The sequence below is a fragment of the Amycolatopsis sp. NPDC051128 genome (genome assembly GCF_040682715.1).
In the GTDB taxonomy this organism is placed as follows: domain Bacteria; phylum Actinomycetota; class Actinomycetes; order Mycobacteriales; family Pseudonocardiaceae; genus Amycolatopsis.
Genome location: NZ_JBFBBN010000070.1, coordinates 1 through 44,413 on the forward strand (window position 1 = coordinate 1; position 44,413 = coordinate 44,413).

Here is a 44,413-nt window from a genome sequence, read left to right on the forward strand (position 1 = left end):
CGGACACCAGCCGAGGCCCTCACCGCGCTACTGTTGGATCAACAAACAACAGGTGTTGCAACCACCGCGTGAATCCGCCCGACATTCACGGACTTTGGGGGGCCTCACCCTCAGCCGCGCAATGCCTCCGACAGCTTGATGCGGCTGCCGATGCGCAGCACGCTGTTGCCGTAGATCCGGCCGCCCAGCCAGGTGAGCAGCGCGACGCACGCGACGGTCAGCCCGAGCGACAGCGCGATCTCCCAGCCCGCCGCCGCGCCGGTCGAGATCCGGGCCGGCATGAGGATCGGCGAGAGCAGCGGGATCAGGGAGACGATCTTCGTCGCCGAGCCGGCCGGGTTCTGCACGAGCAGGTTGAACCCGGCGATGAACCCGACGACCAGGACGATGTTGAGCGGCCCGACCACCGACTGCGTGTCTTCCTGCCGTGACACCAGCGAGCCGAGCGCGCCGTAGATCGTGGCGTACAACAGGAACCCGAGCAGGTACCAGAGCAGGCCCCACAGCGCCGCGCCGGTGGCGAAGCCGGACAGGGTGAACACCCCGGTCACCGAGGCCGCCACCAGCCCGGCCGCGGCGAGGATCACCAGCTGGGTCAGGCCGACCAGGCCGAGCCCGATCACCTTGCCCAGCAACAGCTGCCACGGCCGCACGCTGGCGAGCAGGATCTCCACGACCCGGCTCGACTTCTCCTCGACGACGCCCTGGGCGACCATCATCCCGTAGGTGATGATGCTCATGTAGAGCAGGAACGCCACGACCAGGCCGACGACCAGACGCTGCGTGTGATCGGCTGGTTCCGGCGAAAGCGCGTCGTCGCGCACATGGGTGCCGTTGACCTGCGCCATCACCTCGGCCGGCTCGAGCTGCGCCGACGACAGCACGCCGTCGAGCACCTGCCGCTGCGCGACCTGGTCGAGCACCGCGCGCAGCTGATCGTCCAAAGAGGACTTGTAGGTGGCGGTCAGCTGCGCCGCGCTGCCCGAGACGAGCGCGTCGAGGTCGCCGTCATCGACCTTCTTCCGGCCCTCGGCGGGGTCGGTGACGACGATCGTCGAGACCTCGCGGCCGGACAGCGTGGCCTGGGTCTGCAGCTGCTGGGCGATGCCGATCGCCTGGCCGGTCAGCCCGACCGTGCTCTTGTCCGACGAGCCGGCCAGCGCGGTCTGGAAACCGACGTACCCCAGCAGCAGCACCAGCAGCACCACGGTGCCGACCACGAACGAGCGCGTCCGCAGTCGCGTGTTCAACTCGCGCTTCATCACGAGCCAGACGGCCCGCCGGCCACTCAGCGTCCTCATCGCGGTTCCCCCTCGTTGGCTACAGCGCCGTCGGACACGGCGTCGCGGAAGAGCTCGGTCAGCGAGCGGCGGCGGCGGCTGAACTCGGTGACCGGCCCGGTCGCCAGCGCCGCGGCGAGCACGGCCTGGTCGTCCGCGCTCGGTTCGAGGTCGAAGACAGTGGTGGCGCCCTGGGTTTCCAGCACCCGCACCCCGGGCAGGCCGGCGGCCCAGCCGGCGGGCGCGGCCGGCGCGGTGACGACGAGCTTGCTGCTCACGCCCGCGGTCAGCTCGGCGACGGTGCCGACGGCGACCATCCGGCCGCCGCGGATGATCCCGACCCGGTCGCACAGCCGCTCGACGAGGTCGAGCTGGTGGCTGGAGAACACGACCGGCACCCCGGCCGCGGCCTTCTCCCGGAGGACCGCGCTCATGACGTCGACGGCGAGCGGGTCGAGGCCGGAAAACGGCTCGTCGAGCACCAGCACGGCCGGGTCGTGCACCAGGGCGGCGGCCAGCTGGACGCGCTGCTGGTTGCCCAGGCTGAGTTTCTGCACCTCGTCCTTGCGGCGGTCGGCCAGGCCGAGCCGGGAGATCCAGTTCTCCGCGCTGCGGTGGGCGTCGTTGGCGCTCAGCCCGTGCAGCTCGGCCAGGTAGACCAGCTGGTCCAGGACCTTCATCTTCGGGTACAGCCCACGTTCCTCCGGCATGTAGCCGATGTGGGTGCGGGCTTCGTGCGTGATCTTCCGGCCGTCGAAGCGGACCTCTCCGCCGTCGGCGGCGAGCACCCCCAGCGCGATCCGCATGGTGGTCGTCTTGCCGGCGCCGTTGCTGCCGACGAAGCCGAACAGCTCCCCGGCGCGGACGTCGAACGAGACGCCGTCCAGCGCGACCTTCGCGCCGTAGCGCTTGGAGATCCGGTCGATCTCCAGTGTCCCCTCAGTCATGGTCCATCCCCTCTTCGAAGTCCTCGGGGTCGTCGTCCGGCAGCGCCCAGCCCAGCACGATCGACGGAATGGTGGTCCCGGTGACCAGCAGCGCGGACAGCATCATCGCGGCGCGCCAGCCGCCCTCGGGCCGATCCGCGACTGCCATGGCGTAGAACATCGCGACGATCATCAGGAAGATCAGCACCTGGTAGCCGACGAACGTGATGCGGTGGCGCCATTCGCGCTCCCGTTCGTCGAGCAGCCGCGAGAAGCCGCCATTCATTCGCCCGGTGAGGATCCGGAGCAGGCCGAACGCGACGCCGCCCACGGCGAAGACAGCGAACCAGAGCACGAAGAACGTCCAGGCAGGCGCGGTCTTGAAGATCGCCGCGGCCGCGACCAACCCGAGGTCGGCAGCGCCCAGAAGCAGGGCCAGCCGGCGCCGGCGGCGGCGAGTGCGCCACGACGGGAGCTTCGCGGCCCGCCGCCGTTCCAGCTCGTCCAGCTTGTCCAGCTGACGTTCCCAGTAGGCCGCGAGCCGGCTCGGTTTCTCGGTCATGCTCCCCCCTCGCGGTAGACCTGGGTGGACAGTGGCGTGAACGGCTCGCGGCTGAACACCGCTTCGACCGGCAGATCGAACACCGCGCAGATCCGGAACGCCAGGTCAAGGCTCGGATAGTGGTCACCGCGCTCGAGCGCGCCGATGGTCTGCGGGTTGACCTCGACGGCGTTCGCCAGTGCGGCCCTGCTCATCCCGCGCTCCGCACGGAGCACGGCGAGCCGGTTGTAGATCGGCAGCTCCTTGCCGCGTCTGACCGGACTCATGGAACATACTGTTGCAAAAACACAACGAGACGTCAACTCAAGAGAACATCAAGTCGAGTTGGCGTGGTCACTTCAAGCGCCCCAATGTGGCGTTCGGTGCGTCTAGCGCACCCAATGTGGCGTTGGGTGCGTTCAGTGCACCGAATGTGGCGTTCGGTGCGTTCAGTGCACCCAATGTGGCGTTCGGTGCTCCTCCCATGCCCCCACCGCCACCCTCAACGGAGGCGCTTCGCGCCGCAGTGTCATTCAACGCAACCAACGCCACATTGGGGCGCTTGAAGGCTTGCTCAGGCCAGGCCGGCGAGCGACTTGTCGACCAGCTCGGCGACCCGCGGTGCCGCCGCGGCGGCGTCCGAGGGGATCAACGACAGCCGCGTCCGGCGCTCCAGCACGTCGGCCACGTCCAGCGCCCCCTCGTTCCGGACCGCCCAGACCACCTCCGCCGCCGTGATCTCCGTTCCGGGACCCACCGGGGCCGCGAACTCCGTGTCCACCTCGCCCAGTGCCGCCACCCGGGGCGCTTCCGTGCCGTACCGGGCGACCAGCCGGGCCGGGGCGTCCACAAGGGACAGAGTCCGGCGCGGAGCGGCGCCCAGCAGGGGCAACAGAGCTGTCCGGCACGGGGACGCGGGGAGGCCCGCCAGCCGCACCGCCGCGTCGACCGCGTCCTCGGCCATCCGGCGGTAGGTCGTGAGCTTGCCGCCGACCACCGTCAGCAGGCCGTCGGCGCCCGCCAGTACCGCGTGCTTGCGGGACAGGTCCGCCGAGCGGCCACCCGTTCCGGAGATCAGCGGCCGCAGCCCGGCGTACGATCCCGCGACGTCGGCCCGCGTCAGTGGTCGCGCCAGTGCCGACGACGCCAGCGACAGCAGGAAGTCCACATCGGACTCGGGAACCACTGACACTTCAGGGATCGGGCCCGAAACCGGCTCGTCCGTCAGTCCCAAGTAGACCCGGTCGTCCGGCTGGGGGAGCAGGAAGACGAACCGGTTGGTCTCGCCGGGCACGCCGATGTTCACCGATGTCGTGCCCATCGGCACCGTCCCCGGCGCGAGCACCAGGTGCGAACCGAGCGACGGCCGCAGCCGCACCGCGCCCGTCAGCGTCCCGGCCCACACGCCCGTCGCGTTGATCACCTGGCGGGCGTGGATGTCCAGCGAGTCGCCCGAAACGCCGTCGCGGACACGGACCCGGTCCGCGGAAAGAGACGAAGCCGACAGCCGCGTCAAGATCCGGGCGCCGAACGTCGCCGCCGTGCGGGCCAGCGAAACCACCAGCCGCGCGTCGTCGACCAACGCGCCGTCATAAGCCAGCAGGGCACCGCGCAAGCCGAGCGCGGAAAGCCCGGGGGCCAGCGCCAGAGCCTCCGCCGCCGGGATCGCGCGCGGCCGGGGCAGCACCGACGACGGCGTGCGCGCCACCCGGCGAAGCACGTCCCCGGCTCGCAGGCCGGCCGTGACCACGGCCTCCTGACGACGCGAAGTGCCGGGGTGCAACGGAAACAGCTGCGGCATCGCACGGGTGAGGTGTGGCGCCGTGCGCGTCATCATGATGCCGCGCTCGACGGCGCTCTCGTACGCCAGGCCGAACTCGCCCTTCGCCAGGTACCGCAGGCCGCCGTGCACGAGCTTCGAAGACCAGCGTGACGTCCCGAAGGCGAGGTCGTGCGCCTCGACGAGCGCGACCGACAGACCTCGGGAAGCCGCGTCCAAAGCGATCCCCGTGCCGGTGACGCCGCCGCCGACCACGACGAGGTCGACCCGCTCGCCCGACGCCAGCTCCGCGAGTTCGCGTTCGCGGCGCCGCACGTTGAGCGAGCCGGACGTCATGGCTTCAGCGCGGCGTCGAGCACGTGGGTGAACTCCGTCATCAGCGCCGTCTCGCCGACGTCCGCGGTGGCCGGCCGCAGCGAGAACGCGAACGACTGGACCAGCAGCAGCACCGACCGCGCCTGCGCGGCGACCGGCGCCCGCCGGATCGAGCCGTCCTGGTGGCCCGCGGCCAGCAGCTGGTGCAGCACCTGCTCGGCGAACTTCTGGGTCGCGCCGAGCCGTTCCACGATGTACGGCAGGACCAGCTCGGGGTCGACGTCGAGCAGCGTGCGGAACAGCGGGTCGGTCGACAGCGCGCGGATGCCGGCCGACGCGATCAGCACCAGGCGCTCGCGGCTGTTCGCGGCTTCGGCGCCGCGTTCGCTCGCGGTGCGCAGCAGCCCGCTGAACTCGCGGGTCATCAACGCCGCGAGCACGCTGCGGACGTCGGGGAAGCGGCGGTAGACCGTCATCCGGCTGACGCGGGCGGTGCGGGCGATCTCGGCGAGTGTGGTGCGGCGCACACCGACGGCCAGCACGCACGAGCGCGCGGCGTCGAGCAGCACGTCATCGGCCACCCGGGTGGCCGTCTGCCGGTTGCGGGTGTCCGCGAGCGCGGACGATCCCGCAGTGGATGTGGTGTGACGTTTCACGTCCATATGTCACACTGTACCGGTGAACGCGCTTATTGACCACCGTTTAAGAGGCGCCTGGACTTCGGACGCCGCCGACGCCGCGCAGCTGCCCACGCGGGCGGCCAAGTGGCTTGAACAGCGTATCGGTCCGGTCGCCTCCGGCGCCGCCCGTGACGCGAACGAGTCGGTGGAAATACCGTCACCAAAACTTGACGGATCTGCATCCGAAGCGCTCGCGAAAGTTGTCGGCGCGGAAAACGTGCTGGTGGACGCCGCGGCGCGGCTGGCGCGGGCGACCGGTTTGTCCTACCTCGACCTGCTGCGGCGTCGTTCGCCGTCGGCGGAATTCCCGGTGCCCGACGCCGTCGTGCTGCCCGCCGGCCCGGACGAGGTCCAGGCGGTGCTCGAGGTCTGCGTCCGGCACGACATCGGGGTCGTGCCCTTCGGCGGCGGCACTTCGGTGGTCGGCGGCGTCGCGGCGCTGCGCGGTGAGAAGGCGTCGGTGATCGCGCTCGACCTCGTCCGGCTCGACGCGCTGGTGTCGGTCGACGCCGAGTCGCGGGTCGCCGTCCTGCAGGCGGGCGTCCGCGGGCCCGAAGCCGAACGGCTCCTCGGCGAGCACGGCCTGACGCTCGGGCACATCCCGCAGTCGTTCGAGCGCGCCACGATCGGCGGTTTCGCGGCGACGCGCTCGGCCGGCCAGGCCTCGTCGGGCTACGGGCGGTTCGAAGACATGGTGACCGGCGTGCGGCTGGCCACCCCCCGCGGCGAATGGAAGCTCGGGGTCGCGCCGGCGTCCGCGGCCGGGCCGGACCTGCGCCAGCTCGCGATCGGCAGCGAGGGGACGCTCGGCGTGATCACCGAGGTCGCGCTGCGGGTGCGGCCGGTGCCGCCGGTCCGCCGCTACGAGGGCTACGCGCTGCCCGGCTGGGCGGCCGGCGCGGCGGCGGTGCGGGACCTCGCGCAGCACCACGCGCTCGCCGACGTCACCCGGCTGTCCGACGCGGACGAGACCGAAGTCTCGCTGGCGCTGAAGGCCGGGCTCGAGACGGCGGCGCTGCGCCGCTACCTCGCCGCGCGCGGGGTGCGGCGGCCGTGCTTCCTCATCGTCGGCTGGGAGGGCACCGCGCACGACGTCGCGCTGCGGCGCCGCGAGACCACGCGCCGGCTGAAGGCTTCGGGCGCCGTGCGCGTCGGCAAGGCGCTCGGCGAGTCCTGGCGGCACGGCCGGTTCGCCGGACCGCGACAGCGGGACGCGTTGCTGGACCGAGGCATCTGCGTCGAGACGCTGGAGACCGCCGCCTTCTGGTCCACTGTGGACGAACTGCGCGACGACGTCCGGGCGGCGCTGACGGCGTCCCTGGGGCGCTCGATCGTCATGTGCCACATTTCGCACGCGTACGAAACCGGCGCGTCGCTGTACTTCACCGTGCTGACCGCGCGCGACGAGGCCGATCCGGTCGGTCAGTGGCAGCGGGCGAAGGCGGCGGCGTGCGAGGCGATCACCGGGCTCGGCACGATCTCGCACCACCACGCCGTCGGCGTCGACCACGCCCCCTACCTGAGCGCGGAGATCGGCACCCTCGGCGTGGAGGTGTTGCGCGCGGCCAAGTCCGCCGTCGATCCGACGGGGATCCTCAACCCGGGAAAGCTGGTGTGATCACTTCGCAGGGCACGCCGTGGCCGTCGGCGGCGACGCCTTCGAGCGCCGCCGCTTCGGCTTGGGAGACGTCGGCGGTGCGCACCGGAGCGCCGTCCACCAGCAGGGGATAGCGGATCGGCGCGGCGCCGACGTAGGTGTGCACCTCGGTCAGGCGGGTGCCGTCTTCGAGGGTGATGTCCGGTTCGGTCAGCCGGGCCAGGTGGTAGCGCGTGCCGCGGCCCTCGCAGCGGTCGAGCACCGCCAGCTGGTCCGGGGTCACGAACCAGATGGCGTGCTCCTCGACGCCGTCGAGGGCGGTGAGGGTGGCCGGGCGCTGGTCGTCGACCACGCGGAAGCCGGCGGCCCACACCGCGGCGAGGCCGGCGCAGCGCGCGTGCGCCACGACGACCGGGCCTTCGAGCCCGAGCCGTCCACGCAGCCAGGTGATCTTCGACGGGTTCGCGTTCGAGCCGTAGGCCAGCACCGCCGTCCGCTCGCGCCAGCCTTCGGGGGCCGCGTCGAGCGGGTGCCCGACGCCGTCGACGTGCACGAACGAGACGCCCGGCCGCGTGCCCGGGTAGGGCTCGGCCGGGTACTCGTCGTCGGTGAAGAGGGTCAGAACGTCACCACGCTGCGCAGGACGTCGCCGTGGTGCATCCGCTCGAAGGCCTGCTCGACGCCGTCGACGCCGATCCGCTCGGTGACGAACTTGTCCAGCGGCAGCCGGCCCTGCAGGTAGAGGTCGACGAGCATCGGGAAGTCCCGGCTCGGCAGGCAGTCGCCGTACCAGGAGGACTTCAACGAGCCGCCGCGCGAGAAGAAGTCGATCAGCGGCAGGTCGTCCAGCCGCATGTCCGGCGTCGGCACGCCGACCAGTACGACCGTGCCGGCCAGGTCGCGCCCGTAGAACGCCTGCCGCCAGGTCTCGGGGCGGCCGACCGCGTCGATCACGACGTCCGGGCCGAACGAGTGCGTCGCGTCCTGCATGGCCCCGACCACCTGTTCCTCGGTGAGCCCGCGGCTGTTGACGGTGTGCGTCGCGCCGAAGTCCTTGGCCCACTCGAGCTTCCGGTCGTCCATGTCGATCGCGACGATCGTCGTGGCCCCGGCCAGCTTCGCGCCGGCGATGGCCGCGTCGCCGACGCCGCCGCAGCCGATCACGGCGACCGAGTCGCCGCGGGTGACCGCGCCGGTGTTGATCGCCGCGCCGAGCCCGGCCATGACGCCGCAGCCGAGCAGCCCGGCGACGGCGGGCTCGGCCTCGCGGTTCACCTTCGTGCACTGTCCGCTGTGGACCAGGGTTTTGGACACGAACGCGCCGACGCCGAGCGCGGGCGACAGCTTGGTGCCGTCGGCGAGCGTCATCGGCTGGGCCGCGTTGAACGTCGAGAAGCAGTACCACGGCTTGCCGCGGCGGCAGGCCCGGCAGGTGCCGCAGACCGCGCGCCAGTTGAGGATGACGTAGTCGCCCGGCTCGAGGTCGGAGACGCCCTCGCCGACCGCTTCGACAACGCCGGCGGCCTCGTGGCCGAGCAGGAACGGGAACTCGTCGTTGATCCCGCCCTCGCGGTAGTGCAGGTCGGTGTGGCAGACCCCGCAGGCCTGGACGTTCACCACGGCCTCGCCCGGACCGGGATCGGGCACGAGCACGGTCTCGAGCGAGACCGGCTCGCCCTTCGCCCGCGAAACGACCCCCTGCACCTCGTACGGCATGCGAATCCACCTTCCCGGCTGCACTGCTGGTTCGCCCGCAGCTTGCCACGGATCACGCGGAGATGGCGACATCCGCATGAGTGAGGTTCGGCGGTGAAGACGCAACGAGTTGCGTTGTCCGCAACTACGCGAAAGTGGCTAGATTCTGGGGATGGCGTATGTGATCGGGCTTCCCTGTGTCGATCTGAAGGACCGCGCGTGCGTGGACGAATGTCCGACGGACAGCATCTACGAGGGCGCCCGGAGTCTGTACATCCATCCGGACGAGTGCATGGAGTGCGGCGCCTGCGCGGCGGTCTGCCCGGTGGAGGCGGTCTCCTACGTCGAGGACGATGCGACCGCGGATGCCCTCGACAACGGCCGGTTCTTCACCGAGATCCTCCCTGGGCGCGACGCGCCACTGGGCTCTCCGGGAGGTGCGGCCAAGCTCGGCCCGCTGAACGTGGACACGGCGATGGTCACGGCGCTGCCACCGCAGAGCCCGCCCGAACGGCCGCTGCCGCGCAAGAAGCCCCGGGACGGCGGTAGCTGCTGCGCGGGAAACAGCGCGGGCGATCGACCCCACTGAGGTTGATGGCCGGGGGCGTGCCTCCGGCCCCCGGTTTCCAGCTTATCGGGGCGGACCGACAGTTTCCGGTGGCTCCGGCAGGTCCATCGACGCGAGCTTGACCGGGTCGGCCACGGACGCGATGCCGGTGATCCGCCCGCTCACCACCGTGAACGCCACCACCGACAGCGGCGTCCCGTCCTCGCGCCACGCCACCACCCCGGGCAGGCCACCGACGAACACGGCCCGTCCACCGGCCGCCGCGCCGATCCGGGCGCCGGCGGCGACGTTGGTCGCCCCGAGGACCACCACCACGCCGTCCGGGGTGTCGACCGTCAGCCGCACGTCGGGGTCGAGCACGCGCAGCAGTTCCTCGAAGTCGCCGTCGCGGGCCGCCGTCAAGAACGCCTGGACCACCGCTCGCTGCTCGCGCCCCGCCGCGGCGGGCCGCGCCGGTGCCCGGACCTTCCGGCGGGCGCGGCTGGCGAGCATCTTGGTCGCGCCGGCGGACTTGCCGAGGATCCGGGCGATCTCCTCGAACGGCACCGCGAACAGGTCGTGCAGCACGAACGCCAGCCGCTCGTTCGGGCCGAGGGACTCGAGAACGACGAGCAGCGCGAGCCCGACCGAGTCGGCGAGTTCCGCGTCCTCCTCCGGCGCGGGGCCGTCGTCGGCCGTCACGACGATCTCGTCGTAAGTCGCTTCGGGACGGGACCGGCGCGAGCGCAGGACGTCCAGGCTGAGCCGGCCGACCACCGTGGTCAGCCAGCCCTCGAGGTTCTCGATGGCCGTCGCGTCCTGGCGGGAGAGCCGCAGCCAGGCCTCCTGGACCACGTCTTCGGCGTCGGCGGACGAGCCGAGCACGCGGTGGGCCACCGCGCGCAGCCGGTCGCGCTGCGCTTCGAACGTCTCGGCCAACGTGTCGGGCATGGTCGTTACCTTCCTCGCTTCTGCTCCGTCGTGGACATGACGAGCCCGGAGGGGCACAGGTAACCGATGGAGGAACGATGGAACCGCGACTGAAGACCGAAAGCACTCCCGAAGTGACCGGAGCGATCCAGCAGCTGTTCAAGGCGGTGCACGCCCGTGGCGTCGACCCCCGGACGCTCGAGCTGGTCCACCTGCGGGCCAGCCAGATCAACGGCTGCGCCCCGTGCGTCTACGCGGGCGTCCAGGCGGCGAAGAAGCAGGGCGAGACCGAAGAGCGGCTGCACAGCGTCGTCACCTGGCGCGAAACGCCGTTCTTCACCGAGCCGGAGCGGGCCGCGCTCGCGCTGACCGAAGCCGCCACGCGGATCCAGGACGACCAGCCGGGCGTGACGGACGAGATCTGGGCGGCCGCCGCCGAGCACTTCGACGACAAGCAGCTGTCCGCGATCGTCCTGAACGTCGCGCTCACCAGCTTCTTCAACCACATCAACCGCGCGATCCGGGAGCAGGCGGGCAAGACCTGGTGAGGGTCCGTGAATGTCGCATTGAGGGACTTGAATTGACGCTGTGGCGCGTCAGCGCCTCCGTTGAGGGTGGTGGCGGGGGCATGGATGGACCCTCAATGCGACATTCACGGCTTCTAGGCCGGGGTGATGATGTACGCGATTCCGCCGGGGCCGCCGGCCACGGTGCCGTCGGCGCGGTAGCGCTTCGTGCGCTGCCAGATCTTCTCGAACTGGTCGCGCTTGTACACGGTGCGCACCCGGTCGTTGCTGCTCGACGCCGGGTCGTTCGCGATCACGTCGCCGTCCTTCGTGAAGCCGACGACGACCATGATGTGCCCGGCCGTCCCGTAGCCGGCGCCGTCGAGCTCCGAGGACAGGAACGACTGCGACGTGATCACGGGGATGCCTCGCGCGATGTAGTTCTCCAGCTCGTTCAGCGAGTGCAGCCGGGTGATGTGCCCGCGCAGCCCGCGCGACGCCGCGTAAGCGGTGTTGAACGGCCAGTTGCCGGTGCCGTCATAGGCGTGGTCGTAGGTGGAGCGTGCCGCGAAGGCCACCGACGGGTCGACGTAGCCCGCCGGGATCCACGCCATCTCCGCCGCGGACGGCTTCTTGCCCCAGTACTCAGCCACCATCTCGGTCGACGTCGGGCTGCACCAGGCCTCGCCGCCCCCGCCGTACTGCGGGAACTGTCCCTTGTGGAGGTTCTGCGCGTACGCCGGCACCTTCAGCTCGATCCCGGTGGCGCGGCCCGGCTTCGTCGGCCGCACGTCGAAGCGGTCCGGCACGGCCGACGTCATCGCGCCCAGCGAGGTCACCGACGGCGTCGCGTGGGAGCCGGCATCGCGGTAGAGGCTGATCCGCAGCTTGTACGACTTCAGCGTCACACCGGTCTTCATGACGAGCGTGTCGACGTCCACCACGGCGTTCGCGTCGTCCTGGCCGTCGACGCTGGTGCGCAGGATGTCGGCGTCGCCGCTGGCCCAGCGGCCCATCACGTACCACGCGGTTTCGGTGCCTGCCGACGTCCGGCCCTGCGCCTCGATCTCCAGCCAGGTCTTCTCCGGCGTCTTGGCGTTCCACGACGCCACCAGCTGCGTCGCGCCGAAGCCCGGCCGGTACGACGGCGAGGTCCACTGGCCGTACTCGTACGTCTTCGTCGTGCCGAGCTCCGGCTCGGTGTGCTCCACCGTGCCGACCGGGTGCGTGAGACGCAGGCCGTCCCGGGTCGGCGCGAGCCCGGCGAAGTGGCCTTCGAACAGGGCGCCGCCGGACCACTCGTGGTAGTTGATCGCCTCGTCGTCCCCGGGCCGGGCGGGCGAGGCCTCGGCGACTTGCACGGTTACCGCAGTCAACACGACCACTGACAATAAGGTGAACAGTTCGCGTACCCGCATCCCGGCTCCTCGATCGACCCACCCAGTAGGCGAGGATTTTCGTCGGTTCGGCGAGGTATGTAAACAGATACCTACAGCACGGCCTGTGTCTGTGTCACTTTCGCGACCAACTTGCCGTCGTCGTCGTGGATTTCCGTCTCCACCACGACGAACTTGCGGCCGGCGTGCAGTGGTCTGGACGACGCGACGGCGTAGCCCGAACGCACCGCGCGCAGGAAGTTCGTCTTCGACTCGACGGTCGTCGTGCCCTGCCCGCCCTCGGGCAGGTTGAGGAACGCGCACACGGCGCCGGTCGAGTCGGCCAGCGCCATGAGCGCGCCCCCGTGCAGCGCGCCGCCGAGCGTGCAGAGGCTTTCGTCCCACTTCAGCCGGCTGCGGACGAGCTCGCGCCCGTGCTCCAGGACCTCGACGCCGAGGCGTTCGGAGAACGGCATGGAGCGGTGGAAGAGCTGGGTGCCCTCGGGATCGGTCATGCTCGCCAGCTTGCCCGAAGATCCACGGCCGGGCGATTACCCGCGGCGTAACCTCAGCTGAGCGGGTTCACCAGCAGCAGCTCCGTGTTGTGGTCCTCCGGCGCGCCGACCCGGCCCGGGTCGGTGTGGATGTCGTTGTAGGACAGCTCGCGATACAGCGACGCAAGCGCTTGCGGTGTTCGGGCGCCGTAGTCCACGGCGTACGGCGCCTCCGCCTCGATCAGCGTCGTGAACAGCGACAACGTTCCGTCGGCGTTGTCCGCGACCTCGACGATCCGGGCGTGCTGTGGGAAGTCGACGTGCGACGCGGTGTTGATCTCCCAGAAGCCCTGCTGCGGCGTGTTCCCGGCGTGCGGCGTGATCTTGTTGAGGTGTGTGTGGCCGTTGACCCAGGCCAGCACGTTCGGGAACCGCTTGAGCAGCGCGACGAACGCGTTGCCGTCCAGGCGCGGGTCGAGCGGGTGGCGCGAGTCGGGCAGCACGTTGCCCATCGTGCCGCTGGTGTGGTGGCTGAACAGGATGAACAGCTCGTCGGTGACGGCGTGGGTGACCTTGCGGCCGAAGAAGTCGTAGTACGCCGAGCTGTTGCGCTTGAGCGTCGACTCGACCCAGGAGTACTGCGCCAGGCCGATCGACCCGTCGGCGAACCCGGCGTCGGTGGTGGTGTCGAGGCTGATCCCGGTGATGCCGGGGGCGATCCGGAAGGTGTAGTAGACGTTCTGGCCGTCGGCGTTGGCGCTGGTGAAGCCGTGCCCGACGGGGCCGGGGCCGGTGTTGGCGGCGTCGAGGTGCGCGCGGACGAACTCACCGGTGCCGAACGGCCGCCGCCGCGCGTCCGGCGTGATCTCGCGGATGGTGCCGGAACCGCCGAACAGTTCGGCGACGGGCACGCTGGAACCCGGCTTCCTGATGGCGTCGGCGAGCTTCTTCGCGGTGCTCTCGTCCTTGCCGATGACCTTGTACTTCCCGGTGTACCAGGCGTCGATGCCGGGGATGTGCGCCGGCAGCGAGCCGACGACGCTGTCGTCGTGGTTGCCGAAGGTGCAGAACCACGGAACGTCGAGGCCGGGCGCGGTGAACGTCTTCGTGCCCGCCTCGAGCAGGCCGGGGATCTGCGGGAAGCCTTTGGCTGAGTAGGCGTCGTTTCCTGGGGTGGCGGGGTTCCAGAACGCGTCGTTGCCGGAGCTCTGGACGCCTTCGTACGCGTTCGCGTCGCCGGAGTTCGGGGTGACGCTGCCGCCGTTGAGGACCTTGAGGAACCAGTCGAGCTCGATCAGCTCGTGGTTGTCGGTGTTGTCGCCGGTGGTGACCATGAGGTCGAAGGGGCGCCCGGTGAACGGGCCCTGGCGCACGCTGTTGACCCGCTCGACGAGCGCGCTGGTCGCGACGGTGCCCAGCGCTTCCTGCGGCCGGTGGGCGGAGCCGATGAAGGGGTGGAGGTACTCGAACCGCGCGGGACTTTCGGCGTCGGTGATGTGCAGGTCGGTGAACTGCACGAAGGAGCTGAGGGCACGGCGCCGGTCGTCGCGCCCGCTCTTCGGGGCGGCGAGATCGCTCCGGACCACCAGCGGCCAGCCGGGGCCGCCGGTGAGCCGGCTGTACCTCGGCCCGGCGTTCACGGCTGTCGCGACCTGCTCGAGGGTGGTGCCGCCGGTGGTGACCGAGCGGGTGGCGGTGAGCCGCAGCGCGCGGTCGAGGGCGTTCGCGGTGGGCGTGCACAGCAGGAGCCCGAGACCGGCGGCGCCCGCGGTGGCGAAGGTGCGCCGGGTGAGTTCGGCCATGGTTGTTCGCTCCCCAGTCGTCGGTTGCCCAGCACAGTGCCGGACAGCGATGGACGCACGGTGAACGTGAAAAATATTCGCCGTGACAGTTCAATCCACCTTGTCACGGGCGTCGGGTTGGGGTGTACCGCCGAAGGTCGTGGTCATTTCCGCCGCCGGGCGAGGCCGTCGAGGATGACTTCGGTGCCGCGGCAGAAGAGGTCGTCAGCAGCGGCCGGGGCCCGAAATCAGCAGGCGACGCCGCACGCTCCGGCCGCCGCGGCGAGCCCGAAGAAGAACAGCATGATCACGATCGCGGGGATGACGCCGATGATGCCGCACACCAGGCCGGCGATCGCCATGCCCTTGCCCGAGTAGCCCGGCTTGCCGCACTGGACGATCCCGGCCCACGACAGGCCGATCGCCAGGAAGCCCAGCAGCAGGTCCGCGATCGGGATCCAGAAGCCGATCAGCGCGAGGATGCCGATCACCATGCCCGCCACCGCGAGGCCGCTCGTCCGCAGCATCGGGTACGGCTGCGCGCCGTACGCCGCGTACGGCTGCGTCGCGTAAGGCTGCACCGCGTACTGCGGGATGGGTGCCGAAGGCGGGTACGCGGGATCGACCGGCGGAGGAAACTGCTGCCCCGGCTGGTAAGGGTCATAACTGGCCACGCCGCACCCACTTCTGTCCGTTCATCGCGGAGTCGTCGAGCTGGCCCCCGCGCGTTACTCATCCTTGCAGACCGGACTCCGTCACCCCGCGGACCAGGTACCGCTGCAGGAACGCGAACAGCAGCACGATCGGCAGGATCGACACCGCCGCCGCCAGGAACAGCAGGTTCAGCTGCGGGTTCTGCGCCGTCAGCAGCCCCGACAGCGCCACCTGGACCGTCCACGAGTCGGGCGACTGGGCGATGATCAACGGCCACAGGAACGCGTTCCAGCTGCCGATCACCGTGATCACCGCGACCGCCGCGAAGAAGCCTCGTGAGTTCGGCACCACGATCCGCCAGAACACGCCCCACCGCGAGAGTCCGTCCATCCGGCCCGCCTCCTCCAGCTCGCGCGGGAAGTCGAGGAAGTACTGCCGGAACAGGAAGACACTGAACGCGCTGAACAGCCCGGGGATCACCAGCCCGCGGAAGTCGGAGAGCCAGCCGAGCGTCGAGACCACCACGAAGCTCGGCACGAACGTCACCGACGTCGGGATCATCAGCGTCGCCAGCACTGCGTAGAACACGATCCTGGAATGCCGGTACGGGATCCGGGCGAGGCCGTACCCCGCCAGCGAGCAGACCACCAGCAGCCCGACCGTCTGCAAGGTCGTGACCAGCAAGGAGTTCAGCAGGCTCCGGGCGAAGGGGACGTCGTCCAAAGAGAACAAGCGAGAGAAGTTCTCCCAGTGCACTGTGGACGGAAACAGCGTCCACTGTGGAGCTGTGATCTCCGCACGTGACGCCAGGCCGTTGCGCAGCAGCAGGTAGAACGGCAGCAGGAACAACACCGCCGCCACGACCAGCGCCGTCCAGCGCAGGAACGCTCTCACGACGCACGTCCGAAGCGGAGCACCCGGCCCTGCAGCAGGGTCGCCAAGGCGATGATCAACGCCAGGATCACCGCGCCCGCGCTGCCCCGGCCGAGGTCCTGGCCACCTGAGCCCAGGGACGTGTAGTACAGGTAGACCAAGGGCGGCCGCGCGAACGGAGGATAGCCGCGGGCGTCGCCCATGATGTTGTAGAACTCGTCGAACGCCTGGTACGCGTTGATCAGGTTGAGCAGCAGCACCGCCACCGCCGTCGCGCGCAGCTGCGGCAGCGTGACGTGCCGGAACACCGGCCAGCCCGGTTTCGCGCCGTCGAGCCACGCGGCTTCGTACAGGTGCTGCGGGATCCGTTGCAGTGCCGCGATGAACAGGATCATGTAGAACCCGAGCTGCAGCCACAGCCGCGCCGTCACCAGGACGACCCAGTACAACGGCGGGTCGACCGTCCCGGTCCAGGCCACCGGATCCGCCCCGAACAGCGAAAGCACCGTGTTCGCCAGTCCATAGCGGACCCCCGAGAACAGCGACGTCTTCCAGATCAGCGACGCCACGACGTACGAGCACGCGAACGGCAGGAAGAACACCGACCGGAAGAACGCCCGCGCGAACCGCAGCTGGTTGACACCGAGCGCCAGTGCCAGGGAAAGCACGAACGTCAGCGGCACGATGAACAGCGCGAACACGCTGAACGTGCCCAGGCTCGACAGGAACGGCTCGTCGGTGAGCATGTGCCCGTAGTTGGCCAGCCCGACGAAGTCCGTCGGCGTCACCGTGTTGCGCGCGTCGAAGAACGACAGGTACGCGCTCCAGCCGATCGGGAGGTACGCGAAGATCGCCAGCCCCAGCAGGAACGGCCCGACGAACAGCCAGAACGCGCGCGCGTCCCGGCGCCTCATCCGAACAGGCGCTTCAGCTCGGCCTTCGCTATCTCGACCGCGGTCTTGGTCTGCGCGACCGGGTCCGCTCCTTCCTTCGCGATCTTCGCGACCGCGTCGGACAGCGCCGTGTTCGCCTGCTGCGTCCACACCGGACCGCCGACGAGGTGGCTGTTCTCCTTGACGAACCGGGCGGCGTCGGCGGCCGGGCCGGACTTGAGGCTGTCCGCGCGGCCGGCCAGGCTCTGCCGGGCCGGGACGTGGAAGCCGAACTTCGTCGCGAACTCCAGCTGGTTCTGCGTCTGGTCGATCCACAGCCACTTCACGAACGCCTTGGCCTCGGCGACGTGCGCGCTCTTGGCGTTCACCATCGCGCCGTACGCGCCGACCGGCACGGACGGCGCGCCGGCGGCGTCGAGGCGCGGGAACGGCAGCACGCCGAAGTCGTCGCCGAACGCCGAGCGGATCTTCGGCACGTTCCACAGCCCGGTCCACTGCATCGCGGTGAGCCCGTCGATGAACGCGCCCGGGTCCGACCAGTCGGCCGGCGCGCCGAGCAGCAGGGACCCGTTGGCGTTCAGCGTGTGCAGCTTGCCGAGCGCGGTCGCCGCGCGCGGGTCGTCGAAGCCGACCTCGCGGTTGCCGTTCTTCAGGAAGTCGAGCCCCGCCGACCACAGCAGCGGCCCGGTGAGCACGCCGACGCCGCCGTCGTTGCCCGCGAAGAAGCCCTTGACGCCGTCCTTCGTCAGCTTCGCGGCCGCGTCGATCAGCTCGTCGACCGTCTGCGGCGGCTGCACGCCCGCCGCCTGCAGCAGGCTCTTGCGGTAGAAGAGCACCTGCGTGTCGATGGCCTGCGGGATGCCGTAGACCTTGCCCTCGACGGTCTGCGCGGCGAGCACGGCCGGGCTGAAGTCGCTCTTCACCGGCGCGATGACGTCGTCGAGCGAGACGACCTGGTTCTGCCGCACCCAGTCGATCTTGACCTGGGCCTCGAAGACGTCCGGCACCTTGCTGTTCTGCAGTGCGGTGACGATCTTCGAGTCGTAGTCGCCGGGATTCCACTGCACGGTGACGGCCGCGCCGGGGTAGTTCGCCGCGTACCGCTTGACGGCTTCCTGGACGCCCTCCTCGCCGTACGCGTGGTACCACTGCTGGAGCGTGACCTTCGGCGCGTCCGACGGCGGCGGGCCCGCCGAGTACGCCGTCGACGGCGGCGGGTCACCCTGCCGCCCGGTGTTCGACCCGCACGCCGCCGCTACCGCACTCACCGCGCCCGCTCCCGCGAGCGCGAGAAAGCTCCGCCTGTTCCGCTGCATCCCCAGTACTCCTCCGCGTAGGTCCGTGAATGGCACATTGACGGACATAGAGTCCCTCAATGTGCCATTCACGGAACTCAAGGCACGCCGGAGATCTACCGGTTAGAGCTGTGCGATGTCGAGCTTTCCCTCTGAGTAGGACGCCCGGATCCGCTTCTTGTCGAACTTGCCGACGCTGGTCTTGGGCACTTCGTCGACGAACGTCCAGTTCTCCGGCAGCTGCCACTTCGCGACCTTGTCGCTGAGGAACTCGCGCAACTCCTCAGGTGTCGCGGTCTGCCCCTCCTTGAGCACGACGGCGACCAGCGGCCGCTCGTCCCACTTCTCGTCGGGGATGCCGACGACCGCGGCCTCGGCCACCGCCGGGTGGCCCATCACCTGGTTCTCCAGGTCGACCGACGAGATCCACTCGCCGCCGGACTTGATGACGTCCTTGGCGCGGTCGGTCAGCGTGAGGAAGCCGTCCGGGCTGATCCGGCCGACGTCGCCGGTGCGCAGCCAGCCGTCGCGGAACTTCTCCGGGTCGACCTCCGCGCCGCCGTAGTACGACGCCGCGATCCACGGCCCCTGGACCTCGAGCTCGCCGACGGCTTCGTCGTCCCACGGCAGTGGCTCGCCGGAGTCACCGATCAGCCGCGCCCGCACGGACGCCGGGAAGCGGCCCTGCGTGTAGCGGTACCTCCAGACGTCGTCGCCGGTCGCGGTGGCCGGCGGCCGGGCGACGCTGCCCAGCGGCGACGTCTCGGTCATGCCCCACGCGTGCAGGATCGGGACGTTGTGCCGCTCCTGGAACGCGTGCATCAGCGACGGCGGCACCGCCGAGCCGCCGACGACGACCTCGCGCAGGTGCGAGATGTCCTGCGGGTGCGCTTCGAGGTGGGCGAGCAGGCCCTGCCAGACGGTCGGCACCGCGCCGCCGAACGTCGGCTTTTCGGCGGCGAGCATCGCGGCGATCGGCGCCGGCTGGAGGAACCGGTCCGGCATCAGCAGTGACGCGCCGACCATCAGCGACGCGTACGGCAGGCCCCACGCCATCGCGTGGAACATCGGCACGATCGCCAGCGCCTTGTCGTGCTGGGCGAGCCGCATGCTGTCGGTCATGCAGACCTGCATCGAGTGCAGCCAGATCGACCGGTGCGAGTAGGCGACGCCCTTCGGGTCACCCGTCGTGCCCGACGTGTAACACATCGCGGCGGCGGAGCGCTCGTCGACGTCCGGCCAGTCGAAGGTGTCGGGCTGGGCGGCCAGCAGCTCGGCGTAGGAGTGCACCTCGACGCCGTCCGGGGCCTGGAGGGAGGCGGCGTCGCCGTTGGCCACGATCACGTGCCGGACCGTCTTGAACTTCGGCAGCTGCTGCGCCAGGAGCGGGACCAGCGTGCCGTCGACGATGACGACGTGGTCCTCGGCGTGGTTGGCGACGAACACGAGCTGCTCGGGGAACAGCCGGATGTTCAGGGTGTGCAGCACGGCGCCCATCGCCGGGACGGCCAGGTAGGCGGCCAGGTGCTCGGCGTTGTTCCACATGAACGTGCCGACGCGCTGGTCACCTGTCACGCCGAGCCCGCGGAGCGCGTTCGCGAGCCGGGCCGCGTTCCCGCCGAGGTCGCCGTAGCTCTCGCGGCGGGCTTCTGAACCGGTCCAGGTGATGACTTCGCTCGCCGAGTGCACCGACGTGCCGTGGCGGAGCAGGTTCGCCAGCGACAGCTGGCCGTCCTGCATGGTGCTCAACATGGTCGCTCCCGGGGGTCGTTCGCCGGTGAACTGGGGTTGCGCCGACTCTAGTGCGGATCGGGTGAGGCGGGCATGGTCGACAACGGCTCCGTTCGGTCACGGTCGTCGCGCGATCGGGCGACGGCCGCGGCGATGATCAAGATCATCAATTTTTCCGCTTTTCCTTATGGACAAGGAAATGCGTGCGAACAGAACGAGTAGCGGAGGCTTCACTTCCGGGTGGGTGAGGCCACGCGCGTCGCTTCTTGGGAGCGTTTCCGCAGGCCGGAGCGGGTTGCCCGGCATCACCTCCCGGGGTAATAAGTGCGTGTCGGTTGCACGGTCACGAAGCCGGTGGCGTTTACTGGGGCCGTGGTAAGAGACGGCTGGCCAGCGCTTGCAGGAGCAAGCGCACCGAAAAGCCGTCGGCCGCGAAAGCGGAGACCTGAGAGGAAAGGACTACTACGTTGGCTCTGCCTACGTTGACTCCGGAGCAGCGCGCCGATGCACTCGCCAAGGCGGCCGAGGCTCGCAAGGCGCGTTCGGAGCTGCTCGCGTCGATCAAGTCCGGCAAGGAGAGCATCGAAAAGGTGCTCAAGCAGGCCAAGGAGAACAAGACGATCGGGAAGACGAAGGTCACCCAGCTGCTGAAGGCCGTCCCCGGCCTCGGCGCGGTGAAGGTCGCCGCCCTGCTCGAGCAGGCCGGCATCGACCCGGACCGGCGCGCCGCCGGCCTGGGCGAGCGCCAGCGCGAGGCGCTCATCGACGCGCTCAAGTAGCCGTCACCAGGAGCTCCCGCGAGGGAAGTGTCGCTCGTGACACTTCCCTCGCGGTTCTCCCGGAGCCTGGGACGCTGGAGACGTGAGCGCCGAGTCTTCTGGGGCCGAGCCCCGGACCCCAGCCGACCCCCCAGGAGCGGTCAGTCCGGCGACCCCGGCTGACCTCGCCGCCCGCTACCAGCGTGGCGACTTCCTGTTCACGACGGCCCAGCGCGCACTCCTCGCGCAGGGCACCGTCCGGACCGTCACCGAGACGGACCCCCGGCGGCTCGCCTCGGCGATCCCCGGTGTCCTGGCCGAGACCGGCGCCCCGCTGGCGGTCGGCGTCCTGCCGTTCGACACCGGGCCCGACACGAAGGTGCCGGGCCACCTCGTCGTGCCCCGGACCGTCCACCGGTCCGAAGGGGTGCCTTCGCTGCCCCGCGAGATCCTGCCGGCGCCCGTGCGGGTCCGCGCGGTGCCCGCGCCCGAGCGGCACATGCTGGCCGTGCAAGCCGCCGTCGACGCTCTTCGCGTGCGTGACCTGCGGAAAGTCGTTCTGGCCCGCGCCCTCGACCTCGAGTTCGCTTCGCCGGTGCCCACGGAACGCATCGTCCGCAACCTGGCTGTCGGCAATCCACAGCACTTCACGTACGCGGCCGAGCTGCCCGGCGGACGATCACTGGTCGGCGCCACGCCCGAGCTGCTGGTGCGCCGCACCGGCCGCACGGTGTTCTCCAGCCCCCACGCGGGTTCGATGCCCCGCTCGGCCGACCCGGCGACCGACCGGGCCAACGGTGAGGCGCTGCGGGCGTCCCGCAAGGACCAGCTCGAACACGCCGTGGTGATCGACTACGTCGTCGAGGCGCTCCGGCCGTTCTGCCGGACCCTGGACGTCCCGGCCGCGCCGGAGCTGGTCACCACGCCGGCGATCTGGCACCTGCGCACCCCGATCACCGGCGAGCTGGCCGACCCGGACATCACGGTCCTCGACCTCGCGGCGGCCCTCCACCCGACCCCGGCGATCTGCGGCACCCCGAGCGAGGGCGCGCGCGAGCTGGTCCAGGAGCTGGAGCCGTTCGACCGCGACTACTACGCGGGCGCGGTCGGCTGGGTCGACGCATCGGGCGACGGCGAGTGGGCGGTGGCGATCCGCTGCGCGGAGATCGCGTCGACGTCGATGCGGCTGTACGCGGGCGGGGGGATCGTGCCGGCGTCGGACCCGAAGGCGGAGCTGGACGAGACGACAGCGAAGTTCCGGACCCTCCTGACGGCGATGGGGCTGGGGGACTCGCTCACGTAGCCCAGAGGACGCGAAGCAGGTCGACCCGATTCTGATCCTCCAGGATCAGATATGTGATCAGCCCTTCCCCGTGTAGCCCGAAAGTCAAGTTGCGCATCGCGCCCTCCGGGTTCGATCGGTGGTAGGGATCGCCCTTGCCTGGGACCAGTTCGAGCACACTGATGGCCTCGGCCAGTGAGCGGAGCGCCTGCTTCGGCAATGCGCGAATCTGCTCCTGAACCTCGGGGTACACCTCGATGTCGTACGCCACAGCTACAGGCCGAGCTCCGTTTTGAGGGAGCTCCACGACCGGGTCCCGGCAGGCGGTTCCCCTGAGTGCTGGGCGTGCTCGGCTGCCTGCACCATGCGCCGGTGCGCGGCGGGGTCGGCCTGGGTGCTCCACGCGATCCGTCGCCAGGATTCCAGCGTTTCGACGAGGTCCGTGAGGCTCAGCGCCTCCCGGGCGATGTCGAGAGCGCGCCGGTAGTCCTGGTCGAACCGCGGCACGTCCTCGGGCAGAAGGGCAGCCCTGATGGTCGCCGGCGACGTGCCTGCGGGATACCTCGGCTCACTTGTGCTCGCCGGTATGGACATGCCGGTAACTATAGCCGTGGGACCCAGTGTTCCTCGGTGACCGACAGCTCCTCGGTGGTCAGCACCGCGATGGCGGCGCGGTAGCCGTCCGCGGCCTTGAGGTCCGCCAGCCGTGTCCGGGCCGGGTCCAGTGCCGGGTCGTCCGCCGACGCCAGCCGGGCCGGTTCGTCGTAGCGGGAGAACGTGATGCTCTGCAGCGGGATGCGCAGGCCCTTGCCGGTGGCCTTCATCACGGCTTCCTTGCGCGTCCAGTAGACGAAGAACGCCGCCGCCTTCTCGTCCGCGTCCAGGCCGGCGAGGTGTCCCGCCTCGGCCGGGCTCAGTGCGTACTCGATCAGGCCGTCGTCCGCGCGACGCTTCGCCGTCTCGACGTCGAGGCCCACCGGGACCGACGGTGTCGCCGCGACGCCGATCAGGTCGCCGGAGTGCGAGATGGACAGCGCCAGATCCGCGCCCGGGACGCGCGGCCGCCCGTGCGGCTTGGCGCAGTCCTCGCAGGTCGCGTCGAACTTCACGGCCTCGGCGGCCAAGCCGAGCCGCTCCGCCGCGACCGTCTTCGCCAGCACGCGGCCGGTCAGGAACCGCCGCTTGTCCGCCTCCTGCCGGTACGCCTCGAACCGGCCTTGCTCGACGTCGTCCAGCAGGCGCAGGAAGCGCTCTTCGGCGGGCAACGGCGACGACCAGCGGACCACGATCTCCATCACGCCCCCGATCTTTCCGGGCGCGGGAGCCGTTGTCACGAATTCCGGCCGAGGACTGGGGTAACCCGGCACCCAAGAGGTACGCTGGGGTAAGCAAGCGCTTAGCCAGTGCCTGTGTCTTCTGGGGCCGAGCCCCTGACCCCGGCCGGGGGCGAGCCCCCTGGACCCCCAAAAGCGTGTTGGAGGAGCAGCCCACCATGGATTTCTCTCTCAGCGTCGAAGAACGTGAAGTGCGGGACTGGGTCCGCACGTTCGTCCAGCGCGAGCTGATCCCGCTCGAGCAGGAGGTCCTGCGGCGCGAGCGTGCCCACCAGCCCGGCCTGACCGGCGAGGAGCTGAAGGAGCTCCAGCTCAAGGCGAAGGAGTCCGGCTTCTGGGGCGTCCTGACCCCCGAGGAGTACGGCGGAATGGGCCTGTCCGCCGTCATGGCCGCGCTGCTCGAGGCCGAGCTCGGCCGGACCTTCGTGCCGTTCCGCTTCGGCGGTGCCGCGGACAACATCCTGTTCCACGCCAACGAGGAGCAGAAGCGGACCTACCTGCTGCCGACCATCTCGGGCGAGCGCAAGTCGTGCTTCGCGATCACCGAGCCGGGCGCCGGGTCGGACGCGAAGGCCATCCGGACCACCGCCCGCAAGGACGGCGCCGACTGGGTGATCAACGGCGAGAAGACCTTCATCACCGGCGGCAACGAGGCCGACTTCACCATGGTCTTCGCCATCACCGACCCGGAGAAGGGTGCGAACGGCGGTGTCACGTGCTTCCTGGTCGACCGCGAGGCCGGCTGGAAGTCCGAGTACATCGACACCATGGGCGAGTGGGGCCCGGCCTCGCTGATCTTCCAGGACGTCCGGGTGCCCGAAACGCAGATCCTCGGCGAGGAGGGCCGCGGCTTCGAGCTGGCCATGCAGTGGATCGGCCAGGGCCGCTACCTGCTGCCGGCCCGCGCGATCGGCTCCTGCGAGCGGCTGATCTCGATGGCCATCGAGCACGCCAACACCCGCGAGACGTTCGGGCAGAAGATCGCGGAGCGGCAGGCCATCCAGTGGATGATCGCCGACTCCGGCGTCGAGCTCGAGGCGCTGCGCTGGCTGGTGCTCAACGCCGCCTGGCAGGTCGACCAGGGCATGGATTCGCGGCACGCGCAGTCGATGGCGAAGCTGTACGGCGGCCAGAAGGCCAACGAGATCGTCGACCGCGTCCTGCAGATCCACGGCGGCATGGGCTACACGCGGGAGCTGCCGGTCGAGCGGTGGTACCGCGAGCTGCGGCTGCTGCGCATCTACGAAGGCACCGACGAGATCCAGCGCCGCACCATCGCGCGCAACCTGCTCAAGGGACACGTGAAGGTCGGCGGGGCGCTGGGCTGAGGGCACGAGAAGCCGTCAAGGCCACCTCCCGGATGTCCGCGAGATGGCCTTGACGGTACTTCGGCCTGCTTACTTCTTGTTGCGAATGGCGATCGGGACGCCTGCCAGGTCCTCTTCGTTGCACAGGAGCTTCACGTCGTAGTACGGCGAGCCCTGGCGGTCGTCGTAGTCGAGGTGAATGGCCAGGACGTCCAGCGGCTCGCCGAGCCACTCCTGGGCCTGCCGTAGCCAGGCGGAGCACCGCTCCAGCGCGGTGGGGAGATCGTCATCGCGGAACTCGACGGGGCGATAGGGGACGTCCTGCACCTGATCGCGGGGGTTTGCCGGCGTCGGGAGACCCGGCGCGAGACCCGAGTCGTCCAGTTCCAGTTGGATCGTTTCCTCAGTCACCCTTCGAGCGTCCCCCACCTACGCCGTCTGGGCAAGGCGTACCCAGGTAAAAGCGCCGCTAACCGGACATGCCCCACTCTTTCGCGACGATTTCCCGGCAGCGGCCCAAGTCGTGGACACCGGGCGGGGAAGCGCAGCCCAGCGCCCTCGACGCCAGCTCCGCGTAGTGCTCGGCGAGCTGGTCCAGCGCGAGCGGACCACGTGGGGAATACCACCTCGCGACGCCGCTGCACATCTCCAGCAGCGCCAGCCGGGTCACCGCCGGGTGTTCGGTGTGGAAGACCCCCGCCGCGACGCCGTCGTCGATGGCCGCGGCCCACAGCCGTTCGTAGGCGTCGCGCAGGGCCACGACCGGCTCGCGCGCGGCCGGGGACAGCACGTCGACTTCGTTGTCCACCACCCGGGTTTCCGCCGGGCCGACGGCGTGCGCGAGCACGTGCAGCGCGACCAGCGTGCGCAGCCGGTGCACCGGGCCAGGGCTGGCGGCGGTCGCTTCGCGGGCGGCGTGGAGGAGGCGGTTCAGCGCGGTCCGCATGATTTCCGCGAGCAGATCCTCCTTGGTGCCCATGTAGTGGTACAGGCTCGCCGAGGAGAGTTCCGCCTCCTGGGCCAGATCCCGGATCCCGGTGCCGTGAAAGCCCTTGGTGGCGAACAGTTTCACGGCCGCGGCGCGGACCCGTTCCCGGCTGCTCACAGCCACGCTTCCGCCTTGGTGTCCCACGACCCGGCGCGCGGGTCGGCGACCTTGCGCAGCTCGCCCTTGGCGACCCGTTCCGACGGCGTCATGGGCAGCTCGTCGGCGAACGCCCAGAACCGCGGAACCTTGAAGTAGGCCAGCTTTTCCGCGCAGAACGCGGCGAGCCCGGCCGGCTCCGGACGCTCGCCGTCGCACACGACGTACGCCTTGATCTCCTCACCGCGCAGTTCGTCGGGCACGGCGACGACGGCGGCCAGCCGGACCCCCGGGTGCAGCAGCAGTGCGCGTTCGACCTCGTCGGCGGAGACGTTCTCGCCGCTGCGGCGGATCATGTCCTTCGTGCGGCCGACGTAGTACACCCGGCCGGCGTCGTCCATCCGCGCGAGGTCGCCGGTGTGGAACCAGCCGTTCTCGAACGCCTTCGCCGTCGCTTCGGGATCGTCGTGGTAGCCGTGCATCAGGCCGACCCCGCGGATCAGCAGTTCGCCGGTTTCCCCGCGTGGCAACGGCTTTCCGCCGGCATCGGCGATCAGCACCTCGCGGTCGCGGCTCGGTCGGCCGAGGCAGCCGGTGCCGACGGTCTCGTCGTGGTCGGCGACGCTCATCCGGATGTCGCCGCCGGTCTCGGTCATCCCGAACGCCTCGTACCACGGGACGCCCCAGCGTCGTTCCAGCTCGGCGTGCAGCTCGTGCGGGATCGCGGAGGCGCAGATCGCGCGGACGCGGTGGTCGCGGTCGGCGGCCGACGGCTCCTGCCGCAGCAGCAGCGTCGGCATCAGGCCCAGGCAGTAGAACCACGTGACGCCGTGCTCGCGGACCTTCGCCCAGAACGTGCTCGGGTGGAAGCGGTCGAGGACCACGAGGGTGGCGCCACCGGCGAGTCCCAGTGCGACGTTCCACTGTGGATCGATGTAGTGGAACGGCTGGGCGGTCAGGATCACGTCGTCCGCGCCGACGGCGGGGAAGTCGGTGGCCAGGCTCACGGACAGGGTGGTCCAGTACCGGTTCGGCAGCACGCAGCCCTTCGGCGCGCCGGTGGTGCCGGAGGTGTACTGGATGTTGACCGGTAGTTCGGGCACCGGGGTGAATTCCGGTGGTTCGGCGTCGGTGCGGAGTTCGTCCGGGGTGACGACCTCGGTCACCCCGATCCGGCCGAGCAGGTCCGTGAACTCCGCGGCGGCGACGACCAGTTTCGCGCCGGAGTGCCGGAGCACGTGGGCGCCGTCGAACTCCTGGTAGTTCGTGTTGACCGGCACCAGCTGCGCGCCGATCTTCGCCAGCGCCAGCCAGGTGAGCGGGAACGCGGGCACGTTCCGCAACATCACGGCGACCCGGTCGCCGGGGCCGATGCCGCGTTCGGCCAGCGCCGCGGCGATTCGTGAGCTTTCGCGATCGACCTCGGCGAACGTGAACGTCTGCTCCAGGTGATCGAACACCCAGGCCGTGCGCCCGGGCCACAGCGCGGCGGCCCGCGTGACGAGCTGGGCGAGGGTCCCGATCTCGGCGAGGGGTGTCACGTCCGGCTCCGGAAGGCTTCGGTGGACGCGGCGACCGCGGCCGAGTGCTCGGTGATCAGGGCGTGGCTGACCTCGAGTTCGAGGGCCGGCTCGAGGTCCGTGCTCGCGTCGAGAACGCGCTTCGCCATCGCCGCGGCGGCCGGCGGGTGCTCCGCGATCCGCTTGGCCCAGCTCAGCGCTTCGGCTCGCAGCCGCTCGGCGGGGACGGCCGCGTTGACCATGCCCAGCTCGGCGGCCTTCCGGCCGTCGAAGCGCTCGCCCAGCAGCAGGAGTTCCTTCGCCTTGAGCGGACCGACGAGCAGCGGGAGCAGCCGCGACGCCGCGCCGGTGACGCTGAGCCCCAGCGAGACCTCGGGGAACGCGAACACGGCGTCCTCGGCGGCCAGGATCAGGTCGCAGCCCAGCGCGAACTCCGCGCCGGCGCCGATCGCGTAGCCGTGCACCGCCGCGATCACCGGCTGCCGCAGTGCCCGCAGCCGTCGCGTGACGTCCTGGAGCCGGTCCAGCCGCGCTCGCGAATCCCCCTCGGGGGTGGGTTCCTTGAGGTCGTGCCCGGCGCAGAAGGCCCGCCCGTTGCCGGACAGCACGACGACGCGCGCGTCGCTGCGGGCGGCCGCGTCGAGCGCCGCGAGGAAGTCGTCGACCAGGACGGCGGCGACCGCGTTGAGCCGCTCGGGCCGGTTGAGCCGGATCTGCGCGATGCCGTCCTCGACGGCGAAGTCCACGGTGGGCATGCCGCCGATGCTAGACGTTCGATCGATCGATCGATAGTCTCGGGAGGATGCGGGTCGACACGGTCTACGAAAACGCCACGGTGTGGACGGGAACGGGCGTCACCAGCGCACTCGCCGTGCTGCACGGCCGGGTCGTCGCGCTGGGGGACGACGCTCTCGCGTTGTCCGCGCGGGCCCGCGTCGACCTCGGCGGCGGCTTCGTCGTGCCCGGCTTCCACGACGCGCACAACCACATGGCGTGGTTCGGGATGGGCCTGGACGACGTCCCGCTGGGTGGCTGCCGGAGCGTCGAGGAGGTCTACGACGCGGTCGCCGCGCGGGCCGCGACGCTCCCCGAAGGCAGCTGGGTGGTCGGGAGCGGGTACGACCAGAACAAGCTGGCCGGCGGGCACCCCGACCGCCACGGGCTCGACCGGGCCGCGCCGGGGATGCTCGTGCGGCTCAAGCACACGTCCGGGCACATGACCGTGGTCAACTCGGCGGTCCTCGACCGGCTCGACCTGGAAAACGTGCCGGTCGGCGGCGATGTCGTGCTCTCCGGCGGCTCGCCGACGGGGCTGCTGCGCGAGCAGGCCCAGCTGCTGCTGCGGCCGCTGACCTACCCGACGCCGGTGGAGCGCGTCGTGCGCGGCCTCGGCCGGGCGTCCGAGCAGTACCTGGCCGAGGGCATCACCAGCGTCCAGGAGGCCGGCATCGGTGGCGGGCTGGTCGGCGAGACGCCCGCGGAGCTGGCCGCCTACCAACTGGCGCGTGACCGCGGGGTGCTGCGCGTGCGCAGCACGGTGATGGTCGCCGCGAGCGTGCTGCACGACCTGCCGGACGGCGCCGGGTTCGGCCTCGACCTCGGCCTGCGCACCGGCCTCGGCGACGAGTGGCTGCGCGTCGGGCCGATGAAGCTGTTCGCCGACGGCTCGCTGGTCGGCCGGACCTGCGCGATGCACGAACCCTTCGACGGAGAACCGGACAACCGCGGCTACTTCCAGGTGCCCGAGGACGAGATCGCCCGCACGATCCGGCGCGCGCACGACGCGGGCTGGCAGATCGCGACGCACGCGATCGGTGACCGCGCGATCACGGTCGTCCTCGACGCGTACGAAGCCGCGTTGGCCGCTTCGCCGCGCACGGACCACCGGCACCGCATCGAGCACTGCGCGGTGCTTCAACCCGCGGAGCTGACTCGGCTCGCTTCGCTCGGGTTGATCCCTTCGCCGCAGGGACGGTTCGTCAACGAACTCGGCGACGGCATGCGCGCCGCGCTCGGCGAGCCCCGCGTCCCCTGGTGCTACCGGCTGCGAAGCGTCCTCGACGCGGGTTGCGTGCTTCCCGCGTCCTCGGACCGCCCGGTGGTGAACGGCGCTCCGCTGCTCGCGCTGGCCGACATGGTGCGTCGGCGTACGGCGTCTGGCGCGCCCTTCGCGCCCGAAGAGGCGCTGACGCCGGAGCAGGCGTTGCGCGCGTACACGTATGGCTCCGCCTACGCGACCTTCGCGGAGCGGGACCTGGGCACGCTGGAGCCCGGGAAGCTCGCCGACTTCGCCGTGCTGTCGGGATCGCCGCTGGAGGAGTCCGCTTTGGACGACCTGCGCGTGCGAGGCACCGCTGTCGGCGGCGAACTGCGTTACGAGGCGCCGTCGTGAGGCATCACCGCCTCCCGCCGCGGGACCGCGACGGCGGGGCGGCCGCCACGAACTCGAGTGCTTCCTCCGCCAGCCCGGCCCAGGGCTCGGCCGACCCCGCGTCCAGCGCCAGCCACTCCTTCATCGGGGTGCCCTTGTTGGCGTCGAAGCGCACCCCGTGCCCGGCGTCCACCAGCTCGTCCACCCTCGGTTTCGGCAGCTTCAGCACCAGCTGCCCCCGGACGAACATGGCGAAGATCCGGCCGTTCACGCGCACGGCGGTGCGCCCGAAGCCGCCGGTCGCGCCGGGTGGTGTGATGCCCGGCCGCGCGGTGAACTCGTCGACCAGGGCTTCGAACCGCTCCTCGGGTGACATGGCAGCACCTCCTCGTCCCCGACCGTAACGACCACCACCGACAGAAACGGGAGGCGAGATGCCCGTCCGCGACGCCGTCTTCGAAGACATCGAAGAGATCTGCGCGCTCATCGAGGAGCACGCCGTCTACGAGGAGAACCACGACCTCAAGCTGGACCGCGCCGAGATGAGCGGGCACCTGTTCGGGCCGGACCCGAAGGCGTGGGTGCTCATCGCGACCCCGCCCGGCGAGCCCGCCGCGGTGGCCGGCTTCGCCTTCTGCAGCTGGAACTTCTCCACCTGGGAGGCGCGGCCGGGGATCTGGCTGGACGACCTGTTCGTCCGGCCCGCGTACCGCCGCCACGGGCTCGGCCGCGAGTTGCTCGACGAGCTGCGCAACCGCACCACCGGACGCGTCGAATGGGACATGCAGGCGGGCAACGAGAAGGCGGAGGCGTTCTACACCCAGCTCGGCGCCGAACCCGTCCCCGGCTGGATCCGTTACCGCTGGCGAACGTGAACTTTCACGAGAAAGAACACCGCCCCGTATCGTATGCGGTATGGGAGACGGTTCGGTCCGGAGGTCCTCGTCCGTCGAGGACTACGTCCGGGTGATCTACGGCCTGGTCGAACGGGGTGAGGCGGTCACCAACACCTCGCTCGCCGGCCGGCTGGAGGTCAGCCCGTCCTCGGCGTCGGGGATGGTCACGAAGCTGTCCCAGCTCGGCCTGGTCACGCACGTGCCGTACCGCGGGATCGAGCTCACCGCCGACGGCAGGCTGCTCGCGCGGTCGGTGCTGCGGCGGCACCGGCTGATCGAGACGTACCTGGTCTCCGAGCTCGGCTACACCTGGGACGAGGTCCACGCGGAGGCGGACGCGCTCGAGCACGCGGTGTCGGACCGGCTGATCGAGCGCATCGCGGCGAAGCTCGGCAACCCGGTCCGCGACCCCCACGGCGACCCGATCCCGGCGCCCGACGGCAGCGTCGAGGAACTGCCGGTGCGCATCCTCGACGACCTCCCGCCGGGGGCGGTCGGCGAGATCGTCCGGGTCTGGGACACCGATCCGGAGCTGCTGCGCTACCTGACGGAACACGCCATCAACCTGGGCGAACGCATCGAGGTGGTGGAGCGTCAGCCGTTCGGGGGACCGATGGTGGTGAAGGTCGGATCGCCGCCCGACGCGGCCACGCACGCCATCGGCAAGGAGATCGCGCAGGCGCTCTCGGTCACCCTGCGCTGAAGGCCGGGTAGTTATGGATTCCTCTGCCGCGCAAGCGGTCAACGGAGGGCGAGCAGCTGAAACCTCTCGCAGCCACCCTCGCCATGAGACTTTGCCGAGCCCCTGACGTCCTCGGTCATGAAATCGGAGCCAGCGAACTCAGCTCCGGCGGCACCGGCCCGGGATGCACCACGCCCAGCCGTCGAGTGGCCCGCGTCATGGCCACGTAGAGATCGTTGGGCCCGTGGGGGCCGGCCGCGAGGATGGCCGCGGGGTCGGCGATCACGACCGCGTCGAACTCCAGGCCCTTCGCCTCGGCCGGGGTCAGCAGCACGACCTTGCCCGTCAGCTCCGGCGGTGCCGGCAGCGACAGCGCGGCCGCCAGCTCGCCGACCTCCGGCGCGATGATCGCCAGCTGTCCCTCGGTGTGCGCGTCGACCAGCGAAGCGAGCGCGCCCGGCACGTCCGCGGCCGGCAGGCGCCACGGCGTTTCGCCGCTCGCCCGCACCGAGCGCGGCGGCCGCAACGCCGGGTGGTGCGTGGCGAGCAGCTCCGCCGCGACCGTCATGATCTCCGCCGGTGTGCGGTAGTTGACGGTCAGCTCCGCGAGCCGGTGCGGCCGCGGCACCCGCTCCCACGACGCCGCGCCCGCCGCGCTCCCGGTCTGGGCCAGGTCCCCCACGATGGTCATCGACCTGGCGGGGCAGCGGCGGGCCAGCATCCGCCAGTCCATTTCGGACAGCTCCTGCGCCTCGTCGACCACGACGTGCCCGAACACCGGCACGCTCTCGCCGACCAGCGCGGCGACCTCGTCCAGCAACGGGATGTCCGCGGCACTCCACGGGCCCTCGACCACCTCCGCCGGAGTCAGCGGCGGCCACAGCTCGTCGAGGACGTCCTGGACACCGGGGTCGGCGAGCAGTGCCGTCCGCATCGCCTCCCGGTCCACGTCGTCCAGCAGGACCCGCGGGCCGTCGTCCTCCGGCCCGAGCACCACACCCGCCGCGGCCAGCGCACGCAGTTCGGCCTCGCCGAGCCGGCCGTCGGCACTCCCGCCGTCGAGCGCCTCGCCGGTCTCGGTGAACACGACCGCCTCCAGCCGGCCGGCCAGCTCCCTGGCCAGGGTGTCCACGACCTCCCGGTGGAACACCAGCCGCGCCGGGTTGTGCGGCAGCCCGGTCTCCCTGGCCTTCCGCACGGCCCAGCGCACCGCCGACGGATCCAGCCGCAGCACCTGCTGCTCGAACTCGACGTCCACCGGCTCCTCGGGGACCCGGACCGTGGCCCGCACCAGCCCGGCCAGCCGGGCCGCCATGTCCGCCCGGCCCTTGCGGACGGCTTCTTCGGGCGAATCCTCGGCGCTCACGACGCCAGAGACGAGGCCGGGGACGAGGTCGGGCACGGTCGCCGTCACCACCCGGTTCTCACCGAGGCCGGGGAGCACCTGGCCGATGTAGTCGAGGAACACCCGGCTGGGACCGATGACGAGCACGCCGCGGGTCCGCAGGTGCTCGTGCGTGTACAGCAGGTAGGCGACCCGGTGCAGGGCGACGGCCGTCTTGCCGGTGCCCGGCCCGCCCTGCACGACGAGCACGCCCTGGGCGTCGTCCCGGATGATCCGGTCCTGCTCGGCCTGCAGCGTCGTGACGATGTCCCGCATGCGCCCGGTCCGCTCCGCCGTCACCGCGGCGAGGAGCGCGGCCTCGCCGACCAGCCCGTCCCGGGGAGCGTCCGGATCGAGCAGTTCGTCGTCCAGGGCGACGACGGTCCGGCCGCGCGTGGTGATCCGCCGCCGGCGCACGACCTCTCCCGGCTCGACGGCGGTCGCGGTGTAGAAGGGCCGGGCGACCGGCGCGCGCCAGTCCACCAGCAGGGGCTCGTCGTCGTCCTCGAACAGCCCGAGCCGCCCGATGTAGGCACGCCGGCCGTCGGCCAGGTCCAGCCGGCCGAAGCACAGCCCCTCCTCGACCGCCGCCAGCCGCGTCACCTCCGCCCGCCACACGTCCGTCGCGTGCCCACGGGCGAGCGCGGCGGACGCCTCCGCCCGCAACGCGTCGAGGCGGGCGTAAAGAGCGTTCACGTAGTCCTGTTCAGCGGCGAGTTCGGTCACGCTGGAGAGCGTGCCCGCGATCTCGCGAGAAGTGCAGTCTTGTTCTTCTTGACAGCGTCAGCCGGGTGGCTTTCGCGGGAACCGGAGCGGCACTCGCAGGTGGGTGAGGGCCCTTCCGATCTTGCGGAGCGACGCCTACGCTCCAATGTTCGTATCGGGAGTGGTTCGGAGCGTTGTGATGACCGGTCGACGAACACGCACGATGGACCGGGGGGAACAGGCGGAGCTGAGCCAGCTGCTGGCCGCCGGGCCGTTCGAGGTGGCCCTGCGGGCGGCGATCCGGGCCCGCGGCCTCGGGCTCGATCGGATCCGCTATCGCTTGCGCGGCAGGGGAACCACGGTCAGCCTGGCCACCCTCAGCCACTGGCAGTCCGGGCGGTGCCGGCCGGAGCGGCCGGAATCGTTGGAGGCCTTGCGGAATCTCGAGGACATCCTGAACGTGCCGGACGGCTCGCTCAGCAAGCTCCTCGGGCCGCCCAGGGGCAGAGCGCGCTTCCACGCGCAGTCGCAGACGCTCAACTGAGCGGATTTTCCTTGGTGCCGCTCGGGTGAGCGGGCTCGCGTAGGGTCGCGCCATGCGAGCTGTGGTGATGGAGGAGTTCTGCGTCCCGCCCGTCGTGCGGGACGTGCCGGAGCCCGTGGCCGCGCCGGACGGCGCGGTGATCGAGGTCGACGCCACCGGCGTGTGCCGCAGCGACTGGCACACGTGGCAGGGCCACGACACCGCGGTGAAGCTGCCGCACGTCGCCGGGCACGAGCTCGCCGGCCGGGTCGTCGCGCTCGGCGCGGGCGTGCGCGGCTGGGAGCTCGGCGCGCGCGTCACCGTGCCGTTCGTCTGCGCCTGCGGGACATGCGCCCAGTGCGCCCGTGGTGACCAGCAGATCTGCGACCGCGAGTTCCAGCCCGGCGCGACGCACTGGGGTTCGTTCGCCGAGCGCGTCGCCATCGAACACGCCGAGACCAACCTGGTCGCGCTGCCGGACTCGCTCGGCGCCGCCGAAGCCGCCGCCCTCGGCTGCCGGTTCGGCACGGCGTTCCGCGCGGTGCTGCGGCAGGGCCGGGTGACCGCCGGGCAGTGGGTTTCGGTGTACGGCTGCGGCGGCGTCGGGATCTCGGCGGTGCTGCTGGCCGTCGCGGCGGGCGCGAAGGTGGTCGCCGTCGACGTCTCGCCGCCGGCGTTGGCGCTCGCCGAGAAGTCGGGTGCGGCGCTCACCGTCGACGCGTCGGCGTTCGAGGGCCCGGAAGCCGTCGCCGCGCACGTGCGGGAGCTGACGGGCGGCGGCACGCACGTCTCGCTCGACTGCCTCGGCTCGCCGTCGACCTGCGCGGCGTCGGTGGGCAGCCTCCGCAAGCGTGGCCGGCACGTGCAGGCCGGGCTGATGCCGCCGGCCCAGGGGATCGCGCCGATCCCCCTGCACCGGGTCATCGGCGGCGAGCTGGAGCTGGTCGGGATCCACGGGCTGGCCGCCCACGAATACCCGGAGCTCCTGCGCGTCGTCGAGACGGCCGGGATCGACCTCGCCGCGCTGATCGGGCGGCGGATCGGACTCGACGAGGTGCCGGCCGCGCTGGCCGAGATGAACGACCCCGTTCCGCCGCGGGCGGGCGTCACGGTCGTGACGTTCGGTGACTGATCCGCGTCGGTGTGGTCAAGTGACCCGTTCGTAGCTGATCCACCCTGGCATGTGACATTCAGGTGTGGGAATGTCTAGCTCGTGGTGGCCCATGGCGAGGGGAACCGGCCGCAGGAGCGTTCCGTTGGTCCGTTGGGACGCCTCCTGCGGCCGTTCGGCACCGTCGGGGCCACGTTCCGCGCTCACCGGGTGCTCCGGTCGATGATCACCGAGCGTGTGCGACGGGAGTCTCCGGCACAATCAAGGTGATGGACGCCCTCCTGCCCCGCCCGCGCGCCGAGATCGCGCCCGGCGCCGTGCACGTGCCCGGCTGGCTCGGATTCGAAGAGCAGCGCGAGCTCGTCACCGCCTGCCGCGGCTGGTCCGGCTACCGCCACACCCGGCTGCCCAACGGCGGCGTGATGTCGGTGAAGTCCGTCTGCCTCGGCTGGCACTGGTACCCGTACGGCTACTCGCGCACGACCGGCGACGGCACGCCGGTGCTGCCGTTCCCGGACTGGCTCGGCGACCTCGGCCGCCGCGCGCTGGCGGACGCGTATGGCGAACCGGCCGACGCCTACGCGCCGGACATCGCGCTGGTCAACTTCTACGACGCCACCGCGAAGATGGGGCTGCACCAGGACAAGGACGAACGCAGCCTGGCGCCGGTGGTGTCGCTCAGCCTCGGCGACGCGTGCGTGTTCCGCTTCGGCAACACCGAAACCCGCGGCCGGCCGTACACCGACGTCGAACTCCGCTCAGGCGACTTGTTCGTGTTCGGCGGCCCGTCCCGGCTCGCCTACCACGGCGTGCCGAAGACGTTGCCGGGCACGGCGGATCCGGCGCTGGGCCTGGCCGGGCGGCTGAACATCACGCTGCGGGTGTCGGGTTTCCGGTAACTCTGTGAAGTTTTCCTCGCTATCCGAATATTTGATATCGTTAATTTCGAGCCTTTCGTCGAAATTAACCTAATCGCCTTTTGCTGCCAATGAGACGGGCTCTGGTATGCAACTTATCCACCGGTACATTGGCGATCTGGTTCGAACGTCGCATCGATCGAGCTCAAGGCGCTCACCAGGGCGTTGGCGACAGCTGGGTCGGTAGGCGGCAACGACCCATCCAAGACTGGACAAATATTGGACAGATCCTGGTCAGCAACTGTCCGATAGCTGCGAGACCGGTAACGGTGCCGTAAGTCTTGTCTCTGCGATCTGTCTGTTGACCCAGGCGGTCTCGCGGAGGGGGTCTCCAGTTGCAGCTGGCGACCCCCTCGAATCTGTCACCACTGTACTACTCTGTGTAGTCAAACTTCCCTTTTGCGCGTGCTTCGCGTAAGAATTATCACGTCCACGTGGTCGGAGCTGCAACTCCGATCGCACTTGTTGGACAACGCCTGGGTCGCAGAGTGGAAGGGATCGTGACGTAGTGTTACCACCTCGCGGGAAGAAATCCTGCACTCCAGATCTTGATTCGTCAGAACCTGAGGGTCTGTCACGACGGACGATCATCATCGTCATCGCGATCCAGGGCTTCACAGGGTTCTTGATCACTCGTGGCTATACGCTCGAGGCGGCACTCGCTGCGTCCGGCGGTAGCTGCGTGCTCGCGAGTCAAGTTGCACGTCGGCTCGGCAGGTGCCAGCCTCGTTGGATCGTCTGAACAACGGCCGTGCGGAAGCCTTTGTTTATTCCGATGAGAAATTCCAGCGGGACAAGCTTCCGTACGGCCGGTCTCTCGGTCGCCTCTCAGGTAATGTATTGGGGGCTATGAATGATTGCCCTCAGTGTTGCTGAAATGGTCGACGAGTTGAAGGTCCTGCGCAAAGGAAGAGCAGTTTTTGGTACTCCGCTCGGGGATCGGGTGGGTCCCGTTTTGCGTACCGCATGTGGCATTTTGGAAGATGACGACACTGTGGCGATGCGGCGTAAACTTGTCGACAAGTTGCGGCCACTGGTCGAGTCGTTGCCGGACGATCTGAAGATCGCTCTGCTCGCTGCGTTCGCATTGGATGAGCGGGCGCGCAAGCCATTCTACCAGGAACGGGTGCACTGGGCGGCGATCACGCTGGACCGCGACGACCGGACTGTGCGCCGCCGGATCGACGAGGGAATCGAACAGGTCGCCGCACTGGCCATCGCGGCAGCCGAACCCGAGTCGGGGCCGCGCTATCCGAGCCGCAGCTGGCACACCGAAGAACTGCGCGTCACGCTGGCGCTCGACCAGCCGGTGGCGGAGGCGTTCGAATTCCGTCGAGTGGTCGTCGATGCGAGCGAAATCGTCGAACTTGATCTGGCGTTGACGCTGAACGTGAGCGGCGAATTCGGGGAATCGGTGCGCGAATCCGATCTCGAGGTGGATGTGTTCCATGGAGGTTTGCTGGCTAGTCGCGAGATGGAGTCGAGCGACCGGGTCGGCTTGTCCTTGCGCCTGCCGAAACCGTTGCGCCGCGGCGAGCGGCATGAGATCGGCCTCCGGTTCCGGGCGACCATGCGCGAGCCGCACTACGTTTGCGTGCCGCGGCACCCATGCGATCTGTTTGATCTGCACATCCGGTTCGGTGAACGCGTACCAGACCAGATCGTGCGGCTGGAAAAAGCGTTCCAGGCTGACGCGCGTGACCGCGCACCGCGCGGCGACGTGCTCAGGACCGACGATGCCGGCGAGGTACATGTCCGGTTTAGGCACCTCGTGCCAGGTTTCGCCTATGGGGTTCGGTGGAGTACTGATACAGCCGAGGGATTACAGACGCACTAAACGTAGTTGCGTGACTACTGTCTAGCCGCGGCTCGCGCTGCGGGTTTCTAGTAACTAGTCCTCTGTGGACTCTTCGTGGTCTTCTTCCGGCACCACGATGAGCCGGACGGCCATTGCGCGCGAGCCTTCCGGGTGCTTTCCCGGCTCGGTGACGTACTTCCACACCAGGTTCTGGTACTCCTCGACGAACGATGTGATCTGTTCTTTCGTCAGGTGCAGGCCGCCGCGGTAGATCTGGTTCCAGCCTCCCGAGCTGTCGTAGCCCACGTACGCCCGCGTGACCAGGCCCAGGTCGTGACTCAGCTTGAACGCGCCGAGCTTGAGCATCGCTTCGCGCTCGTCCGGCGTCAGTTCGAGGCCGGGCGGGGTGTAGATGTCCTTCGGCCGCGACTTCCACCAGCGCTCGCGGCCGTCTCCGCGGTCTTCGATCTCTTCGATCAGCTCCAGATTGGCGAGCTTGCGGAGGTGGTAGCTGGTCGTCCCGGTGCTCTCGCCGAGGGCCTTCGCGACGCTCGTCGAGTTCGCCTCGCCGTGTTTGCCCAGGTAGGACAGGATGTCGCGGCGCACCGGGTTGGCGAGGGCCTTGGAGAAGGCCTTGAGATCCGCGCCGGTGAGCACGCGCTTCGGAGGACGTTCGACCATGCCCGCAGCCTACTACAGAGACTGTTTGCAAAAAACCTCTGCAATCGGCTACCTTGGTTTCGAGGGGTTACGAGACTTCGGGGGTTTCGATGCGCAAGGTCTTCTGGGCGGCGGGGTTGTGCCTGCTGCCGTGGATCGCGGTACTGGGGATGACACTGCCGGACGTTTACGCGGCACAGCACTGGCGGCTGGCCTGGACGGGCTTGGACGCGGCGGAGGCGATCGGCCTGCTGGCCACGGCCTGGCTGCTCGGGCGCGGCGACCCGCGGACGCCGTTCGCCGCGATCGGCACGGCGACACTGCTGCTGACCGACGCCTGGTTCGACGTCGTGACGGCGGGCGACGACGTCGTGTTTTCGCTGCTCATGGCCGGTCTGGAGGTGCCGTTGGCGCTGGCGTGCCTGTCCGTCGCGGCCTCGCGCCCCGCGGTCCCGGCGCATGTCTGAGCTGGACGCGCGGCTGCGCGACGAGATCGACGACCAGGTCGCGGAGGCCTTCGACGCCTGCCTCGCCGAGCGCCTGGCCGAGCCGGGACCACTGCGGACCGCGCTGCGGCGCGGACGCTCGTGGCCGTTGTGGCTCGCGATCGTGGTCACGAACGTCGCCTGGCTGGTGGTCGTGAGCGGCAAGCCGTAGCGGCCTGCCGCTCACGACGCGGGACGAAAGCGCACGGTCTGACCGGGGCGTAGCTGGGCCGCGAGGTCGAGATCGTCTTCCTCCACGACGGCGATCACCGGGTAGCCGCCGGTCGTCGGGGAGTCCGCGTGGAACAGGATCGGCCGGCCCGACGGCGGCACCTGCAGCGATCCGGGCACGCACGCCTCGGACGGCAGTTCGTCGTGCCGGAGCCGCTCCAGCGGTGGTCCGGTGAGCCGGATGCCGACGCGGTCCGAGTCCGGCGACACCGTGTACACAGTGGACAGCAGCCGGTCCGGTGCCGCGAACCAGTCGCGACGCGGTCCCGGCGTCACCCGCAGGACCGGCGCGTCCGGCAAGGCCGCGCGCGGCGCGAGGTCCACCACCGGAAAGCCGCCGGGGGAGCCCACCGGCAGCAGCATGCCGCCGGCGAGCGGCGGCGGCCCCAGCTTTCCGAGCGTGTCGGTCGCCCGCGAGCCGAGCACCGGCGGCACGTCGATTCCGCCGCGCACCGCGACGTAGCAGCGCAACCCGGTGGACGCCGTGCCCAACGCGAGTTCTTCGCCCGCCCGCAGGGTGATCGGCGCATTCGGGCCCGCGGCCCGGCCGCCCGCCGTGACCGGACAACCGGCGCCGGTGACCGCCACCGTGGTGAGCCCCGAGGCACGCAGCACCAGCCCGCCGAGGGTGACCTCCAGCGCGGCGGCGCCCGGTTCGTTCCCGACCAGCCGGTTGGCCAGCCGCAGCGACGTCCGGTCCGCGGCGCCGGACCGGCCGACGCCGAGCGCCGCGTGCCCCGGACGGCCGAGGTCCTGCACGGTCGCCGCGAACCCCGGCCGGACGACTTCGAGCTTCACGGCGCCACCGCCGCGAAGCGGACCCGGGTGCCCGGCGGCAGCAGGTTCGGCGGGTCGCGTTCGACGTCCCACACCGGCACGTCCGTCCGCCCGAGCAGCCGCCAGCCGCCGGGGGACGCGCTCGGGTACACCGCGGTGTACTCGCCGGCGATCGCCACCGAGCCGGGCGGGATGCGGGTGCGCGGCGAGGAACGGCGGGACACGTGCAGGACCGGGTCCGAGCCCGACAGGTAGGCGAACCCCGGCGCGAACCCGCAGAACGCCGAGACGTACGAACCCGTGCTGTGGCGCGCCACCACCTCGGCCACGGTCAGTCCCGTGTCCGCCGCGACGTCGGCCAGGTCCGCGCCGTCGTACACCACCGGGATCACCACCTCGCGCGCTTCGGTCGCTCGACTGTCCACAGGGGACACCTGACGCAGCAGGGCACCCAGGCGGTCCACGTCCGTCACCGTCGGGTCGAAGCGGACCAGCAGCGTCCTGGCCGCCGGGACCAGCTCGACCACCCCGTCCGGCGGCGCCTGCGTCAACGCCGCCTGGAAGCCCAGCACGTCGCCGGTCTCCACCAGCACCGCGCGCCGCCCGCACGGCAGCAACCGGACGGTCATCCGGTGAACGCGGCGAGCGTGACGTCCGCGGCGGCCAGGCCGTCGCGGATCCGGCGGGCGAGTTCGACCGCGCCCGGCGTGTCCCCGTGCACGCACAGGGAGTCCGGGCGCAGGTCGAGCTTGCCGCCGTCCGCCGTCACGACTCCGCCACCGGTCGCCATCGCCACCGCCCGCTCGGCCACGGCGGAAGCGTCGTCCAGGACCGCGCCCGGCTGCTTGCGCGACACGAGCCTGCCTTCCGCGGTGTAGGCCCGGTCGGCGAACGCCTCCGCGTAGGCCACCACGCCGGCTTTTTCCGCCTCCCGCCGCATTTCCGAGTCCGGCAGGCAGAGCAGCGCGAGCGCGGGGTCGTACCGGCGCAGGCCGTCGACGATCGCCGCCGCCTGCTCCGGATCGGCCGCCGCGGTGTTGTACAACGCGCCGTGCGGCTTCACGTAGGTCACGTGGCTGCCCGCCGCGCGGGCGAACGCGTCGAGCGCGCCGATCTGGTAGAGCACGTCGTTCGCCAGGTCGGCCGGCGCGACGTCGAGCGCGCGCCTGCCGAACCCGGCCAGGTCGCGGTAACCGACGTGCGCGCCGATCGCGACACCGCGCTCCGCCGCCAGTTCACACACCCGCCGCATCACCGACGGGTCGCCGGCGTGGAAGCCGCACGCGACGTTCGCGCTGGTCACGATGTCGAGCATGGCTTCGTCGTCGCCCATCTTCCAGGCGCCGAAGCCCTCGCCGAGGTCACTGTTCAGATCCATCTCAGCCCACCCGGTATTCGCTGTCGTGCCGGTCCGTGATGAACATGTACCCCGGCGCGTGCGTGATCGCGAACGGGGGCCGCGAAGCCATCAGCGCCGCCTGCGGCGTGACCCCGCAGGCCCAGAACACCGGGACGTCACCCGGTTCCGCGTCCACCGGATCGCCGAAGTCCGGCCGGGAAAGGTCTTCGATGCCCAGCGCGCGCGGATCGCCGATGTGCACGGGGGCGCCGTGCACGGCCGGCATCGTCCGGGTGATCCGGATGGCGTCGTCGACGCGGTCCTCCGGGATCTGCCGCATCGACACCACCATCGGGCCGAACAACCGCCCGGCGGGCTCGCACTGCCGGTTCGTCACGTACATCGCGACGTTGCGACCCTGGTCGACGTGCCGCAGCGGGACACCCTCGGCGGCGAGCGCCGTCTCGAACGTGAAGCTGCAGCCGATGGAGAAGGCGACCATGTCGCTGCGCCACAGCCCGGTCGCGTCCGACACTTCGCCGGCCAGCACGCCGTTCTGCCAGATCCGGTAGCGCGGCAGGTCGGTGCGCAGGTCCGCGTCCTCGGCGAGGCGGGTGCCCGGGTCACCGGGGTCGGTGACGTCGAGCAGCGGGCACGGCTGCGGGTTGCGGGTGCAGAACAGCAGGACGTCGTAGGCCCAGTCCTCGGGCACGGCGATCAGGTTGGTCTGGGTGAAGCCGTTGGCCCAGCCCGTGGTGGGGTGGGCGGAGCCGCGGCGGAACACCTCGCGGGCTTGCGCGGGGGTGAACGTCGCGGGTTCGTCAAAGGTCGTCATGAGTTCCCCCTCAATCAACGAGTTCGATGCCCCGGGTCTCGGGCAGGCCGAGGAGCGCGAGCACGGCGATGCCGTAGCCGAGCGCGCCGAACACGATCGCGCCGCCCGCGCCCATGAAACCGACCACAGTCGGGAAGATCGCGCCGACCGCGCGGCCGAAGTTGTAGGTGAAGCCTTGCCCGGTCCCGCGCAGCGCCGTCGGGTACAGCTCGGCGAGGAACGCGCCGAAGCCGCTGAAGATCGCGGACATCGAGAAGCCGAGCGGGAAGCCGAGCACCAGCACGAGCCCGTTGGCGCCCTTGGGGATCTGCGTGTACGCGACGATCAGCGCGGCCGAGAGCAACGCGAACGTCAGGAAGGTCTTCTTGCGCCCCAGCAGGTCCGTCAGGTAGCCGCCGCAGACATACCCGACGAAGGCGCCGGTGATCAGGAACGCGAGGTAGCCGCCGGTGCCGATCACGGTCAGCTCGCGCGTCTTCTTCAGGTAGGACGGCAGCCACGTCGAGATCGTGTAGTACCCGCCCTGGACGCCGGTGGCCAGCAGCGCGGCGAAGAACGTCGTGCGCAGGAGGTCGCCCTTGAAGATCTGCGTCAGCGTGCCCTTGACGGGTGCGGCGAGCCGGCGTTCCTCCGCGCGCGGAGCGTCCTTGACGCTGCGGCGGATCCAGAGCACGAACAGGGCCGGGATGACGCCGGTCCAGAACATGATGCGCCAGGCCACGTCGTCGCTCGCGAAGCTGAACACGACGGTGTAGACGACGACGGAAAGGCCCCAGCCGACCGCCCACGCGCTCTGCACGAACGCCACGGTCCGGCCGCGGTAGCGGGCCTGCGAGTACTCGGCGACCAGCGCCGCGCCCGCCGCCCACTCGCCGCCGAAGCCCAGGCCCTGCAGGGCGCGGAAGATCAGCAGCGTCTCGAAGTTCGGCGCGAACCCGCAGAGCACCGTGAAGATCGTGTACATCGCGATGGTGATCTGGAGCGTGCGGACGCGGCCGATCCGGTCGGCCAGCATGCCGGCCCCCACCCCGCCGACGGCCGAGACGACCAGCGTCGTCGTGCCGAGCAGGCCGGCTTCACCGCTCGAAATGCCGAAGTACGCGGTGATCGCGGCCAGGCCGAGCGGCAGGGTCTGGTAGTCGAACGAGTCCAGGCCGTAGCCGCCGAACGCGCCCACGAAGGCGCGGCGGCCGCGTTTGCCGAGCGTGCGGAACCAGTCGAACGGGCGGGCCTCGGTAGCGGTTGTGGCAGTCATGGGCACCTCCTGGCCAGTGTCTCTCATCGTGGTGCGCCTCACACGGTAGAGATTGTTGAACAATTCCACAAGATGGCAATTGGATCGTCACCTGAGTGGTGGGTACCATCGTTCACGTGGTCATCGAAGACAATGGAGTCCCGGGAGTCCCGGACCTGGCGGCCGACCGTGGCCTGGTCAGCCGCAAGAGCACGGCCGAGCGCGTCGCCGGTGTCCTCCGCAAGCGCATCGCGGAGGGCTACTTCCTCCCCGGCGGCCGGCTCTCGGAACAGGACATCGGCAACGCCCTCGGCGTCTCGCGCAACACGCTCCGCGAGGCGTTCCGGCTGCTCACGCACGAACGGCTGCTCGCCCACGAGCTCAACCGCGGGGTCTTCGTCCGCATCCCGAGCGTCGAGGACGTCGTCGACATCTACCGCGTCCGCAAGATCATCGAGTGCGCGGCGGTCCGCGGGGTGACGGCGAAGCCCGCGTCCTTCCCGCGGATCAAGGAGAAGGTCGACATCGGGGACGAGGCCGCCCGCACCGGCAACTGGAAGGACCTCGGCACCGCGAACGTCTGGTTCCACCAGGAGCTGGCCGCGCTGTCGGGCAGCGAGCGCGTCAACGAGCTGGTCGGCAGGCTGACCGCCGAGCTGCGGCTGGTGTTCCACATCATGGCCGAGCCGCGCCGCTTCCACGAGCGCTACCTGCCGCGCAACCACGAGATCCTCGACAGCATCGAGGCCGGCGACGGCCCGGGCGCGGAGCAGCTGCTGATGAAGTACCTGGAAGACGCGGAGGAACAGCTGGTCGGCGCGTACGCCGACCGCGCGGTCGCGGCCCGGGCGGCGGTCGCGGCGGAGCAGTCCTGAGCGGCTGAGCGCCTGAGCGCCCCAATGTGGCGTTGGGTGCATCTGACGCACCCAATGTGGCGTTGGGTGCATCTGACGCACCCAATGTGGCGTTCGGGGTGCCCGGCGCCGCTTTGGGGTTTTTGTACCGATTACGGGGGGTTTGAATCGTGCCTGTTCGGGCATTGTCGCCGTCCGGACGGGCCGAGCGCTGCCCGGACGTGATCCTTCCCGGGTAACCTCGATGAGGTTTCGCCGCCGGAGACCCCCAGCGGCAGGCGGGACCAATGCTGCCGGGTCGCTGCCTCCCCAGAGCCGTGGCCCGGCAGCCCCTCCTCCGCAAAGCCGTGAATGTCGCATTGAGGGACTTCACCCTTCTTGACCGACACCGTGTCGGTGTCGTCCGCGTCCTTGATGGCTTCGCCGGTCTTC

The 44,413-nt window shown here is 70.4% G+C and carries 48 protein-coding genes and 1 pseudogene; 16 read left to right on the forward strand and 33 right to left on the reverse strand.

What is annotated here, in order from left to right; all coding sequences use genetic code 11:
- Positions 1 to 110: 110 nt before the first annotated feature.
- The 6 genes from AB0M82_RS41985 to AB0M82_RS42010 all read right to left on the reverse strand — a co-directional run bounded on the left by AB0M82_RS41985 (position 111) and on the right by AB0M82_RS42010 (position 5,423).
- Positions 111 to 1,301, reverse strand: coding sequence for an ABC transporter permease (locus AB0M82_RS41985; protein WP_364734714.1), 1,191 nt, complete (start codon positions 1,299 to 1,301; stop codon positions 111 to 113).
- A complete protein-coding gene (locus tag AB0M82_RS41990; protein WP_364734716.1) occupies positions 1,298 to 2,227 on the reverse strand; it encodes an ATP-binding cassette domain-containing protein in 930 nt (309 codons plus the stop codon). The genes AB0M82_RS41985 and AB0M82_RS41990 overlap by 4 nt, the downstream gene beginning before the upstream one ends.
- Positions 2,220 to 2,768, reverse strand: a complete 549-nt coding sequence (locus AB0M82_RS41995; RefSeq protein ID WP_364734718.1) for a hypothetical protein — start codon at positions 2,766 to 2,768, stop codon at positions 2,220 to 2,222. The genes AB0M82_RS41990 and AB0M82_RS41995 overlap by 8 nt, the downstream gene beginning before the upstream one ends.
- On the reverse strand, positions 2,765 to 3,034 hold the full coding sequence (locus tag AB0M82_RS42000) for a helix-turn-helix transcriptional regulator (protein WP_093949947.1): 270 nt from the start codon (positions 3,032 to 3,034) through the stop codon (positions 2,765 to 2,767). The genes AB0M82_RS41995 and AB0M82_RS42000 overlap by 4 nt, the downstream gene beginning before the upstream one ends.
- 287 nt (positions 3,035 to 3,321) lie before the next feature.
- Positions 3,322 to 4,863 carry a glycerol-3-phosphate dehydrogenase/oxidase gene (locus AB0M82_RS42005; RefSeq protein ID WP_364734720.1) on the reverse strand — a complete coding sequence of 514 codons (1,542 nt, stop codon included), beginning with the start codon at positions 4,861 to 4,863 and terminating at the stop codon, positions 3,322 to 3,324.
- Complete coding sequence (locus tag AB0M82_RS42010) at positions 4,860 to 5,423, reverse strand: helix-turn-helix domain-containing protein (RefSeq protein ID WP_364734796.1); 564 nt, start codon at positions 5,421 to 5,423, stop codon at positions 4,860 to 4,862. The genes AB0M82_RS42005 and AB0M82_RS42010 overlap by 4 nt, the downstream gene beginning before the upstream one ends.
- A 97-nt stretch (positions 5,424 to 5,520) precedes the next feature.
- Here AB0M82_RS42010 and AB0M82_RS42015 point away from each other — a divergent pair, with 97 nt between their 5' ends.
- Complete coding sequence (locus AB0M82_RS42015; RefSeq protein WP_364734722.1) at positions 5,521 to 7,140, forward strand: FAD-binding oxidoreductase; 1,620 nt, start codon at positions 5,521 to 5,523, stop codon at positions 7,138 to 7,140.
- Here the strand turns inward: AB0M82_RS42015 and AB0M82_RS42020 are convergent.
- Positions 7,118 to 7,672, reverse strand: a complete 555-nt coding sequence (locus AB0M82_RS42020) for a gamma-glutamylcyclotransferase (RefSeq protein ID WP_364734724.1) — start codon at positions 7,670 to 7,672, stop codon at positions 7,118 to 7,120. The two genes, AB0M82_RS42015 and AB0M82_RS42020, sit on opposite strands and share 23 nt — an antisense overlap.
- 65 nt (positions 7,673 to 7,737) lie before the next feature.
- Positions 7,738 to 8,835 (reverse strand): S-(hydroxymethyl)mycothiol dehydrogenase, encoded by a 1,098-nt coding sequence (locus AB0M82_RS42025; protein ID WP_364734726.1) that lies wholly within the window; start codon positions 8,833 to 8,835, stop codon positions 7,738 to 7,740.
- Positions 8,836 to 8,986: 151 nt separating this feature from the next.
- On the opposite strand from AB0M82_RS42025, the pseudogene fdxA reads away from it, so the two are divergent.
- A pseudogene (gene fdxA / locus AB0M82_RS42030) lies at positions 8,987 to 9,316 on the forward strand (ferredoxin); the annotation flags it as partial.
- A gap of 129 nt (positions 9,317 to 9,445) precedes the next feature.
- Here fdxA and AB0M82_RS42035 read toward each other — a convergent pair.
- The gene (locus AB0M82_RS42035) at positions 9,446 to 10,312 is read right to left on the reverse strand and encodes a sigma-70 family RNA polymerase sigma factor (RefSeq protein ID WP_364734728.1); all 867 of its coding nucleotides are present in this window, start codon (positions 10,310 to 10,312) and stop codon (positions 9,446 to 9,448) included.
- 77 nt (positions 10,313 to 10,389) lie between these two features.
- Here AB0M82_RS42035 and AB0M82_RS42040 point away from each other — a divergent pair, with 77 nt between their 5' ends.
- Entirely contained in the window at positions 10,390 to 10,839 is a 450-nt protein-coding gene (locus tag AB0M82_RS42040; protein WP_364734730.1) for a carboxymuconolactone decarboxylase family protein, read from the forward strand.
- A 113-nt stretch (positions 10,840 to 10,952) separates the two neighbouring features.
- Here AB0M82_RS42040 and AB0M82_RS42045 read toward each other — a convergent pair whose 3' ends face one another.
- The 8 genes from AB0M82_RS42045 to AB0M82_RS42080 form a co-directional block, all read right to left on the reverse strand.
- Positions 10,953 to 12,215: a peptidase C39 family protein gene (locus tag AB0M82_RS42045; protein WP_364734732.1), complete on the reverse strand. Its 1,263-nt coding sequence runs from the start codon at positions 12,213 to 12,215 to the stop codon at positions 10,953 to 10,955.
- A gap of 71 nt (positions 12,216 to 12,286) precedes the next feature.
- Positions 12,287 to 12,688, reverse strand: coding sequence for a PaaI family thioesterase (locus AB0M82_RS42050; RefSeq protein ID WP_013230138.1), 402 nt, complete (start codon positions 12,686 to 12,688; stop codon positions 12,287 to 12,289).
- Positions 12,689 to 12,741: 53 nt separating this feature from the next.
- Positions 12,742 to 14,469, reverse strand: coding sequence for a TIGR03767 family metallophosphoesterase (locus tag AB0M82_RS42055; protein WP_364734734.1), 1,728 nt, complete (start codon positions 14,467 to 14,469; stop codon positions 12,742 to 12,744).
- 227 nt (positions 14,470 to 14,696) lie between these two features.
- A complete protein-coding gene (locus AB0M82_RS42060; protein ID WP_364734736.1) occupies positions 14,697 to 15,122 on the reverse strand; it encodes a DUF4190 domain-containing protein in 426 nt (141 codons plus the stop codon).
- A 58-nt stretch (positions 15,123 to 15,180) separates the two neighbouring features.
- Positions 15,181 to 15,963 (reverse strand): carbohydrate ABC transporter permease, encoded by a 783-nt coding sequence (locus tag AB0M82_RS42065; RefSeq protein WP_364734798.1) that lies wholly within the window; start codon positions 15,961 to 15,963, stop codon positions 15,181 to 15,183.
- 29 nt (positions 15,964 to 15,992) lie between these two features.
- Positions 15,993 to 16,889 carry a sugar ABC transporter permease gene (locus AB0M82_RS42070; RefSeq protein WP_364734738.1) on the reverse strand — a complete coding sequence of 299 codons (897 nt, stop codon included), beginning with the start codon at positions 16,887 to 16,889 and terminating at the stop codon, positions 15,993 to 15,995.
- The gene (locus tag AB0M82_RS42075; protein ID WP_364734740.1) at positions 16,886 to 18,184 is read right to left on the reverse strand and encodes a sugar ABC transporter substrate-binding protein; all 1,299 of its coding nucleotides are present in this window, start codon (positions 18,182 to 18,184) and stop codon (positions 16,886 to 16,888) included. The genes AB0M82_RS42070 and AB0M82_RS42075 overlap by 4 nt, the downstream gene beginning before the upstream one ends.
- A gap of 102 nt (positions 18,185 to 18,286) precedes the next feature.
- Complete coding sequence (locus AB0M82_RS42080) at positions 18,287 to 19,915, reverse strand: long-chain fatty acid--CoA ligase (protein ID WP_364734742.1); 1,629 nt, start codon at positions 19,913 to 19,915, stop codon at positions 18,287 to 18,289.
- A 446-nt stretch (positions 19,916 to 20,361) separates the two neighbouring features.
- On the opposite strand from AB0M82_RS42080, the gene mihF reads away from it, so the two are divergent.
- Both mihF and AB0M82_RS42090 read left to right on the forward strand, forming a co-directional pair.
- Positions 20,362 to 20,673, forward strand: a complete 312-nt coding sequence (gene mihF / locus AB0M82_RS42085) for an integration host factor, actinobacterial type (RefSeq protein ID WP_026468624.1) — start codon at positions 20,362 to 20,364, stop codon at positions 20,671 to 20,673.
- 82 nt (positions 20,674 to 20,755) lie between these two features.
- Complete coding sequence (locus AB0M82_RS42090) at positions 20,756 to 21,955, forward strand: isochorismate synthase (protein WP_364734744.1); 1,200 nt, start codon at positions 20,756 to 20,758, stop codon at positions 21,953 to 21,955.
- Here AB0M82_RS42090 and AB0M82_RS42095 read toward each other — a convergent pair.
- The 3 genes from AB0M82_RS42095 to AB0M82_RS42105 are packed head-to-tail and all read right to left on the reverse strand — an operon-like array spanning position 21,948 to position 23,232.
- The gene (locus tag AB0M82_RS42095; RefSeq protein WP_364734746.1) at positions 21,948 to 22,205 is read right to left on the reverse strand and encodes a hypothetical protein; all 258 of its coding nucleotides are present in this window, start codon (positions 22,203 to 22,205) and stop codon (positions 21,948 to 21,950) included. The genes AB0M82_RS42090 and AB0M82_RS42095 overlap by 8 nt on opposite strands.
- Before the next feature lie 2 nt (positions 22,206 to 22,207).
- Complete coding sequence (locus AB0M82_RS42100) at positions 22,208 to 22,528, reverse strand: DUF6247 family protein (protein ID WP_364734748.1); 321 nt, start codon at positions 22,526 to 22,528, stop codon at positions 22,208 to 22,210.
- 8 nt (positions 22,529 to 22,536) lie between these two features.
- A complete protein-coding gene (locus tag AB0M82_RS42105; RefSeq protein WP_364734750.1) occupies positions 22,537 to 23,232 on the reverse strand; it encodes a 4'-phosphopantetheinyl transferase superfamily protein in 696 nt (231 codons plus the stop codon).
- A 194-nt stretch (positions 23,233 to 23,426) separates the two neighbouring features.
- Between AB0M82_RS42105 and AB0M82_RS42110 the strand changes: the two genes are divergently transcribed.
- Positions 23,427 to 24,596, forward strand: coding sequence for an acyl-CoA dehydrogenase family protein (locus tag AB0M82_RS42110; protein WP_364734752.1), 1,170 nt, complete (start codon positions 23,427 to 23,429; stop codon positions 24,594 to 24,596).
- Positions 24,597 to 24,665: 69 nt separating this feature from the next.
- Here the strand turns inward: AB0M82_RS42110 and AB0M82_RS42115 are convergent, their stop codons facing one another.
- Genes AB0M82_RS42115 through AB0M82_RS42130 form a run of 4 tightly spaced genes read right to left on the reverse strand, consistent with a single transcriptional unit; the run spans position 24,666 to position 27,934 of the window.
- A complete protein-coding gene (locus AB0M82_RS42115; RefSeq protein WP_364734754.1) occupies positions 24,666 to 24,986 on the reverse strand; it encodes a hypothetical protein in 321 nt (106 codons plus the stop codon).
- Positions 24,987 to 25,044: 58 nt separating this feature from the next.
- Positions 25,045 to 25,680 (reverse strand): TetR/AcrR family transcriptional regulator, encoded by a 636-nt coding sequence (locus tag AB0M82_RS42120; RefSeq protein ID WP_364734800.1) that lies wholly within the window; start codon positions 25,678 to 25,680, stop codon positions 25,045 to 25,047.
- Positions 25,677 to 27,200, reverse strand: coding sequence for an ATP-dependent acyl-CoA ligase (locus AB0M82_RS42125; RefSeq protein WP_364734756.1), 1,524 nt, complete (start codon positions 27,198 to 27,200; stop codon positions 25,677 to 25,679). The genes AB0M82_RS42120 and AB0M82_RS42125 overlap by 4 nt, the downstream gene beginning before the upstream one ends.
- Complete coding sequence (locus AB0M82_RS42130) at positions 27,197 to 27,934, reverse strand: enoyl-CoA hydratase/isomerase family protein (protein ID WP_364734758.1); 738 nt, start codon at positions 27,932 to 27,934, stop codon at positions 27,197 to 27,199. The genes AB0M82_RS42125 and AB0M82_RS42130 overlap by 4 nt, the downstream gene beginning before the upstream one ends.
- Positions 27,935 to 27,981: 47 nt before the next feature.
- On the opposite strand from AB0M82_RS42130, the gene AB0M82_RS42135 reads away from it, so the two are divergent.
- Positions 27,982 to 29,571 (forward strand): amidohydrolase, encoded by a 1,590-nt coding sequence (locus tag AB0M82_RS42135; RefSeq protein WP_364734760.1) that lies wholly within the window; start codon positions 27,982 to 27,984, stop codon positions 29,569 to 29,571.
- 4 nt (positions 29,572 to 29,575) lie between these two features.
- On the opposite strand, the gene AB0M82_RS42140 is transcribed toward AB0M82_RS42135, so the two are convergent.
- Positions 29,576 to 29,926 (reverse strand): hypothetical protein, encoded by a 351-nt coding sequence (locus AB0M82_RS42140; protein ID WP_364734762.1) that lies wholly within the window; start codon positions 29,924 to 29,926, stop codon positions 29,576 to 29,578.
- Between the two features lie 58 nt (positions 29,927 to 29,984).
- On the opposite strand from AB0M82_RS42140, the gene AB0M82_RS42145 reads away from it, so the two are divergent.
- Entirely contained in the window at positions 29,985 to 30,425 is a 441-nt protein-coding gene (locus AB0M82_RS42145) for a GNAT family N-acetyltransferase (RefSeq protein ID WP_364734764.1), read from the forward strand.
- 40 nt (positions 30,426 to 30,465) lie between these two features.
- On the forward strand, positions 30,466 to 31,149 hold the full coding sequence (locus AB0M82_RS42150; protein WP_364734766.1) for a metal-dependent transcriptional regulator: 684 nt from the start codon (positions 30,466 to 30,468) through the stop codon (positions 31,147 to 31,149).
- Between the two features lie 115 nt (positions 31,150 to 31,264).
- Here AB0M82_RS42150 and AB0M82_RS42155 read toward each other — a convergent pair whose 3' ends face one another.
- The gene (locus tag AB0M82_RS42155; RefSeq protein ID WP_364734768.1) at positions 31,265 to 33,238 is read right to left on the reverse strand and encodes a UvrD-helicase domain-containing protein; all 1,974 of its coding nucleotides are present in this window, start codon (positions 33,236 to 33,238) and stop codon (positions 31,265 to 31,267) included.
- 178 nt (positions 33,239 to 33,416) lie between these two features.
- Between AB0M82_RS42155 and AB0M82_RS42160 the strand changes: the two genes are divergently transcribed.
- The 4 genes from AB0M82_RS42160 to AB0M82_RS42175 all read left to right on the forward strand — a co-directional run bounded on the left by AB0M82_RS42160 (position 33,417) and on the right by AB0M82_RS42175 (position 37,605).
- Complete coding sequence (locus AB0M82_RS42160; protein ID WP_364734770.1) at positions 33,417 to 33,761, forward strand: transcriptional regulator; 345 nt, start codon at positions 33,417 to 33,419, stop codon at positions 33,759 to 33,761.
- Between the two features lie 52 nt (positions 33,762 to 33,813).
- Entirely contained in the window at positions 33,814 to 34,872 is a 1,059-nt protein-coding gene (locus tag AB0M82_RS42165; RefSeq protein ID WP_364734772.1) for an alcohol dehydrogenase catalytic domain-containing protein, read from the forward strand.
- Positions 34,873 to 35,120: 248 nt separating this feature from the next.
- Entirely contained in the window at positions 35,121 to 35,750 is a 630-nt protein-coding gene (locus AB0M82_RS42170) for an alpha-ketoglutarate-dependent dioxygenase AlkB (protein WP_364734774.1), read from the forward strand.
- Between the two features lie 895 nt (positions 35,751 to 36,645).
- Positions 36,646 to 37,605 (forward strand): hypothetical protein, encoded by a 960-nt coding sequence (locus AB0M82_RS42175; protein WP_364734776.1) that lies wholly within the window; start codon positions 36,646 to 36,648, stop codon positions 37,603 to 37,605.
- A gap of 54 nt (positions 37,606 to 37,659) precedes the next feature.
- Here AB0M82_RS42175 and AB0M82_RS42180 read toward each other — a convergent pair whose 3' ends face one another.
- Entirely contained in the window at positions 37,660 to 38,247 is a 588-nt protein-coding gene (locus tag AB0M82_RS42180) for a helix-turn-helix domain-containing protein (protein ID WP_364734778.1), read from the reverse strand.
- A gap of 89 nt (positions 38,248 to 38,336) precedes the next feature.
- Between AB0M82_RS42180 and AB0M82_RS42185 the strand changes: the two genes are divergently transcribed.
- Positions 38,337 to 38,693, forward strand: a complete 357-nt coding sequence (locus AB0M82_RS42185) for a hypothetical protein (RefSeq protein WP_364734780.1) — start codon at positions 38,337 to 38,339, stop codon at positions 38,691 to 38,693.
- Complete coding sequence (locus tag AB0M82_RS42190) at positions 38,686 to 38,883, forward strand: hypothetical protein (RefSeq protein ID WP_364734781.1); 198 nt, start codon at positions 38,686 to 38,688, stop codon at positions 38,881 to 38,883. The genes AB0M82_RS42185 and AB0M82_RS42190 overlap by 8 nt, the downstream gene beginning before the upstream one ends.
- 11 nt (positions 38,884 to 38,894) lie before the next feature.
- On the opposite strand, the gene AB0M82_RS42195 is transcribed toward AB0M82_RS42190, so the two are convergent.
- The 5 genes from AB0M82_RS42195 to AB0M82_RS42215 are packed head-to-tail and all read right to left on the reverse strand — an operon-like array spanning position 38,895 to position 43,148.
- Positions 38,895 to 39,740, reverse strand: a complete 846-nt coding sequence (locus tag AB0M82_RS42195; protein ID WP_364734783.1) for a biotin-dependent carboxyltransferase family protein — start codon at positions 39,738 to 39,740, stop codon at positions 38,895 to 38,897.
- Positions 39,737 to 40,348: an allophanate hydrolase subunit 1 gene (locus tag AB0M82_RS42200; protein WP_364734785.1), complete on the reverse strand. Its 612-nt coding sequence runs from the start codon at positions 40,346 to 40,348 to the stop codon at positions 39,737 to 39,739. Before AB0M82_RS42200 ends, AB0M82_RS42195 begins: the two co-directional genes overlap by 4 nt.
- Entirely contained in the window at positions 40,345 to 41,097 is a 753-nt protein-coding gene (locus tag AB0M82_RS42205) for a 5-oxoprolinase subunit PxpA (RefSeq protein WP_364734787.1), read from the reverse strand. Before AB0M82_RS42205 ends, AB0M82_RS42200 begins: the two co-directional genes overlap by 4 nt.
- Position 41,098: 1 nt before the next feature.
- A complete protein-coding gene (locus AB0M82_RS42210; protein ID WP_364734789.1) occupies positions 41,099 to 41,893 on the reverse strand; it encodes a putative hydro-lyase in 795 nt (264 codons plus the stop codon).
- 10 nt (positions 41,894 to 41,903) lie between these two features.
- The gene (locus tag AB0M82_RS42215) at positions 41,904 to 43,148 is read right to left on the reverse strand and encodes an MFS transporter (protein WP_364734790.1); all 1,245 of its coding nucleotides are present in this window, start codon (positions 43,146 to 43,148) and stop codon (positions 41,904 to 41,906) included.
- A 116-nt stretch (positions 43,149 to 43,264) separates the two neighbouring features.
- Here AB0M82_RS42215 and AB0M82_RS42220 point away from each other — a divergent pair, with 116 nt between their 5' ends.
- On the forward strand, positions 43,265 to 44,002 hold the full coding sequence (locus AB0M82_RS42220; protein WP_364734792.1) for a GntR family transcriptional regulator: 738 nt from the start codon (positions 43,265 to 43,267) through the stop codon (positions 44,000 to 44,002).
- A gap of 131 nt (positions 44,003 to 44,133) precedes the next feature.
- Here AB0M82_RS42220 and AB0M82_RS42225 read toward each other — a convergent pair.
- Positions 44,134 to 44,413, reverse strand: a 280-nt coding sequence (locus AB0M82_RS42225) for a hypothetical protein (RefSeq protein ID WP_364734794.1), incomplete at its 5' end; no start/stop codon positions are given.

Bases quoted from the DNA above. Each gene is read 5' to 3' on its own strand.
- AB0M82_RS42005 (WP_364734720.1), bottom strand. From the start codon at position 4,863: ATGACGTCCGGCTCGCTCAACGTGCGGCGCCGCGAACGCGAACTCGCG.
- AB0M82_RS41990 (WP_364734716.1), bottom strand. From the start codon at position 2,227: ATGACTGAGGGGACACTGGAGATCGACCGGATCTCCAAGCGCTACGGC.
- AB0M82_RS42150 (WP_364734766.1), top strand. From the start codon at position 30,466: ATGGGAGACGGTTCGGTCCGGAGGTCCTCGTCCGTCGAGGACTACGTC.
- AB0M82_RS42180 (WP_364734778.1), bottom strand. From the start codon at position 38,247: ATGGTCGAACGTCCTCCGAAGCGCGTGCTCACCGGCGCGGATCTCAAG.
- AB0M82_RS42175 (WP_364734776.1), top strand. From the start codon at position 36,646: ATGGTCGACGAGTTGAAGGTCCTGCGCAAAGGAAGAGCAGTTTTTGGT.
- AB0M82_RS42050 (WP_013230138.1), bottom strand. From the start codon at position 12,688: ATGACCGATCCCGAGGGCACCCAGCTCTTCCACCGCTCCATGCCGTTC.
- AB0M82_RS42100 (WP_364734748.1), bottom strand. From the start codon at position 22,528: ATGTCCATACCGGCGAGCACAAGTGAGCCGAGGTATCCCGCAGGCACG.
- AB0M82_RS41985 (WP_364734714.1), bottom strand. From the start codon at position 1,301: ATGAGGACGCTGAGTGGCCGGCGGGCCGTCTGGCTCGTGATGAAGCGC.
- AB0M82_RS42130 (WP_364734758.1), bottom strand. From the start codon at position 27,934: ATGCCCACCGTGGACTTCGCCGTCGAGGACGGCATCGCGCAGATCCGG.
- AB0M82_RS42070 (WP_364734738.1), bottom strand. From the start codon at position 16,889: ATGAGGCGCCGGGACGCGCGCGCGTTCTGGCTGTTCGTCGGGCCGTTC.
- AB0M82_RS42000 (WP_093949947.1), bottom strand. From the start codon at position 3,034: ATGAGTCCGGTCAGACGCGGCAAGGAGCTGCCGATCTACAACCGGCTC.
- AB0M82_RS42165 (WP_364734772.1), top strand. From the start codon at position 33,814: ATGCGAGCTGTGGTGATGGAGGAGTTCTGCGTCCCGCCCGTCGTGCGG.
- AB0M82_RS42110 (WP_364734752.1), top strand. From the start codon at position 23,427: ATGGATTTCTCTCTCAGCGTCGAAGAACGTGAAGTGCGGGACTGGGTC.
- AB0M82_RS42205 (WP_364734787.1), bottom strand. From the start codon at position 41,097: ATGGATCTGAACAGTGACCTCGGCGAGGGCTTCGGCGCCTGGAAGATG.
- AB0M82_RS42185 (WP_364734780.1), top strand. From the start codon at position 38,337: ATGCGCAAGGTCTTCTGGGCGGCGGGGTTGTGCCTGCTGCCGTGGATC.
- AB0M82_RS42145 (WP_364734764.1), top strand. From the start codon at position 29,985: ATGCCCGTCCGCGACGCCGTCTTCGAAGACATCGAAGAGATCTGCGCG.
- AB0M82_RS42035 (WP_364734728.1), bottom strand. From the start codon at position 10,312: ATGCCCGACACGTTGGCCGAGACGTTCGAAGCGCAGCGCGACCGGCTG.
- AB0M82_RS42040 (WP_364734730.1), top strand. From the start codon at position 10,390: ATGGAACCGCGACTGAAGACCGAAAGCACTCCCGAAGTGACCGGAGCG.
- AB0M82_RS42135 (WP_364734760.1), top strand. From the start codon at position 27,982: ATGCGGGTCGACACGGTCTACGAAAACGCCACGGTGTGGACGGGAACG.
- AB0M82_RS42045 (WP_364734732.1), bottom strand. From the start codon at position 12,215: ATGCGGGTACGCGAACTGTTCACCTTATTGTCAGTGGTCGTGTTGACT.
- AB0M82_RS41995 (WP_364734718.1), bottom strand. From the start codon at position 2,768: ATGACCGAGAAACCGAGCCGGCTCGCGGCCTACTGGGAACGTCAGCTG.
- AB0M82_RS42075 (WP_364734740.1), bottom strand. From the start codon at position 18,184: ATGCAGCGGAACAGGCGGAGCTTTCTCGCGCTCGCGGGAGCGGGCGCG.
- AB0M82_RS42080 (WP_364734742.1), bottom strand. From the start codon at position 19,915: ATGTTGAGCACCATGCAGGACGGCCAGCTGTCGCTGGCGAACCTGCTC.
- AB0M82_RS42215 (WP_364734790.1), bottom strand. From the start codon at position 43,148: ATGACTGCCACAACCGCTACCGAGGCCCGCCCGTTCGACTGGTTCCGC.
- AB0M82_RS42140 (WP_364734762.1), bottom strand. From the start codon at position 29,926: ATGTCACCCGAGGAGCGGTTCGAAGCCCTGGTCGACGAGTTCACCGCG.
- AB0M82_RS42055 (WP_364734734.1), bottom strand. From the start codon at position 14,469: ATGGCCGAACTCACCCGGCGCACCTTCGCCACCGCGGGCGCCGCCGGT.
- AB0M82_RS42170 (WP_364734774.1), top strand. From the start codon at position 35,121: ATGGACGCCCTCCTGCCCCGCCCGCGCGCCGAGATCGCGCCCGGCGCC.
- AB0M82_RS42160 (WP_364734770.1), top strand. From the start codon at position 33,417: ATGACCGGTCGACGAACACGCACGATGGACCGGGGGGAACAGGCGGAG.
- AB0M82_RS42210 (WP_364734789.1), bottom strand. From the start codon at position 41,893: ATGACGACCTTTGACGAACCCGCGACGTTCACCCCCGCGCAAGCCCGC.
- AB0M82_RS42190 (WP_364734781.1), top strand. From the start codon at position 38,686: ATGTCTGAGCTGGACGCGCGGCTGCGCGACGAGATCGACGACCAGGTC.
- AB0M82_RS42200 (WP_364734785.1), bottom strand. From the start codon at position 40,348: ATGACCGTCCGGTTGCTGCCGTGCGGGCGGCGCGCGGTGCTGGTGGAG.
- AB0M82_RS42025 (WP_364734726.1), bottom strand. From the start codon at position 8,835: ATGCCGTACGAGGTGCAGGGGGTCGTTTCGCGGGCGAAGGGCGAGCCG.